This is a genomic window from Nocardioides sp. Root190 (genome assembly GCF_001428565.1).
GTDB lineage: Bacteria > Actinomycetota > Actinomycetes > Propionibacteriales > Nocardioidaceae > Nocardioides.
This window is the reverse complement of sequence record NZ_LMIA01000007.1, coordinates 1-56338: the sequence shown is the minus strand read 5'-3', so window position 1 is coordinate 56338 and position 56338 is coordinate 1. Positions and strand designations below refer to the sequence as shown.

The following is a 56338-nucleotide window of genomic DNA, read 5'->3' as shown; positions in this document are numbered from 1 at the left end:
CCACCAGCTGCCCGGCGAGCCGCGCTTCACGGTGCGGATCACCCGCGCCGGCTACACCAACTGGAACCTGGTCGCCGAGAACGTCGCCCGCGGCTTCAGCGGACCCAGTGCCGTCCTGCGGGCGTGGATGGCCAGCCCCGGTCACCGCCGCAACATCCTCAACTGCAAGCTGCGCCACATCGGCGTCGGCGTCGCCCTCCAGGGCGGGCAGCTGTGGTGGACCCAGAACTTCGGCCGCCGCTGAATCGATCCGAGGCGATTCGTCGCCGTGTCACCGGTTCCGGCGACGAGGCCACGCGAAGTGGTCGGACGGGACGAAACACTGGTCAATTCTGACCAGATCACGCCGGTTCATGTAGCGATGCGGGGGCCCGCACTGCTGGCTGAGGATCGACACATGAACCGGGGGATCCGCAATTTCGTCATCGGCGCGCTCGTCGTCGCCGCCGCCATCGCGCCGACGGCCGTGTCGCCGGCCGGAGCAGCGACAGAGGCGGCCACCGTCACGTCGGTACGGACGGTGTCGGCCTCGACGACCTATGTCGTCAACTCGGTCCTCGAGAACGCTGTGGTCGCGCTGGTCAACACCCGTCGCGTGCTCGCCGGTTGCCCCGTGCTCAAGTCCAACTCGTACCTGCGCGCGTCCTCGCGCAAGCACTCGCGCTACATGGCGGTCTACAACACCATGTCGCACCGGCTGCCGGGTGAGCCGACGCTGGGCCGGCGCATCACCGCCGCGGGCTACACCAACTGGAACAGGATCGCCGAGAACGTCGCCGCCGGCTTCACCACCGCGCAGCAGACGATGCGCGCGTGGATGGGCAGCACCGGCCACCGTCGCAACATCCTGGACTGCTCGCTGCGCCACATCGGCGTGGGCGTCGTCTTCAAGGGCCTGAAGCCGTACTGGACCCAGAACTTCGGTCGCCGGAGCTGATCACATCGGGCGCGGGCAGCATGGTTGACAGGTCCACCATGATGTTGCCCGTGCGCGCTCTCCTCGGACTGCTTCCCGGTGCCCTGCTGGTCGGCCTGTTGACCGCACCGCCTGCTGCGGCAGCGGTCGCTCCCACCGTCAGGGCCGTCCCGGTCGCGGCGACCACCGTGCCGGAGCGGGCGGTCAGCACCCAGGTGCTGCTCGAGACCGGGGTCATCAAGGCGATCAACACGATGCGGGTGCGCAGGGGCTGCCGGGCGCTGACCAACGTCAGCACCCTGCACCTCGCGGCGCGCCGCCACAGCAACCTGATGGCGAGCCGGAAGCAGCTGCGTCACCAGCTCGCCGGGGAGGCGACCCTGTCCACCAGGGTGCGCAGAGCGGGCTACACCGGCGCCACGATGCTCGGCGAGGTGCTCGCCACCGGCGCCCGGCAGCCCGCCGACGCCCTGCGCATGTGGATGAACAGCCCCCGGCACCGCGCGCTGCTGGTCGACTGCCGGTTCCGGCACGTCGGGACCGGCGTCACCGCCAACAGCGACGGGCGTCGCTGGTGGACCGTGGACCTGGCCCGACGCTGAGGCTCAGTCGCGGATCCGTACGACGGACTTGCCGAGCGCGGCACGCTCGTCCATGTCGATGAGGGCCTGGCCGAACTCCTCGATCGGGTAGACCTTGCCGACCGGCGGCTTCACGATGCCGGCCTCGATCATCGGGACGAGCTGCGCCCATTGCTGCTGCATGTAGCCCGGGTGGGAGAAGGCGTACTCGCCCCAGCCGACACCGCGGACGTCGGTGTTGTTGAGCAGCAGGCGGTTGACCTTGACCTCGGGGATGCCCTCGCCGGAGGCGAAGCCCACCACGAGCACCCGGCCCTGGCTGCCGAGCGAGCGCAGCGAGTCGGTGAAGAGTGAGCCGCCGACGACGTCCAGGACGATGTCGACACCCTTGCCGCCGGTGAGCTCGCGGGCGGCGTCCTTGAAGCCCTCGATGGCGATGGCCTCGTCGGCACCCGCGTCGAGAGCGAACTGGCGCTTCTCCTCGGTGCTGGCCACCGCGATGGTGCGCGCGCCGAGGGCCTTGGCGACCTGGATGGTCGCGGTCCCGACGCCACCGGCGGCACCGTGGATCAGCACGGTCTCGCCCTCGCGCAGACTGCCGCGCTCGTCGAGCGCGAAGAGAGCGGTGAGGTAGTTCATCGGCAGCGCGACGGCCTCGTCGAAGCTGATCGCATCGGGCAGCGCGAAGACCGACTCCGGAGAGCCGATGGCGAGCTCCGCGCCGCCGCCGTACGCACCGACGGCCGTGACCCGCTGGCCCGGCGCGAAGCCGGGCCCGGACACCACGACGCCGGCGAAGTCGACGCCCAGCGTGAAGGGCGGCTCGGGGCGGAGCTGGTACTGGCCCTTGCTGAGCAGCAGGTCCGGGAACGAGATCCCGACGCTGTGCACCTCGATGAGGAGGTCGTCCGGACCGGCGACCGGGTCCGCCACCTCCGCCACGACGATGTCGGAGGGACCGGTGGTGGTGAGGACCTGGACGGCACGCATTCCCCGAGGTTAAGGCATCTGCCCCACGGTGCGGTGCCGGGCCACCAGGTCGGCGTACCAGTCGAAGGAGCGCTTGGGGGTGCGCACCTGGGTCTCGTAGTCGACGTGGACGAAGCCGAACCGCTGCGTGTAGCCCTCGGACCACTCGAAGTTGTCCATCAGCGACCACGCGTAGTAACCGCGTACGTCGACGCCGCGCTCGATCGCCTCGGCGACGGCCGCGAGGTGGGCGGCGTGGTAGTCGATCCGCGCCTGGTCGTCGACGACGCCGTCCGCGTCCGGGCCGTTGTTGTAGGCGCAGCCGGACTCGGTGATCACGATCGGCGGGATGGCCGCACGGAGGCGGGCGCGGAACATGATCAGCCACTCGCGCAGGGCCTCGGGGACCACGGGCCAGCCGAAGTCGGTGACCGGGTGGCCCAGGACCTCGCGGAACTCGAAGGGGAGCTCGGCGTCGTCGTCACCCGCGCCGATCCGCATCGGGTTGTAGTAGTTGATGCCGTAGAAGTCGAGCGGTTGACGCATCGTCGCGAAGTCGCCGTCGCGGACGTGGTCCTCCAGGAGCATCTCCAGGTCGGCGGAGTAGCGGCCCAGGAGCATGCCCTCGAGGTAGTGGCCGTTCCAGATCGAGTCGAAGAGCTTGGCCGCACCCACGTCGGCGGGGTCGTCGCTCGCCGGCCAGATCGGCGCGTGGTTGTTGGCGCAGCCCACGCTGGTCGCGCCGGCGGCCCGCAGCTCGATCGCCGCCCGGCCGTGGGCCACGAGCAGGTGGTGGCCGACGGGGAGCGCGTCGAACATCAGCGCCTTGCCCGGCGCGTGCATCGCGACCGCGTGGCCCATCAGGGTCACCACATTGGGCTCGTTGACCGGCACCCAGTCGGCGACCCGGTCCCCGAGCCGCTTGCCCATGATCGCGGCGTAGTCGGCGAACCTCTCGATGCTCACCCGGTTGAGCCAGCCGCCGTCGTCCTCCAGCGCCTGCGGGAGGTCCCAGTGGAACAAGGTGGCCATCGGCCGGATCCCGGCCTCGAGCAGGCCGTCGACCAGCCGGTCGTAGAAGTCGAGGCCCTTCTGGTTCGCCGGACCGGAGCCGGTGGGCTGGATCCGCGACCAGGCGATCGAGAACCGGTAGCCGGGCGCCCCCAACCGGGCCATCAGGGCGATGTCCTCGCGGTAGCGGTGGTAGTGGTCGCAGGCGACCGCTCCGCTCGAGCCGTCGACGACGCGTCCCGGCGTGGCCGTGTAGGTGTCCCACACGGAGGGGCCGCGGCCGTCCTCCGTGACCGCTCCCTCGATCTGGTACGCCGCCGTACTGGTCCCGAAGACGAAGTCCTCGGGCAGCCTGACGGCGAGGTCCCTCTCCCTGTCCCTCACCGGAGAAGACTGGCACGCCGGTGGCCCTCAGGTCAGCCGATCGCCCGATCCTCGCGGTGCGCCGCAACCAGATCCGAGTACCACTCGAACGACCGCTTGGGTCGGCGCTCCTGCGTCGCGTGGTCGACGTGGACGAGTCCGTAGCGCGGAAGGAAGCCGTCACTCCACTCCCAGGTGTCGAGCAGGCTCCAGACGTGGAAGCCCTGGACGTCCACACCGGCGGCGATCGCGTTGGCCACGGCCTCGAGGTGGGAGGTCAGGTAGTCGATGCGGGCCTGGTCCTCGATCACGCCGTCAGCACCGACCGAACCGGCCAGCGCGGCACCGGCCTCGGTGATCACGAACGGCGGCAGCGCGGCGCGGTAGCGGGCCCGCGTCATGATCAGCCACTCCTGCAGCGCCTCGGGAACGATGGCCCAGCCGTTGTCGGTGCGCTCGTGGCCGAGCACGTCGAGGAAGCGGAACATCGAGTCACCGTCCGCGTCGCCCTCCGGGACCGCCGCGACCCGGACCGGGCTGTAGTAGTTGATGCCGTAGTAGTCGAGCGGCTGCCGGATCGTGGCCAGGTCGCCCGGCTGCACGACGTCCTCGAGCAGCGGCGCCAGGTCGGCCGGGTAGCGGCCGAGGAGGACGGGCTCGAGGAACAGACCGTTCCACAGCGCGTCGAAGACCTTGGTCGCACCCACGTCGGCCGGGTCATCGGTCGCCGGCCACATCGGCGCGTGGTTGTTCGCGCAGCCCACCCGGCGGACGCCGGCCGCGCGCAGGGCGCTCACGGCCAGGCCGTGGCCGAGCAGCGCGTGGTGGGCGGCCCACAGCGCGTCGAACAGCAGGCGGCGACCGGGCGCCCGGTCGCCCCAGCCGTAGCCGCGCATGATCGTCACCGCGGGCTCGCTCATCGGCACCCAGTCCGGCACCCGGTCGGCCAGTCGGGCACCGACCACGGCGGCGTACTCGCCGAAGCGGTGGGCCGTGTCGGGGTTGATCCAGCCCCCCTCGTCCTCGAGGGCCTGCGGCAGGTCGGCGTGCAGGAGGGTCACCGCCGGCTCGATGCCCGCCGCCAGCAGCTCGTCGACCAGTCGGTCGTAGAAGCCGAGGCCGGCAGCGTTCACCGGCCCGCAGCCCGTCGGCTGCACCCGCGACCACGACACGCTGAACCGGTACGACGGCGCGCCGAGCCTGGCGAGCAGGGCCACGTCCTCGGCGTACCTCCGCACGTGGTCGCACGCCACCGACGGGGACGATCCGTCGACGATCCGCCCGGGCACGGCGGCCCAGGTGTCCCACACGCTCGGGCCGCGGCCGTCGAGATCGGCGGCTCCCTCGACCTGCGGCGCGGAGGTCACGGTGCCGAACCGGAAGCCGGCGGGGAACCGCCTGGCGAGTGCGGCGACGGTCACGGGCACAATCTGACAGGTGACAGTCGAGATTCGCAGGGGTTCGAGCAGGTTCACCGAGCGCGAGGCCGGGCGGCTGAGCCACCACAGCTTCTCCTTCGGGGCGCACTACGACCCCGAGCGGCTGTCCTTCGGACCGATCGTGTGTCACGACGACCACCTGCTCGGGCGCGGCAACGGCTTCGCGGAGCATGCCCACGAGGGCCTGGAGATCGTGACGTGGGTCGTGTCGGGATCCGTCGTGCACACCGACGGCACCGGAGCGAGCGCCGTGCTGGGCACGGGTGAGTGCGGGGTGCTGAGCGCCGGGGCGGGCGTCCGCCACACCGAGCTCGCCGGACCCGACGGGCCGGCGCGCTTCGTCCAGGTCTGGCTGACCCCCGATGACGCCTCCGGCGAACCCACCCACGCGACGGCGGGCGTCGAGGCCGTCCCCGGCGCCGGACTGGTCCGGGTCGTGGGACCGGGCGGGCCGCTGTCCGTCGGCGTGGAGGGGGCGGCCTTCGAGGTCGCCCGGCTCGGCGCCGGAGAGGTCCTCACGCTGCCTGCCGCCGAGCGCGCCCACGTCTACCTCACCACCGGGGCGCTGCTGCGCTTCTCCCTCGCCGAGCCCCTCGCCGCGGGCGACGCGATCTGCCTCACCGACGAGCCGTCGTACGACGTCACCGCGTCGGTGCCGACGGAGATCCTCGTCTGGCGCTTCTGAGCGTCCCGACGAACTCTTCGGGAAAGTTCCCGGGAAAACTGCAAGGTCCTCTGGGCGGGCTGCTCCTACCACCAACAAGAGCAGCCACCGGGCACCACCGCCCGATCACCCCAGGAGACCATCATGAAGAACACCACCCGCACCGCCCTCCGCCTGATCATCGCCACGCCCCTCGCGGCCAGCGCGATCGCCCTCGGCGGGTTCACCGACCTGGCCCACGCCGAGACCCCCGGCTTCGAGCCGGACACCGGCGGCACCATCGCCGTCCCCGGTGACGACGAGGACCCACGCCCCGAGGGCCCCGGCGACATCGGCATCCCCGAGGACGACGAGGACCCGCAGCCCGACGGCCCCGGCGACATCGGCATCCCCGAGGACGACGAGGACCCGCAGCCCGACGGCCCGGACGACCTGGCCATCCCGGAGCCGGGTGACGGCCCCGAGGACGTGCCCGGTGACGACGTCCCGGCCGACAAGGGCGGCGACAAGGGCGACAAGGGCGACAAGTCCGACAAGGGCGGGAAGAACGGCGGCAACGCCGGCGACGTCAACGGCATCCTCGACGTCCAGGTCCCGAACCGCATCGACGCCGGTGTCGGCCCGGTCGCCTCGGCCGACGAGCAGGAGCTCACCCTGACCTGGGTGCTGGCCGGTGGAGGTCTCGTCGTCGCGGCGGGCTCGCTCCTGGCCCGCCAGCGGGTCGCCAGCCGTACCCGCTGACCAGCGGCGCTGCACCCAGCAACAGGACGGCCGTCCGGGGATCCCCCGGGCGGCCGTCCTGCTTGTCCGTCGGCGCCGGGACCCCGTCTCAGGTGTCGGCGGCGGAGCGGAACACCATGTCGTCGGGGACGACGAGGCCGTACTGCGCGAGGGTGCCGACCAGGACCGCGCTCACCTGGCGGGTGAGCCGGTCGACGAGCTGCTCCTGCGACTCGTCGTGGTGGTCGAACCACCAGATGATGCTCGCGTCGACCATCCCCATCACGCCGACCAGGACGCCTTCGGGCGGGTCCGCGGAGAGCGGTGTCTCGCTGAGGTAGGCGCGGGCGGCCTCGACGATCTCGCTGAGGAGCCGGGTCCGGCCGAGCCGGGCGCGGTGCAGGGCCTTGGTCTGCTGCTGGGCGGCCAGGAAGCGGAACAGGTGCGGGTGCTCGGCGGCCCACGCGACGCACGGGGCGATCAGGCCGCGGACGACCTCGACCGGGGTGCCGGAGCGGGCGAAGCTCGGGCGTACCCGACGGATCAGCTCGGTCGCCGCAAACCGGGCGACCTCCGCGTCGAGCTGTTCCTTGCTCGCGAAGTGGCGGTAGACGTTGGGGCGAGGGATGCCGACGCGTTCGGCGATCTGGCCCATGCCGACGCCGACGCCGCCCTCCTCGATCGCGTCGACGGCCGCCTGGACGACCTGCGCCCGGCGGGCGTCGTCGTCGCCCGACGCGTTCGCCGTACGGCGTCGCACCGTCGAGTCGACCCACTTCGCCACGTCCACCACGTCCGTCACGCTATCGCGCCGGAGACCACTGGGTACATCTTGTATCCAGTGGCGAAATCGTGATACACCCTGTACCCATGACCTCGCTGACCCGACGCTCGCCGTGGATGGACACCGACCTCGACGACTTCCGCGACCTCGCCCGCACCTTCTGTGAGAAGGAGATCAAGCCCAACGTCGACCGCTTCATCGAGAACAAGCAGGTCGACCGCGAGCTGTGGACCAAGGCCGGCGACGTCGGCCTGCTCTGCCTCTCCATCCCCGAGGAGTACGGCGGCGGTGGCGGCACCTTCGCGCACGAGGCCATCCTGATCGAGGAGCAGTCCCGCGCCGGCGACAGCTCGTGGGGCGCCTCGCTCCACAACGGCATCGTGGCCCACTACATCCTCAGGTACGGCACCGAGGAGCAGAAGCACGAGTGGCTGCCCAAGATGGCCAGCGGAGAGGTCGTCAGCGCCATCGCGATGACCGAGCCCGGCACCGGCTCGGACCTGCAGAACATCAAGACCAAGGCGATCCGCGACGGCGAGGAGTACGTCGTCAACGGCTCCAAGACGTTCATCACCAACGGCGCCCAGGCCGACATGGTCGTGGTGGTCGCCAAGACCAACCCGGAGGAGGCGGCGTCCGGCATCTCGCTGGTCATCGTGCCCACCGACACGCCCGGCTTCGCCCGCGGCCGCGTGCTCGACAAGATCGGCATGAAGGGCCAGGACACCTCCGAGCTCAGCTTCACCGACGTACGGGTCCCGGTCACCAACCTGCTCGGCACCGACGAGGGCCAGGGCTTCATCCAGCTGATGGAGCAGCTCCCCCAGGAGCGCCTCATCGTCGCCGTCTCGAACGTCGCGGCGATGGAGTTCTGCCTCGAGGAGACCCTGCGCTACGTCCACGACCGGCACGCCTTCAACAAGCCGATCTGGGGTTTCCAGAACACCAAGTTCAAGATGGCCGAGGTCGCCACCGAGGCACGCGTGGCCCGCTCCTTCGTCGACGAGTGCATCACCCTGCACCTGGTCGGCGAGCTCGACATCCCCACCGTCGCGATGGCCAAGCTGTGGTGCTCCGAGCGCGCCCAGAAGGTCGCCGACAAGTGCCTCCAGCTCCACGGCGGCTACGGCTACATGAACGAGTACCCGATCGCGCGCGCCTGGGCCGACCTGCGCGTCTCGCAGATCTACGCCGGGACGAGCGAGATCATGAAGGAGATCATCAGCCGGTCGCTGCCCGCGCCGGTGTGAGTGGGTTGTCGGGGTGGGGCAGTTTCACCGCCTAACCCACGAAACTGCCTCTGAGCACACGGAATTTCATGTGCCCAGAGGCAGTTTCACCGCCTAAGCGGTGAAACTGCCGCCGCTTCACGCAAGGATCCGCACCGCCCCCGCCACCAACGCGACCACGAGCGGAGCAGCGGGATCCCCCGGCAGTGCGCCGAGCGCCTCGCCGTCCGCACCGACCGGCACAGCGCCACCGCCGCGATAGGTGCCGGACAGCGTCACCCGGTGCCCGGTCAGCACCTTCACCTCGTCGAGCGCGACGTGCTGGCCGTCGTACACCTTCGGCAGAGCGCGGATCAGGTCGAGCCGGCCGGCGGCCTCGATCACGATGACGTCGAGCAGCCCGTCGGAGACGGACGCGTCGGGCGCGATGGCCATGCCCTTGCCGTAGTAGCGGGAGTTCGCGACGACGACCGTGGCGGCCTGGTGCTCCGAGCGCACGCCGTCGACCTCGAGCACGCAGTGCACGGGCCGGTACGTCGCCAGGGCGCGGACCGCGGCGACCGGGTACTGCAGCCTCGAGGGCAGCCAGTGCGAGCGGTCGACGATCTCGGCGGCACGGGCGTCCACGCCGGCGTACACCGATCCGGCCACGACCGAGGTCGTCGCGTCGCCGCGCGTCGCGCACAACAGGTCGATCCTGCGCTCCTCCCCGGCAAGCAGCAGCGCCGCCTGTCCGGCGGTGTCGTGGGGGATCTCGAGCATGCGGGCGAAGTCGTTGCCGCGACCGGCGGGGATGACGGCGAGCACGCCGTCGCGTTCGGAGACCGCACCGGCGACCGAGGAGAGCATCCCGTCGCCGCCGACGGACACCACGACGGCACCTGCGGCGACGGCGGTGGCCACCAGGTCCGGCGTCTCGGCGGGCGAGGTCGTGTAGCTGACGTCGACCGCAGCACCCGCCTCCCGCAGCGCGCGGGCGAGCGGTACGACGACCTTGGTTGCTGCTCCCCCACCCGAGTTGGGGTTGACGAGGAAGGCGAAGCGGCGTCCCGACGGCGCTGTCACGGGATCAGCACCCCGGGGTTGAGGATGCCGACGGGGTCGACGGCCCTCTTGACCGCGCGCAGGACCTCCACCCCCACCTCGCCGATCTCGGCACCCAGATAGGGCTTGTGGTCGGTGCCGACGGCGTGGTGGTGGGTGATCGAGGCACCGGCGGCGACGATGGCCTCGCAGGCGGCAGCCTTGGCGGGCAGCCACGTCGCGAGCGGGTCCTCGCCACCCGGAGCGGCGACGGTGAAGTAGAGCGAGCAGCCGGTCGCGTAGACGTGCGAGACGTGGCAGAGCACCATCGCGCCCTCGCCGAGGGTCTCGGTCAGGGCCGTCCTCACCCGGTCGTACAGGTTCTGGCGGTTGCCCCAGAAGGTCACCGTCTCGAGGGTCTCGACCAGGACGCCGACGTCGAGCAGGTTGTCGCGGAGGTACGGCGCGTTGAACCGCCCTTCGGCCCAGGCCTCGCCCGGTGCGCTGCCCTGCGGACGGCCGCCGAGTCCGGTGAGCGTGGTGGTGACCGCGGCCTTCTTCGCAGCGACGGCCGACGGCGTGCCCTCGTAGCCGACGATCATCAGGCAACCCGCGCTGCCCTCGCCACCAATGCTCTCGGGGTCGGCGAGGTTGATCGCGGTCTCGTTCTCGTCGGAGAGCCGCAGCACGGTGGGGAGCAGGTCGCCCTGGGCGAGCACGCGCATGGCGTCGGCGCCCTCGGCGAAGGACGGCCAGCGCCAGCCTTCGTACTCCTTGACCTCCGGCAGCGGCCGGACCCGGACGGTGACCTCGGTGATCACACCGAAGGCCCCCTCCGAACCGAGGAAGAGCTCGCGCAGGTCGGGACCGGAGGCGTTGGCCGGGGAGGCGCCGAGGCGGACCTCGCCGGCCGGGGTGGCCACGCGGAGCGCGACGACCATCGAGTCGAAGCGGCCGTAGCCTGCGCTCGACTGGCCGCTGGAACGGGTGGCGGCGAAGCCACCGATGGAGGCGTACTCGAACGACTGCGGGAGGTGTCCGAGCATCAGGCCGTGCTCGCCGAGCAGTGCTTCGGCCTCGGGTCCGCGGAGTCCCGGCTCCAGCGTGGCGGTCGAGGAGACCGGGTCGAGGGCGAGCAGGCCGCGCATCCGACCGAGGTCGAGCGAGATCACGCCGGTGAGTCCGGCAGACGCGGGGTCGGCGACGAGACCACCGGTGACGGCCGTGCCGCCACCGAAGGGCACGACCGCGACCCGCTGCTCGACCGCCCACGCGAGGACGGCGGCGACGTCGTCGTGCCCGCCGGGTCGTACGACGACATCGGGCGCGTCGCCGAGGTCGCCGGTGCGCTGCCGGAGCAGGTCGGGCGTCGACTTCCCGCGGGTGCGCAGGCGGCGCAGCGCGTCCTCGGTGACGACGTGCTCGGCGCCGAGCAGGCCCTGCAGTGCGGCGATCTGGCCGTCGGTGAGACGTGTGGCCGGGAGCGCGACCTCGGTCGCGGCGGGGGTGTGGCGGAGCTCGAAGACCATCCCGACGAGGTCGCGGACGCCGTCCGGCAGGCCGATGGCGTGGTCCGGGTCGCCCCACCGCGTGGCGGGCATCTCGGGCTGCAGGGCGGTGGGGCGCTCGATCGTCATGTGTTACAGTGTTACACATGACGTCACATCGTCACAACCAGCAGGCCGAGCCGAATCCGCGCGACGGCTACCTCGACGCCGCACGCGACTGCATCCTCGACGTCGGCTGGCGTCGTACGACGCTGACCGAGGTCGCCCGCCGCGCGGGCGTCTCGCGCATGACGATCTACCGGGCGTGGTCCGACATGCCCGCGCTGCTCGGCGACCTGATGACCCGGGAGTGGGGCACCCTCGTCACCGGCCAGGTCGACCTCACCGGCGCGCCGACGCCGGAGGGACTGGCTGACGCGATGAGCGCCACGGTCGACGCCCTGCGCCAGAACGAGCTCTTCACCCGCATCGTCGAGCTCGACCCGGAGCTGATCCTCCCCTACCTGCTGGCCCGCCGCGGTCGCTCGCAGGAGCTCATCCTCGGCATCCTGGCCGCGGCCATCACCGAGGGGCAGCGGCAGGGGACGATGCGCGCCGGTGCGCCGATCGCGATCGCCCGCAGCCTGGTCCTCGCTGCGCACGGGTTCGTCCTCTCGGCCCACACCATGCTCGACGACGAGGTGGACGCGGCCGCTCTCGACGCCGAGCTCCGAACCCTGATCGTCCGGAGCCTGACGCCATGACCGCTGCCCGACGGATCACCGCCGGCCTGGCAGGAGCGCCCACCGACGTCGACCTGGTCGTGATCGGCCTCGGCGTCACCGGCGCCGGCGTCGCGCTCGACGCGATCTCCCGTGGCCTCACCGTGCTCGCGGTCGACGCCCACGACCTGGCCTTCGGCACCTCGCGGTTCTCCTCCAAGCTCGTCCACGGCGGACTGCGCTACCTCGCGTCCGGCCAGGTCGCCATCGCCCACGAGAGTGCGGTCGAGCGCGGCATCCTGATGGACGTCACCGCTCCCCACCTCACCCGCCCGATGCCGTCGCTCATCCCGCTCGCGGGCGGCGTCAGCAAGCCGATGGGCTTCCTGGCGGGCGCCGGGTTCCTCGGTGGCGACCTGCTGCGCCGTGCTGCCGGCACCAGCGCCGACACGTTGCCGCGCCCCCGCCGCCTGACCGCCGCCGAGACCCGCCGGCTCGCGCCCCCGCTGCGCACCGAAGGTCTGCGTGGCGGCCTGCTCGGCTGGGACGGCCAGCTCGAGGACGACGCCCGCCTGGTCACCACCATCGCCCGCACCGCGGCCGAGCGCGGCGCCGCCGTGCACACCCACGCCCGGGTGCTCGCCGCCACCGGGCACTCGGTCGAGCTGCGCGACGAGCTGACCGGCGCGGGACACGAGGTCCGCTGCCGCGCCGTCGTCAACGCCGCCGGCGTGTGGGCGGGCGACCTGGTCGACGACGTACGCCTGCGCCCCTCGCGCGGCACCCACCTCGTCCTTCGCGCCGAGGCCCTGCCGCGCCTCTCCGTCGCCGTCTTCGCCCCGATCCCCGGCGAGACCAACCGTTTCGTGCTCGTGCTCCCCCAGCCCGACGGCCAGTTCTACGTCGGCCTGACCGACGAGCCCGTCGACGGACCGGTCCCCGACGTCGCCGAACCCACCGAGGTCGAGATCGGCTTCCTGCTCGACGTCGTGGCCGCATCCTTCGCCCGGCCGCTGCGCCGCTCCGACGTCGTCGGCGCCTTCGCCGGACTGCGCCCCCTGCTCGACAGCGGCGACGACTCGACCGCCGACCTGTCCCGCAAGCACGCCGTGCTGACCTCGTCCTCCGGCGTGATCACGATCGTCGGCGGCAAGCTCACGACGTACCGCCGGATGGCCGAGGACGCCGTCGACGCCGCGGTCACCGCCTCCGGACTCACCGCCGGCCCGTGCGTCACCGCCTCCCTGCCCCTCGCGGGCGCGGCGTCCCGCGAGTCACTCGCCGAGGAGTCCGCGCGCGTCGGCCACCCGGGGCGCGCGCGCCTGATCCGCAGGTACGGCGCCGACGCCGACCTCGCGCTCTCCGCCGCGGTCCGGGCCTCCGGCTGGACCGAGGACGAGGTGCTCGCCCCGATCGCGCCCGACCACCCGCACATCGCGACGGTGTGGGCGGAGCTCTTCTTCGGCATCACCCACGAGGGCGCCGCTGACGTGGCGGACCTGCTCGACCGACGTACCCGGATCGGGCTGGTGCCCGCCGATCGTGAGGTCGCCGTGGGCGCGGCCGAGCGGGTGCTGGCGGCGTGCAGGAATCCCCGCTGAAGCGGGGAACTGTCAGCCGCGATGAGTTTTCGACCTCGCCCCGGTCCATCACATCAGGCACACTGGCGCGACACAGGGGCAGCGATGGGAATCACGGTGACCGAGCAGGCAACAGGGCAGGCAGCACCCGTTCCGGGGAGCGATGAGCTCGCCGACTTCGACACCCTCACCGGGCGCTACCAGCGTGAGCTGATGGCGCACTGCTACCGGATGAGCGGGTCGGTCCACGAGGCCGAGGACCTCGTCCAGGAGACGTTCCTGCGCGCGTGGAAGGCCTCGGCCAACTTCCAGGGACGCTCCTCGGTGCGCACCTGGCTCTACAAGATCGCGACGAACGTCTGCCTCACCAACCTCGAGAGCAAGCCGCGGCGCCCCCTGCCGACCGGCCTGGGTACGGCGGACTCGGCTCCTGCCGACGAGCTGCTCGAGGACCATGAGGTCCCGTGGCTCGAGCCGATCCCGGACGCTGCGGTCGAGGTGGCCGAGCGTGACACGATCCGGCTCGCCTTCGTGGCGGCCCTCCAGCACCTGCCCGCGCGCCAGCGGGCGGTGCTGATCCTGCGCGACGTGCTGCGCTGGTCGGCGGCCGAGACAGCCACCGCGCTCGACACGACGACGGCCGCGGTGAACTCGGCACTCCAGCGGGCCCACGCCCAGCTGGCCGAACGTGGTCTGACGCCGGACACCGTCGAACCCGACCTCGACGACTCCCAGCGGCGGTTGCTGGACGCCTACCTCGAGGCGTTCTGGCGCAAGGACATCGACCGGATCGTGCAGCTCCTGACCTTCGACGCGACCTGGGACATGCCGCCGTTCCTCAACCACTACAGCGGCCCGGCCCACATCGCGGAGCTCATCGGCACGAAGTGTCCCGGCGGCGTCAACGACATGCCGATGGTGGCGACGACCGCCAACGGCCAGCCGGCTTTCGGGCTCTACATGCGCCAGCCGGAGGGACACTTCGAGCCGTTCCACCTGCAGGTCCTGCAGATGACAGGGGCCGGCGAGGAGCTCCGCGTCGAGCACGTCACGGCGTTCTTCGACGCCCGGCTCTTCGCGCGCTTCGGCCTCCCGGACCGGCTGCCAGCCGACTACGTCCCGGTGTGAGCGCCATGTCCGCCGCCACTGCGCCGGACGGGATGGTCGCGGGCCTGGACCTGCTGCAGCGCGCCCTGGACTACACGAGCAGCGCGCTCGGGACCATCACCTGCGACGACGTCGACCGGCCCACCCCCTGCGCGGGCTGGACCCTCGCCGACCTGCTCGCGCACATGGAGGACGCCCTCGACGCGTTCGCCGAGGCCGCCGACGGGACGGTGGGGCTCCACAGCGGAGCCCCCACTGCCCTCGACGTGCGCGTCCGGACCCTGCAGGAGAAGGCGTGCGACCTGCTGACGGCGTGGATGAGTGCCTCCTCGCCGTACGTCGACGTGGGCGGGCACCCGCTCCCCGTCGACACCATCGCCCGGATCGCAGCCCTCGAGATAACGGTCCACGGCTGGGACGTGCGGCAGGCGACCGGTCAGCCGCAGCCATTGCCCGAGCCGCTCGCCGCGGCACTGCTGCCCTCCGCGTTGCAGGTGGCACTCAGTGGGGACGACCGCTTCGCGCCGCCGGTGCCGGTCGACATCGAGGCGGCGGCCGGTCGGCACGTGCTGGGCCTGCTGGGGCGTCGCCCGGCCTCCTAGACTGCCCCGCATGTCCGACGCGCAGAGCACCGTCCGCCACCGCCGCCGCCGGATGGGGGGCCGCGACCCGCACGAGGTCCACCGCGCCGCGACCCCGCTGGAGCTGCTCTTCGACCTGGCCTTCGTCGTCGCGTTCGGCACTGCCGCCAACGAGCTCGCGCACGCGCTGGCCGAGGACCACGTCGGCGCCGGGGTCGTCGCGTTCTGCTTCGCCACCTTCGGCGTCTCGTGGGCCTGGATCAACTTCACCTGGTTCGCGTCGGCGTACGACACCGACGACTGGGTCTACCGGCTGACCACGATGCTGCAGATGGTCGGGGTGCTCGTCTTCGCCCTCGGGCTGAAGCCGATGTTCATCTCGGTGGCCGAGCACGCGGACACCCTCGACCTCGACGTCATGGTGTGGGGCTATGTCGTGATGCGGGCGGCGATGATGCTGCAGTGGTGGCGGGCCGGTCGCCATGACGCGTCGCGTCGCCCCGCCTGCCGCACCTACATCGTCTCGATCGGCATCGCCCAGGTGTTGTGGTGCGTGCTGGCCGTCACCGACTTCCCGGTCGGCACCACGTTCGCGCTGCTGGCGATCCCGTTCCTGGTCGAGATCGGCGGCCCGTTCCTCGCAGAGACCCGTCGGGGCGGCACGCCGTGGCACGCCCACCACGTCGCCGAGCGCTACGGCCTCATGGTCATCATCTGCCTCGGCGAGGGGATGATCGGCACGATGGTCACCCTCTCGGCCCTGTCCGCAGAGGGTCTGACGTGGGACGTCGGCCTGCTCGCGCTCTCGGGCACCGCGCTCACCTTCGGCATCTGGTGGTCCTACTTCGCGGTGCCGACCGGCCCGATCCTGCACGCACGGCGGGAGCGGTCCTTCGGGTTCGGCTACGGCCACATGGCGGTCTTCGGCAGCATCGTCGCGATCGGCGCCGGCCTCCACGTCGCGGGCTACTACCTCGAGCACCACTCGGAGCTGGGCCTGGTCGGCTCCGTCGTCTCCGTGGTCATCCCGGTCGCGGCGTTCGTCGTCGTGTTCTACGCCGGCTACGCGATCCTGACCCGCAGCTTCGACGTCTTCCACCTCGTGCTCGTCATCCTGTCCGCTGTGACGATCGTCGTCCCGGTCCTCATGGCCGCCGCGGAGGTCGACCTGACCTGGTGCCTGCTGGTGCTGTCCCTCACCCCGTGGGTGACCGTCGTCGGCTACGAGACCGTCGGCTGGAAGCACAACAGCGAGGTCCTCGAGGCACTCGACGACTAGAGCGGGTGCGCCAGCTCGTCGGCCGGCAGCTTGGCCAGGACGACGGCGGCGACCGCAACGGCGCCGGGGACCAGCGCCGCGATCGCGAAGGTCGCCTCCAGCCCGATCAGCTCGGCGACCGGACCCGCGAGCGCCATCGAGATCGGCATCAGGCTGATCGAGACGAAGAAGTCGAGTGAGGCGACCCGGCCCAGCAGCTCGGGCGGCACCCGTCGCTGCAGGAGCGTCCCCCAGATCACCATCGGTGCGGAGAACAGCGCGCCGAGCACGAAGGCCGCGGCCACGACCTGCCAGATGGCCGTCGCGAAGCCGATCACCAGGAACGGCAGGCAGCCGGCGCCCCACATCAGGTTCATCCAGGTGAGGTAGCGCTTGGGCATCGGGAGCGAGCCGGTCACCATCGAGCCGACCGCCCCGCCGATGCCGAACCCGGCCATCACCAGCGCGTGATCGCCCGGTCCGCCACCGAGCTGGTCCTTGATCAGGAACGGCACCAGGACCTCGAGCGGCCCCATCATCACCAGCACCATCACCGAGGCGAACAGCAGCGTGGCCAGGAGCCAGGGCGTGCGCACCATGTAGACGAAGCCCTCGCGGATGTCGGCGAGCGCGGTCGCGACCGCGTGCGCCGCTCCACCGGCGTCCCCGGCAGCCTCCTCGGAGGTGGGCAGCTCACGTCGTACGGCGGTCATCGGCACCAGCAGCAGGACGAGGAGTCCCGCGAGGTAGCCGAGTGCCGCCACCGAGATCGCCGCCGAGGACGACGCTGCGCCGACCACCATGCCGGCGACGGCCGGGCCGAGCGCCTGCCCGATCGTGGGCCGCACCATGCCCTCGAACCCGTTGACCGCGAGGAGGTCCTCCTCGGGCACGAGCGCCGGCAGCCAGGCGGAGTAGGCGGGGTAGTAGAAGGCCATCGCCATGCCGGCCGTGAAGGCGACCGCCGCGAGGTGCCAGAGCTGGGTGAGGTCGGCGAAGGACAGCACCGCGATCAGCGTCATCCCGGCGAGCTCCACCGAGGTCGTCACGACCAGGATGAGCTTCTGCGGGACCCGGTCCGCGACCACGCCACCGAGCAGTGCCGGCAGCAGGACGCCCAGCGCCGCCGCCGTGGAGACCACCGACAGCGCGCTCGCGCTGCCCCCGATCCGGATGACCTCCCAGACCAGCGCCACCACCCAGACGCCGCCACCGAAGCTGGTGAACACGATCGCGGCACCGAGCCGTCGGTAGGCCGGGTGCCGGAACGGCGTGAGCGCCCGGGGCAGGCGGCTCACCGGGGGTGCCGGAACGCCCGGACCCGGTCCGTCGGGGGTCGGTGAGATGGGCGTGAGCTGGTCAGTCATGGTCGTCCTCCAGTCTGCAGGGGACGACCGACAACGGCCATCGATTTCATCGCAGCGCGGTTCGTCACCTGCCGAGTGGACAACCTCGAGCGAGGTTGAGGTCAAGCCCCGAGGCGCGTCCTCAGCCGGCGGGCAGCGCGACGTACGTCGTGTCGAGGTACTCCTCGATGCCCTCGAAGCCGCCCTCGCGACCGAATCCGCTGGCCTTCACGCCACCGAACGGAGCCGCCGGGTTGGAGACCAGCCCGGTGTTGATGCCGAGCATGCCCGTCTCGAGACGCTCGGCCAGCCGGATGGTGCGGGCCAGGTCGCGCGTGTAGGCGTAGGCCGCCAGGCCGTACTCCGTCGCGTTGGCCAGCCGGATCGCCTCGTCCTCCTCGGTGAAGGTCGTGATCGGCGCGACCGGACCGAAGGTCTCGGCGGTGACGGCGTCCGCGTCGACGGGTACGTCGGCCAGCACCGTCGGCGTGAAGAAGTAGCCGTCACCCTCGGGCGCCTGACCGCCGGTCAGCAGCCGCGCGCCGCGGGCGACAGCGTCCTCGACGCTCGCCTTCACCGAGGCGACGACCTTGGCGTCGATGAGCGGTCCCACCTGCACGCCGACGTCCTGGCCGCGACCGACGCGCAGTGCGCCCATCCGCTCGGCCAGCTTCGTCGCGAACTCCTCGGCCACCGGCGCCTCGACGAGGAACCTGTTCGCGGACGTGCACGCCTCGCCCATGTTGCGCATCTTGGCCAGCATCGCGCCGTCGACGGCGGCGTCGACGTCCGCGTCCGCGAAGACGAGGAAGGGCGCGTTGCCGCCGAGCTCCATCGAGACCCGCTGCAGCTGGTCGGCGGACTGCTCGACGATCTTCTTGCCGACCGAGGTGGAGCCGGTGAAGCTCACCTTCCGCAGTCGGGCGTCGGCCTGCAGGGTGCTGCTCAGGGCGCCGGAGTCGCTGGTGGTGACCACGTTGAGCACGCCGGCCGGCAGGCCCGCCTCGGCGAGGAGGCCCGCGAGCATCAGCATCGTCAGCGGCGTCTGGGCTGCCGGCTTGACCACCATCGTGCAGCCGGCCGCGATCGCCGGACCGATCTTGCGGGTGCCCATCGCGAGCGGGAAGTTCCACGGGGTGATGAACAGGCACGGTCCGACCGGTTTGCGCACGGTCAGCAACCGGCTCCCCCCGGCGGGGTTGTGCATCCAGCGCCCGTGGATGCGCACCGCCTCCTCGGAGAACCAGCGCAGGAACTCGGCCCCGTAGGTGACCTCGCCCTTCGCCTCCGCGATCGGCTTGCCCATCTCCAGGCTCATCACCAGCGCCAGGTCGTCGGCGTGCGCCGTCACCAGGCCGAACGCCCGGCGCAGGATCTCCCCGCGCTCCCGCGGCGCCGTCGCCGCCCAGTCCGCCTGGGCCGCGGCCGCCGCGTCGAGCGCCGCCCGCGCGTCGTCGAGGGTGCCGTCCGCGACGTCGGTGAGCACCGAGCCGTCCGCCGGGTCGATGACGTCGATGCGTCCCCCCGCGCTCCCCGGCACCCACCGACCGCCGACGTACAGCTGGCGGTGTGACTCCGGGAGCAGGTGGCCGAGGCGTTCGCGGAAGGTCATGGGATCACTCTGGCACGGAGTGGTGTGCCCGGGATTGCGGGCGGCCGGGCAAAAATGGAGCGAGCCCCTCATTGCATGGGGTCAACGAGGGGCTCTGTCGCTTTCGGTGCTCCCTCCGAGTACGACGCCTTCACTGTAGCGCGGCCCCGGTCACGGTCAAGGGCGGTTTTCCGAGATTCCTGCGGTCTGCCACCAGGACTCAGGACTTTGGTCCCGGGTCAGCGTGCGCCGCGCAGGAACTCCTCCAGCAGGGGACCGGCGGTGCGCGAGCCCGACTCGCCGGTCTGCACGAAGACGGCGACGGCGAGGTCGCCCTGGGCGGCGATCATCCAGGCGTGGGTCCGCACGGCGCCGCCGGCGGCGTACTCGGCCGTTCCGGTCTTGGCGATGACGGGGCCGCCGGGCAGGTCGGCGAGTCCGCGGCCGCTCCCGTCGGTGACCACGCGGCGCAGCATCGCCTTGAGGGCGCTCGCCTCGGCCTTGGTGAGCGGCGCCGCAGCATCGGATACGTCGACCGCCACGTCCTCGACGAGCCGGGGCACCACGGTCCGACCGGCCTGGACGCTGGCGATGACCGTGGCCATCGCCATGGGCGAGGCGAGCACCTTGCCCTGGCCGATGAGGTCGGCGGCGGCCTCGGTGTCACTGGCGGGGTCGGGGACCTCGCCGAAGAAGGCGGGGAAGCCGAGGTCGTGGTCGATCCCGAGGCCGAGGCTCGCGGCGGCGTCGGCGAGGTCCGTGGCGCCGAGCTCGTCGCGGGCATCGATGAGCGCGGTGTTGCACGACTGCGCGATGGCCTCCTGCAGCGCGATGGTGCCGAGCGAGGAGGACGGGTAGTCGGAGTAGTTCTTGAAGCTCTTGCCGTTGACGGTGACGGTCGGGGTGCACCGCACGGTGGAGCGCGGGGTGAGGCCGGCGCGCAGCAGGGCCAGCGAGGTGACGGCCTTGAAGGTCGAGCCGGGGGCGAACTGGCCGAAGGTGGCGTGGTTCTGGCCACCGGTCCCGGCCCCGTTGGCGGCGGCGAGGACGGAGCCGTCGCTGGGCCGGATCGCGACGATGGCGCTGGCCGGCCTGACCCCGGCGAGGACCTGCTCGGCGAGGGTCTGGAGTCGGCGGTCGAGGGTCAGCGCGAGCGGCTTCCCGGCGACGGCCTCCTGGGCGTAGAGCTCCCGGTCGTCGGCCCCCTGGTCGGCGGGTACGACGAGCACGGCCCTCCCGGGGGTGCCGCGCAGCTGCTCGTCGTAGCGGGCCTGGAGCCCGGAGATCCCCGCGACGTCACCGGGCCGGTAGGCGTCCGGGTCCTTCTCGACCATCTCGGCGGTGACCGGCCCGACCCGGCCCAGGATCGGCGCCGCGAAGTCGCGGGTCGGGGCGAGGGCGAGCTCGCCGTCGACCTGGCGGGCACCGGCGATGTCGGTGATCGCGGACGCGACGGCGGGCGGGATGTCGTCGGCGCGGTAGGTGATCGCCTCGACGAACGCCTTGGGTCCGGCGGCCGCGACCGTCCTGGCGTAGGCCGCGGCGTCGATGTCGACGAGCTGTGCGAGCTCACGGGCCGACGCGGCTGCCCGGGCGGCGGGGACCTTCGTGCGGTCGATGCCGACCCGGACCACGGGGCGCTCGGTGACGATCTCCTCGCCCCCGGCGCCAGTGATGCCGGCCCTCTCGGTGGTCTCGGTGACCGTCTCGAGGACGTCGCCCTCGGCGAGGCTCGGCTCGACGAGTGACGGCGACCAGCCGACGGTCCACTTCTCCTCGCCACCACCCAGCGCGACCGTGGTCTCGTAGGTCCAGGGGTCGATGCCCTCCACGACCGGCCAGGACCAGGCGAGCGTCGCGGTCGGCTCTTCCGCACCGGCGTCGACCTCCTCGACCGTGACGGTGGGCGCGATGCCACCCATCCCGTCGACGATGGCGGCGTACTCCTCGGCCGCCACCGCGGCGTCCCCGCTCCATGCGACTTCGGCGAAGGCGGCGGCTGCCGCCCCGTCCTCGGAATCCGGGGCTGCCGCGGTTGTCAGTGCGGTGGCGAGCCGGTCGGCCTCGCTGCGCGCCGCGTCCTCCCCGTCGTCACCGGAGCAGGCGCTGAGCGCGCTGGTCGCGAGCAGGAGAACGGGCAGGGCCACCGAGGATCGCCGCATGCGGCTGTTCTACCAGCAGCACCCGACGGACCCACAGGATCTGACGACTCCTGGAGGAGTGACTGAAAAAGTAAAACGTCGTTGAACACAACACTCGGGGGTCCGGCACGACATCGTCCGGGCGTCACATGACGCCTCAACCCATGGGAGATCCTGTGAAAGTTCGACCCACCCATCGCAAGCCCACCCGCCATCGTTCAAAGCTCACCGCCGTTGCGGCGATCGCCTTGGCCGGCGGCTTCCTCGCCACGCCCTCTTCCCAGGCGTGGGACAACGACCCGAACGTCACCGTCCAAGGTGGCGGCGGGTGCCAGAAGCTGTTCTTCAAGGCCACCTCGGTCAGCTTCGCCCTCGACAACGGCGAGACGGCCACCAGCGCCTTCTCCGGCCGCTCCTACAAGGTGAACTTCACCAACATCTCGGGCGCTCCGCTGAACGGCAACGCGGGCTACGCGCTCGTGGAGTGCACGAACGTGCTCAACCCGGCACAGAAGTACTACTGGCAGCGCGGGGTCTCGGTCCAGCGCCCCCGGTTCGGCAAGATCCAGACGTTCAACCTCGGCGGCGGCTGAGCCTCGGTCCGACGTTCAGGATCAACGCATCGGGTGCGGCTGCTTCCCAGCCGCACCCGGTGCCTTTTTTCGACAGCGAACCGCGCCTCAGCCGACGAGCAGCCCGGCCACGAGCGACTTGTAGCCCGACGAGTGACCCAGGCGGTTGGGGTGGTAGCTCTCGCTGACCGGGCTGGAGAAGCCGTTGAGCCACTCGACGTCGTCGCAGACCGCATGGCCGACGAAGCGTGAGGTCGGGTTGGCCCACTTGAAGCCCTTCGCGCTCGCGGCGCTCGCCAGCTTGCTGTTGAGCAGGTCGGCCGTCGAGTTGAGCCGGGTCTCCTCGGCGGGCGAGAAGAAGGTCGCGGCGTTGCAGTCCTCGCCCATGAACAGGCGCGGGTAGCCGACGACGACCACGACAGCGTTGGGCGCCCTGGACTTGATGGACGCGAAGAGCGTGTTGAGGCGGGCCGGCAACGTGTTGGCGATGAAGCTGCGCGCGGTGTCGATCCGGCCGTCGCAGTTGGACATCCAGCCGGGCTGGGCGCACTCGGTGAGCACGCTGGTGAACCCGGCGTCGTTGCCGCCGACGGAGATCGTGACGTAGTCGGTGCCCGTCCCGAGCGCGCTGAGCTGACCGCTGGTGACCGTACCGGTGGTCGCGCCCGAGCACGCCTTGAAGGTCAGGGCGTAGGCCTTCTGGGTCGCGACGAGCTTGGGGAAGGCGTAGTTCGAACGCTGACAGCTGGTGCCGTCGGCGAGGTAGCTGCGAGTGCCGACGCCCGAGGAGTACGAGTCCCCCAGGGCGACGTACGACGGGGCAGCGGCCTGGGCGGGCGGGACGCCGACCAGGGCGACCAGGACCGCGGCGAGTGAGGTGCCGAGGGTGAGGAGCAGGCGGAGCGACCGAGACATGGAGCCACCTCTGGGGAGCGGGAGTGAGCCGATGTGATCTGGATCACTACATCACGTCCGCACGAACGGCGCCACGACCTCTCCGTCGGTCGAGGAGGCCGCCCGCGGCCGTCTCGAGACCTCCGGCTCCGGTGCACCCACCCACTAGGTGCCTTGAGCCCCAGCACCGGCTCACCAGGTCTCGAGACGGTCGCTGCGCGACCTCCTCGACCTACGACGGAGCTCGCGTGGCGACGTCGAAGCTCACGTCCACACCGTCGTCGACCGGCCCGACCAGCCCGCCCAGCGCACCGACGAGCACCGCGATCGCGACCAGTCCCCTGATCGAGGCTCCGTCCTGGGCTGGCGGCTTCGTTCGCTGCCAGGCGAACCACTCCGTCCGGCTGAACTTCGCCAGGGCGGTGAGCAGCACGACCGACGTGACGAGCAGGAGGGCGTACAGGGCGACATCTGCGGGCTCGTCCGCCGTGAGGAGGCCGAGGAGCTCGGCGATCGAGCTCAGGACCAGCACGACCCACACGAGCACGAGCCGCACCGTGCGCGCGCGGACGACGCCGGCCGAGATGTAGCCGATGACCAGCGCGCCGAGGACGACGGACACGGCGAGGGACAGCCCGTCGTCGTGCCGGACGCCCCGCCGGACCAGTGGCACCAGCTGGCTCGCGACAGAGGCCCCGGCGATCACCCAGATCGACGTCGGCAGAGGTGGCGGAGTCCGGTGGGTCGTCATCACGACCTCCGGTGCCCGGTCAACAACGGCAGCCCCTTCGCCGTCCCCTCGACGATGTCGGCCACGTGCGCCTGGAAGCCGGGGCAGGTGGTGATGTCGTGGGCCCGGCACTCCAGCGCGTGCTGGGTGAGGTGGCGCGAGCGCTCGAGGTCGGCCTGCCGGCGCTCGAGCTCGACGAGGTGCTCGCGCAGCGCCTCGCGGCGCCCGTCGGTCGAGGCGTCGACCAGCGTGCGGATCTGCTCCAGGCTCATCCCCGACGCCTTGCTCGCGATGATGGTCGCGACCCGGTAGGCGTCGTCCTCGCCGTAGACCCGGCGCCCGGCCGAGTCCCGCGCGGGCAGCAGCAGGCCCTTGTCCTCCCAGTGCCGCAGCACGTGCGGCTCGAGGTCGAAGCGGTCGGCGAGCTCGCCCACCGACCAGCGGATGTCCTTGCGACTTGACTTCATGTGAACATGAAGTCACACGCTGGGCCCATGGACAAGTCAAACGTGTACGACGTCGCCGTGATCGGCGCCGGATCAGCAGGCCTCCAGGCCGCCCAGACCCTCGGTCGGATGCACCGCTCGAGCGTGGTGTTCTCCACCGACCGCTATCGCAACGACCCGACCGGGCACATGCACAACTTCCTCGGCCACGACGGTGCCCCGCCCGCCGAGCTCCGCACCGCCGCGCGCAAGGACGCCGAGGCCTACGCCGACGTCACCTTCCGGGAGGCCGGTGTCACCCGGATCTCCGGTGAGCTCGACGACTTCGTGATCGAGGTCGCCGGTGAGGAGCCCGTCCGCGCCCGCCGGGTGCTGCTCGCGACCGGCGTGCGCGACACCCTGCCCGACGTGCCGGGCATCGAGGAGAATTTCGGGGACCTGGTCGCGCACTGCCCGTTCTGCCACGGCCACGAGTACGCCGGCACCCGGGTCGGCATCCTCGGCTCCGCACCCCACGTCGCCGCCATGGCGTCGATGCTCGGTCCGATCGCCGCCGAGATCGTCGTCCTCAGCAACGGGGAGGACCTTGACGAGGCGACCGTGGCCAACCTCGAGCGCCTCGGCGTCCCCGTCGCCGCCCAGCCCGTTCGCGTCGTACGACGGGAGGGCGACGGCCTGGTCGTCGAGCTGGACGGCGCGGAGCCGATCGCGCTCGGCGGGATGCTGGTGAAGACCGACTGGGAGCAGTCCACCCCGTTCGCCGACCAGCTCGACCTCGAGCGCTCCGCGATGGACGCCGTCATCGTCGATGCGTTCGGCCGCACGAGCGTCCCCGGCGTCTACGCCGCCGGCGACATGGCCCAGGGCCCCGGCCTGCCGATGCCGATGGCCTCGGTCCTCGCCGCCGCCGCGGCCGGGATGATGGCAGCCGCCGCGTGCGTGCAGGACGCCGCACTGGAGCGGATCACGCTGTAGCCCCGTTGGTCGAGGAGGCCGCCCGCGGCCGTCTCGAGACCGCCCGCCACGGTGCAGTCGACCCCACCGGCCGGGTGGGTGCACCGGGTCACCGGGTCTCGAGACGGTCGCTGCGCGACCTCCTCGACCACCGGGGCGACGGTCGCTGCGCGACCTCCTCGACCAACGGGGCGACGGTCGCTGCGCGACCTCCTCGAGCTGCGAGGGGTCAGTACCAACCCACGCGCTCGGAGTGCTCCCAGGCCTTCTGCGCGTTGCCGTAGCGCGCGGCGATGTAGGCCAGGCCCCAGCGGATCTGGGTCTCGGGGTTGGTGCGCCAGTCGCTGCCGACGACAGCCATCTTGGAGCCGGGCAGCGACTGGGGGATGCCGTAGGCGCTGGAGGTCGGGTTGTCGGCGAGGTGGTTCCAGCCGGACTCACGGTGCCACAGCGCGTCGAGGTAGGCTCACTGGTTCGCCGGCAGGCCGAACTCGATCATCAGCTGGTAGCCCAGCGCGCGGTTGGAGCCGCGGTCGACGTCGGCCGGGATGGGCGCCTGCGGGAGGTTCTTGGCGATCCGCTCGGCCCGGCGGGCGAGCTGGGCCATGATCTCGATGTCCGGGACGTCGGCGCGGGCACCCGAGCGCGACAGGTCCTCGGGACGCTCGCTCGAGGTCGCCGAGGCGGAGGCCGAGGGTGAGCCCGAGGTCGCCGGATCCGGATCCGCGGCAGGTCCGGTCGACGCCGCGCATCCGCTCACCACGAGGGCGATCGCCGCCACAGGTGCAGCGAGCACCCTCCGACGTCCCCCCATGGCGTGCGGAACCACGTCAGTCGCGCGGGGGCCGCGCGCCCTTCGGCGGACCGAAGTCCTTGGCGAGCTCGATGAGCTTGCCGCTGATCCGGGTGGCCTTGAGCTTCTCCCAGGCCTCGGGCGGGAGGTTCGCCGGGAGCTCCACGATCGAGTAGTCCGGGCGGATGGTGATCTTGCCGAAGTCGCTGCGGCTCAGGCCACCCTCGTTGGCGAGCGCGCCGACGATCTGGCGGGGCTCGACCTGGTGGCGCTTGCCGACCTGGATCTTGTACGACGCCAGGTTGCCCCCGGTGCGCGGACCACGGTCACGCGAGCCCCGGTCGCCCCGGTCGCCGCCGTCGCGCCTGCCGCGGTCACCGCGGTCGCCGCGGTCGGGGCGCTCGTCGAAGCGCGGCTGGCGCGGCTCGGCCTTGGGGTCGAGCAGGAGCGGGGTGTCGCCCTGCATGGCGATCGCGAGTGCGGCCGCCACGTCGACCTCGGGCACGTCGTGCTCGCGGATGTAGTGGCTGACGACGTCGCGGAAGAAGTCGATGCTCGGGGACTCGAGCGCGGCGGTGATCTGGTCGTCGAAGCGGGCCAGGCGGGTCTCGTTGACCGCGTCCACGCTCGGCAGCTGCATCTGGTCGAGGGTCGAGCGGGTCGCCTTCTCGATGTGCTTGAGCAGGTAGCGCTCGCGCGGGGTGATGAAGGAGATCGCGTCTCCGCTGCGGCCGGCGCGGCCGGTGCGGCCGATCCGGTGGACGTAGGCCTCGGTGTCGGTGGGGATGTCGTAGTTGACGACGTGGCTGATCCGCTCGACGTCGAGGCCGCGGGCGGCGACGTCGGTGGCGACGAGGATGTCGAGCTTGCCGGACTTGAGCTGGTTGACGGTGCGCTCGCGCTGCGCCTGCTGCACGTCACCGCTGATCGCGGCGGCGCTGTAGCCGCGGGCGCGCAGCTTCTCGGCGAGGAGCTCGGTCTCGCTCTTGGTGCGGACGAACACGATCATGCCCTCGAAGTTCTCGACCTCGAGGATGCGGGTCAGCGCGTCGACCTTCTGCGGGTAGCTGACGATCATGTAGCGCTGGGTGATGTTGTCCGCGGTGCGCGTCTTGCGCTCGATCGCGATCGACACCGGGTTGTTGAGGTACTTCGACGACAGGCTCTTGATCTGCTTCGGCATCGTGGCCGAGAACAGCGCGACCTGCTTGTCGGAGGGGGTGTCGGCGAGGATCGTCTCGACGTCCTCCGCGAAGCCCATGTTGAGCATCTCGTCGGCCTCGTCGAGGACGAGGAAGCGCAGCTCGGAGAGGTCGAGCGTGCCCTTCTCGAGGTGGTCCATGATCCGGCCGGGGGTACCGACGACGATGTGGACGCCGCGCCGCAGGGCGGAGAGCTGGACGCCGTAGCCCTGGCCGCCGTACACGGGCAGGACCTTCACGCCGCGCATGGTGTTGGCGTACTTCTCGAACGCCTCGCACACCTGGAGCGCGAGCTCGCGGGTCGGCGCGAGCACCAGCGCCTGCGGGGTCTTCTGGGTCAGGTCGAGGCGGTCCAGGATCGGCAGCGCGAACGCCGCGGTCTTCCCGGTGCCGGTCTGCGCGAGGCCCATCACGTCCCGACCTTCGAGCAGGTGCGGGATGGTCTGGGCCTGGATCGCGGACGGCGACTCGTAGCCGACGTCCGACAGCGACTTCAGGATCCGTTCGCCGAGTCCGAGGTCGGCAAACGTCACGGTCTCGGTCTCAGCGGTCTCACTCACCCGACAAGGGTAGTGGCGTGAGCCATTTCACGCCCGATCGTCGGCGCGGTGCGCTGCGTCACCCTCATTCCACGGTGACCGACTTGGCGAGGTTGCGGGGCTTGTCGATGTCGTGACCGAGGGTCAGCGCTGCGTGGTAGGACAGCACCTGGAGCGGGATGGTCAGCAGGATCGGGTCGAGCTCGCGCTCGTTCCTGGGTACGTCGATCCGCTCAACCTTGCCGGCGAGGTCGCCGAGGTCGACCGAGGCATGGGTGATGACGGTCAGCGGGCCGCCGCGGGCCGCGATCTCGTGCAGGGCCGCGACGTTGCGCTCGACGAGCTCGTCGTCGGGGACGATCGCGACGGTCGGGACCTCGGTCGAGATCAGCGCGAGCGGGCCGTGCTTGAGCTCGCTGGTCTGGTAGGCCTCCGCGTGGCGGTAGGTGATCTCCTTGAACTTCTGCGCACCTTCGCGGGCCACCGGGAAACCACGCACGCGCCCGATGAAGAAGAGGCTCTCCGCCTGCGCCAGCTGCTTGGCAACCACGGCCAGCTGCGGCTCGGTCGCGAGGACCTCCTCGATCTGACCGGGGATCGCGGTCAGGCCGGCGATGAGCCTCTTGCCGTCCGAGATGGACAGGTCGCGCACCCGGCCGAGCTGCACGGCGAGCATCGCGAAGGCGAGGTACATGTTGGTCAGCGCCTTGGTGGAGGCGACCGCGACCTCGGGTCCGGAGTGCAGGTAGATGCCGCCGTCGACCTCGCGGGCGATGGCGGAGCCGACGACGTTGACCAGGCCGATGCAGCGCCCGCCCTTGCGATGGACCTCCTGCACGGCGAGGAGGGTGTCGATGGTCTCGCCGGACTGGCTCACGGCGATGTAGAGGGTGTCGGGCTCGATGATCGGGTTGCGGTAGCGGAACTCGCTCGCCGCCTCCGCGTCCGCGGGGATCCGCGCCAGCTCCTCGATCAGCGAGGCACCCATCTGGCCGACGTAGTACGCCGAGCCGCAGCCGAGGATCTTGACCCGGCGGATCGCACGCAGCTCGCGGGCGTCGAGGTTGAGGCCACCGAGGTGGCCGGTGCCGAACCGCTCGTCGAGGCGACCACGGAGCACGGCCTCCGCGCGAGCGGGCTGCTCGAGCAGCTCCTTGTGCATGAACGACTCGTGGTCGCCGGCGTCGTAGGCCGCGGGGTCGATGTCGACCTTGTTCGCGCGGCGGTCGGTCGCGGCCAGGCCGGTCGACTCGATCCGGTACGTCGTGAACCCGCTCGCCGTCACGGTGGCCATCTCGCCGTCGTCGAGGTGCGCGACCGTGGTCGTGTAGCGGACCACGGCCGCGAGGTCGGAGGCGACGTACATCTCGTGGTCGCCCACGCCGACGATCAGCGGGCTGCCGTTGCGGGCCACCACGATGCGGTCGGCGAAGTCGGCGTGGACCACGGCGATGCCGTAGGTGCCCTCGACCCGGGCGAGCGCCTCGGCGACCCGCTTCTCCAGGGTGTTCGCGGACGAGGCGCCGATCAGGTGGGCGAGCACCTCGGTGTCGGTGTCGGAGGCGAGGGTCACGCCGGCGTCGGCAAGCTCGGCGCGCAGCGCGGAGGCGTTGTCGATGATCCCGTTGTGCACGACGGCGACCTGGCCGGCCTCGTCGGTGTGCGGGTGCGCGTTGACGTCATTGGCCGGACCGTGGGTCGCCCAGCGGGTGTGGCCGATCCCGATCTTGCCGCCGAAGCGCTTGGGCAGTCCCTCGGACAGGTCGCGCACCCGGCCGGCCTTCTTGGCGAGCTTCACCCCGGAGCCGCCGACGACAGCGACCCCCGCGGAGTCGTAGCCGCGGTGCTCGAGCCGGGTCAGGCCCTCGAGGAGGAGGGGAGCTGCCTGCTGGGTGCCGATGTATCCGACGATGCCGCACATTCGAATCTGTTCCTATCCGTAGATCATCCGGCGCAGCTGGCGCTCGGACAGTTCGGGTGCGGCCACGACGTGGCCGCGCAGCTCCTCGCGGAGCCTGGGGAAGATCTCGACGTTCTTCTCCCCGTAGGTCTTCAGCTCTGCGTGCCGACGCCGGACCCAGTCCTCGAGGGTCTCGTCGTGGAAGGCGAGCACGTCCTCCACCAGGCGCCGGGCCTCGGTGGGGCTCAGGCCACTGCTCTCCTCCACGTGGCGGAGGAGCTGCGGGTCGACGTGCACGTCAAGCAGCGTGCATCTCCGGCGTCCGGAACTCAAGTTCCTGCCCGATTCCGGGCAGATTTTGCCGACTCTGGTGGGAGCCGCTTCAGTGGATGCGCGGAAGTGGAGCGCGAGGTGGGGACCGAGCGCGCAGGGACCGGTGCAGGTGGAGCGTGGGTCGCGCGAAAACCACGATTCAGCCACCCCAGGTGGGGGATGTGCTAGATTGGTGAACACAAGGTGAACAGGAGGTGTCCCATGACCAACACCGAGATGTCGAACCGGCTCGAGATGCGCTGGGTCCCCGTGACGGACGACAACGGCCGCACCCGCATGGAAGCGGTGTGGATCGAGGTCGGCCAACCGGCGATCGCGCACGCTGCCGCCTGACGGCACGCAACTTCCAGGAAGCCGCCCCCGGCAACGGGGGCGGCTTCCTGCGTTCGCGGGCTCCTGGCCGTTCACTGCGGGTTCATCGATGTGACCCAGACCACCCCTTGCGTCGGAATGGTTGACATGTCACCATTGGTTAAGGTCGTTGACGTTTCAACAAACCTTCCGATTCCAAGGAGCACCCCATGACCGAGAACGCAGCCCTCACCGACATCGCCGGCGACTACACCCTGGACGTCTCGCACAGCCGTCTGGGCTTCGTGGCCCGCCACGCGGTCGTCACCAAGGTCCGCGGCCAGTTCGCCGACTGGACCGCGACCGCCCACATCGACACCGCGAACCCGGCCGCCTCCTCGGTGAGCGTGACGATCAACCCCGCCAGCGTCAGCACCGGCAGCGCCGACCGCGACGGCCACCTCACCAGCGGCGACTTCTTCGACGTCGAGACCTTCCCCGAGTGGAAGTTCGTCTCCACCGAGGTCGCCCGCGACGGCGACGACTGGAACATCACCGGCGACCTGACCATCAAGGACGTCACCAAGTCCGTCACGATCGAGTTCGAGGAGAGCGGCTCCGCGAAGGACCCGTTCGGCAACATCCGCGTCGGTTTCGAGGGTGCCGTCACCATCAACCGCAAGGACTGGGGCCTCAGCTGGAACGCCGCGCTCGAGACCGGTGGCGTGCTCGTCTCCGAGAAGATCAAGCTCGAGTTCGACATCTCCGCCATCAAGAACGCCTGACCAACCGAACACCTGACCAGCCGCTCAGCCCCGACGCCCGGGTGGATCCGCGAGGATCCGCCCGGGCGCGGTCGTTCTCCCCACAGGTGGGAGAGAATCCGCGAGTGCGCCTGCTGCAGCTGACCGGGGCGATCGCCGACTTCCACGCACGCCCCCTGCCCGACGACCTCGCCGAGGCCGAGACCTGGTCCTTCCAGCCGTCCCACCGCGGACTCGTCCTCGGGAGCGCCCAGCAGGAGGAGGTCGCCGACCTGGCCGCCGCCGAACGGGCGGGGATCGAGGTCGCCCGCCGCAGGAGCGGAGGCGGAGCCGTGTACGTCGACCCGGCCCACTGCGTGTGGCTGGACGTCGTCCTGCCCCGGCACGACGAGCGCTGGAGCGACGACGTGCGCGAGGCGACGTACTGGCTCGGCGAGGCGTGGCAACGCGCCCTGGCCAGCATCGACCTGGACACGCGGCTGTACCGCGGCGGCCTCGAGCAGACCCCGTGGGGACGTCTGGTGTGCTTCGCGGCGCTCGGCCCCGGCGAGGTGCTGGTGGGCGACCGCAAGGTCGTCGGCATCTCCCAGCGCCGGACGCGGGCCGGTGCCCGCTTCCAGTGCATCGCCTACGAGCGGTGGGCACCCGACGACCTGCTCGACCTGCTGGACCTCTCCGCCGACGACCGGCAGGAGGCCGCGGCGGACCTGGCCGGACGGGCGACCGGGGTCGGTCCCCGGCTGGAGGAGCTGCGGAGCGCCGTGATCGCCGAGCTGACGGCGTCCTGACCCGACTGCCTGACCCGACTGCCTGACCCGACTGCCGACGCCACTGGCGAGGCGACTCATGCACTGACAGCATGGGCGGATGGACCTGGAGACCATTCGCGCATTCATCGAGGTCGCCGGCGGGCTCACCGTCACCGAGACCGCCGAACGCACGCACCGGACCCAGCCCGCGGTCTCCCGGGCCCTGGCACGCCTCGAGCGCGAGGTCGGGACGCCGCTCTTCCAGCGGGTCGGCCGCGGACTCGTGCTGACGCCCGCGGGTCGCGAGCTCGTCCGGCACGCCCACGACACCCTCGAGGCCTACGAGCGCGGCATCCGGTCCGTCCAGGACTCGACGACCCCCGACGGGGGCTTCGTGCCCCTCGCCTTCCTCCACACGCTCGGGACCTGGCTGGTGCCCGAGCTGATCCGGGACTTCCGCGCCGAACGACCCCACGTGCGCTTCGACCTGCGCCAGCACGGCGACGCCGGCCTGGTCGAGGACCTGATGGGAGGCGTCGTCGACCTCGCCGTCACCGGCGACCGTCCCCGCCTGGCGGCAGTGGAGAGCCGACGACTCTTCCTGGAGCCGCTGCGCCTCGTCGTCCCCCCGGACCACCGGCTGGCCACGCGCCGCACGGCCCGGCTCGCCGATGTGGCCGACGAGCAGTTCATCGTGCTCAAGCCGGGCTTCAGCCTGCGCGTGGTCACCGAGGAGCTCTGCGCGCAGGTGGGCTTCGCGCCACGGATCGGGTTCGAGGGCGAGGAGGTCGAGACCCTGCGCGGCCTGGTCTCGGCCGGTCTCGGCGTCGCGCTGCTCCCCGAGCCACGCGGCAGCGCCGCCCCCATCGCGCCATCGCTCAAGGTCACCGACGTCCGGGCCTCCCGCGAGATCGGGCTGGCCTGGATCAAGGACCGCCGCCTTCCCCCCGCCTCGGAGCACTTCCGTGAGCACGCGCTGCGCACCAGCCGGAAGATCCATGTCACGGACGCATGAATTGGCCCGTATCTAGGCATTGGACGCATTCGGTTTCGTCGTTGACGATGGTGATGCCCATCACGAACGACCGGAGGAAACGGATGCCCGACATCGACCCTGCCGAGACGCAGGAGTGGCGCGAGGCCCTCGCAGCCGTCCTGGAGTTCGAGGGCGAGGAGCGCACGAAGTTCCTGCTCGACGAGGTCCTCGAGGAGGCGCAGCGACTCGGCTCGCGCGTGCCCCACGTCGCGACCACGCCGTACGTCAACACCGTCGCTCCGGCCGACGAGCCCCAGCACCCGGGTGACCGCGAGATCGAGCACCGCATCCGGTCGGTGATCCGCTGGAACGCACTGGCGATGGTGCTGCGCGCCAACAAGGACTCCACCGAGCTCGGCGGTCACCTGTCCAGCTTCCAGTCCGCCGCGACCCTGTACGACGTCGGCTTCCAGCACTTCTGGCACGCGGCGTCCGAGGAGCCGGGCAAGGAGCACGGCGGCGACCTCGTCTACGTCCAGGGCCACCTCTCGCCGGGCATCTACGCCCGCGCCTTCGTCGAGGGCCGGCTCACCGAGGCCCAGCTCGACAACTTCCGCCAGGAGACCGGCGGCGCGGGCCTGTCGTCGTACCCGCACCCGTGGCTGATGCCCGACTTCTGGCAGTTCCCGACCGTCTCGATGGGCCTGGGTCCGCTGATGGCGATCTACCAGGCGCGCTTCCTGAAGTACCTCCACGCCCGCGGCCTCGCCAGCACGGCCGGCCGCAAGGTGTGGGCCTTCCTCGGTGACGGCGAGACCGACGAGCCCGAGTCGCTCGGCGCGATCTCGATGGCGGCGCGGGAGAAGCTCGACAACCTCGTCTTCGTCGTCAACTGCAACCTGCAGCGGCTCGACGGACCGGTGCGCGGCAACGGCAAGATCATCCAGGAGCTCGAGGGCGTCTTCCGCGGCGCGGGCTGGAACGTCGTCAAGCTGGTCTGGGGCTCGGGCTGGGACCAGCTCCTCGCCCAGGACACCTCCGGTGCGCTCAAGCGCCGGATGATGGAGTGCGTCGACGGCCAGTACCAGACCTTCAAGTCCAAGGACGGCGCCTACGTCCGCGAGCACTTCTTCGGCACCGATCCCGAGCTGAAGGCCATGGTCGCCAACTGGAGCGACGACGAGATCTGGCGGCTCACCCGAGGGGGCCACGACCCGCAGAAGGTCTACGCCGCCTACGCCGCGGCCAACGCCCACACCGGATCCCCGACCGTCGTGCTCGCCAAGACCGTCAAGGGCTACGGCCTCGGCGCTGCCGGCGAGGCGCAGAACATCAGCCACCAGGCCAAGAAGGTCGCCGACCCCGCGCTGCGCGCCTTCCGCGACCGGTTCTCGATCCCGGTCGCCGACGAGCAGCTCGCGGACCTGCCCTACCTCTCGTTCGCGGAGGGATCGGCGGAGCACACCTACCTCCACGCCCGACGCAAGGAGCTCGGCGGCTACCTGCCCGCCCGTCGTCGTACGTCGAGCGCACTCGCCGTGCCCGGGGTCGAGTCCTTCGGCCAGACCGCCGGCTCCAACGGTCGGGAGATCTCGACCACCATGGCCTTCGTCCAGATCCTCACCAAGCTGCTCCGGGACAAGGAGATCGGCCAGCGCGTCGTCCCGATCGTCCCTGACGAGGCCCGCACCTTCGGGATGGAGGGCCTGTTCCGCCAGGTCGGGATCTTCTCGCAGTCGGGCCAGCTCTACACGCCCGAGGACGCCGACCAGCTGATGTTCTACAAGGAGGACGCCAGCGGGCAGATCCTCCAGGAGGGCATCAACGAGGCCGGCGCCATGTCCTCGTGGATCGCCGCGGCGACGTCGTACTCCAGCAACGACACCCCGATGATCCCCTTCTACATCTACTACTCGATGTTCGGGTTCCAGCGCATCGGCGACCTCGCGTGGGCCGCCGGCGACATGCGCGCCCGCGGCTTCCTGCTCGGCGGCACCGCCGGCCGGACCACGCTCAACGGCGAGGGCCTGCAGCACGAGGACGGCCACAGCCACCTGCAGGCCGCGATGATCCCCAACTGCGTCGCCTACGACCCGACCTACGCCTACGAGCTGGCGGTCATCGTCGCCGACGGCCTGCGCCGGATGTACGCCGAGCAGGAGGACGTCTTCTACTACCTGACGCTGATGAACGAGAACTACGAGCACCCGCCGATGCCCGAGGGCGTCACCGAGGGCATCCTCAAGGGCCTCTACCTGCTGCAGCCCGGCAAGGGCCGTGGCAACGCGAAGGTCAACCTGGTCGGGTCCGGGACGATCCTGCGCGAGGTGATCGCGGCCGCCGAACTGCTCGCGACGGACTTCAAGATCAAGGCCGACGTGTGGAGCGCACCCAGCTTCACCGAGCTGCGCCGCGACGGCCTCGCGACCGAGCGCTGGAACATGCTCCACCCGCTCGAGGAGCAGCGCACGTCGTACGTCGCCGCGAGCCTCGCCGACCGTCCGGGCAGCACCATCCCGACGATCGCGGCCACCGACTACATGAAGTCGTACGCCGACCAGATCCGCCCGTTCGTGCCCGGCAGCTACACCGCGCTCGGCACCGACGGCTACGGCCGCTCGGACTACCGCCGCAACCTCCGCCGCCACTTCGAGGTGGACCGGCACCACATCGCCGTCGCCGCCCTGAGCAGCCTCGCCGCCGAGGGGACCGTCCCTGCCGACGTCGTCGCCCAGGCCATCGAGAAGTACGGCATCGACCCCGACCGGGCCGACCCGGCCCACGCGTGAGGACAGCAACGATGGAGAGCACCGTGGAGATCCGCGTCCCCGACATCGGCGACTTCGCCGACGTACCCGTCATCGAACTGCTGGTCACCCCCGGCACCGTGGTCCGCGCCGAGGACCCGCTCATCACCCTGGAGACCGACAAGGCGACGATGGAGATCCCCTCCCCCGTCGACGGCACCATCGTGTCGCTGTCGGTCGCGATCGGCGACCGGGTCGGCCAGGGCAGCGTGATCGCGATCGCCGAGGTGGCCGCGGAGACCGCCCCCGAGCCGGCCGCGCCGGTCGCCGCCGCTCCTGCCGAGGCCGCACCCGCTCCGGCGGCACCCGCCGAGCCGGCCGAGCCAGCTGCGTCAGCGGAACCCGCCCCGGCCGAGGGCCTGCGCGCCACCCCGCTGGTCCGACGCCTGGCCCGCGACCTCGACGTGGACCTGAGCGGCGTCGCCGGCACCGGGCCGAAGGGACGCATCACCAAGCAGGACCTGCTCACCCACTACGACGGCGCGATCGCCCCGTCAGGTGCCGCAGGCGGCACGGGCGGCGCGGGCGGCGCGGGCATCCCGCCGATCCCGGAGGTGGACTTCGCGAAGTTCGGACCCGTCCGCACGGTGCCGCTCACCCGCATCAGGCGCATCTCCGGCCCGCACCTGCACCGGTCCTGGCTCAACGTCCCGCACGTGACCCACAGCGACGAGGCCGACATCACCGACCTCGACACCTACCGTCGTGAGCTCGACGCGACCGCGAAGGGCGAGGGCTACCGGATCACCCTGCTCAGCTTCCTGCTCAAGGCGTCGGCGGCCGCTCTGCGCCAGCACCCCGAGGTGAACAGCTCGCTGGCCGGCGAGAACCTCGTGCTCAAGGACTACGTCAACATCGGCGTCGCCGTCGACACCCCCGACGGCCTGGTCGTCCCGGTCGTGCACGACGTCGACCGCAAGGGCATCCTCGAGCTCAGCCGCGACCTGGCCGACCTCTCGGCCAAGGCACGCGACGGCAAGCTCACGGCCGGCGACATGCAGGGAGCCACCTTCACCATCAGCAGCCTCGGCGGAATCGGGGGCACGCACTTCACCCCGATCGTCAATGCACCCGAGGTCGCCATCCTCGGCGTCGTACGCTCGAAGACAGCGCCGGTCTGGGACGGGGAGGCGTTCGTCCCGCGGCTGATGCTGCCGCTCTGCCTGTCCTACGACCACCGGGTGATCGACGGCGCCCTCGCCGCTCGCTTCACCGCACACCTGGCCCACCTCACCGCTGACGTACGCCGCCTGTCCTTGTGACGCAGGCGCCGGGAGACACAGGAGTTCCGATGTTCGAGAAGGTCCTTGTCGCCAATCGTGGCGAGATCGCTGTCCGCGCCTTCCGCGCGGCCCACGAGATCGGCGCCCGCACGGTGGCCGTCTTCCCGCACGAGGACCGGTGGAGCGAGCACCGGCTCCGCGCCGACGAGGCCTACGAGATCGGCGAGCGCGGCCACCCGGTCCGGGCCTACCTCGACCCCGACGCGATCGTCGCCGCAGCGCTGGCCTGCGGCGCCGATGCGATCTACCCCGGCTACGGCTTCCTGTCCGAGAACCCCGCGCTCGCCGAGGCGTGTACGGCGGCCGGCATCACGTTCGTCGGTCCGGGCGCCTCGGTCCTGGAGCTGACCGGCAACAAGGCCCGCGCGATCGCTGCGGCCAAGGCGGCCGGCGTACCCACCCTGCGCAGCGTCGACCCGTCCACCGACGTCGAGGCCCTGGTCGAGGCGGCGAAGGCCATCCCGGCTCCGCTGTTCGTCAAGGCCGTCGCCGGTGGCGGCGGCCGCGGCATGCGCCGCGTCGACGACCCCGGCACCGACGGGGCGCAGCTGCGCGAGGCGATCGAGACCTGCATGCGCGAGGCGGAGGGTGCCTTCGGCGACCCGACCGTCTTCATCGAGCAGGCGGTCGTGGACCCGCGCCACATCGAGGTGCAGATCCTCGCGGACAGCACCGGCGAGGTCATCCACCTCTTCGAGCGTGACTGCTCGGTGCAGCGACGCCACCAGAAGGTCGTCGAGATCGCGCCCGCCCCCAACCTCGACCCCGCGCTCCGGGACCGGATGTGCGCCGACGCGGTGCGCTTCGCGAAGGAGATCGGCTACACCTGCGCGGGCACGGTGGAGTTCCTGCTGGACCGTGAGGGCAACTACGTCTTCATCGAGATGAACCCCCGCATCCAGGTCGAGCACACGGTGACCGAGGAGGTCACCGACGTCGACCTGGTCCAGTCCCAACTGCGGATCGCGGCCGGCGAGACGCTCGCCGACCTCGGCCTGGCCCAGGACACCGTGCGGCTGCGCGGCGCCGCGCTGCAGTGCCGGATCACCACCGAGGACCCCGCCAACGGGTTCCGTCCGGACACCGGCAAGATCACGACGTACCGCTCGCCCGGCGGTCCGGGTGTCCGCCTCGACGGCGGCACGACCTACACCGGCGCCGAGGTCTCGGCCCACTTCGACTCGATGCTGGCCAAGCTCACCTGTCGCGGCCGGACCTTCGACAAGGCCGTCGAGAAGGCCCAACGCGCGCTGGCGGAGTTCAAGATCAGCGGTGTCTCCACCAACATCGCCTTCCTCGAGGCCGTGCTGCGCGACCCCGACTTCGAGGCCGGTCGGGTCACGACCTCCTTCATCGAGACCCACCCCTGGCTGCTGGCCACCCGGTCCTCCGGCGACCGCGGCAGCAAGCTGCTGAACTTCCTCGCGGACGTGACGGTCAACCAGCCGCACGGTCCGGCGCGGGCCTCCGGCGACGACTGGGTCGACCCGGCCTCGAAGCTGCCGGAGCTCGACGTGAGCGTCGCGGTGCCGGACGGCTCGCGCCAGCAGCTCCTCGCCGTCGGCCCGGAGGCCTTCGCCGCCGAGCTGCGCGCCCGCACGGGCGTGGCGGTCACCGACACCACCTTCCGCGACGCCCACCAGTCACTGCTCGCGACGCGGGTGCGGACCATCGACCTGCTGCGGGTCAGCGACCACGTCGCCCGGCTCACCCCACAGCTCTGGTCGCTGGAGTGCTGGGGCGGTGCGACGTACGACGTCGGGCTGCGCTTCCTCGCCGAGGACCCCTGGGAGCGGCTCGCCGCCCTGCGCGCCTCGGTCCCGAACATCGCGCTGCAGATGCTGCTGCGCGGACGCAACACCGTCGGCTACACGCCGTACCCGACGGCGGTGACGCAGGCGTTCGTGCAGGAGGCCGCCGAGACCGGCATCGACGTGTTCCGGATCTTCGACGCGCTCAACGACGTCGACCAGATGCGGCCTGCGATCCAGGCCGTGCGCGAGACCGGCACGACCGTCGCCGAGGTCGCCCTCTGCTACACGGGCGACCTGTCCTCGCCCGACGAGAAGCTCTACACGCTCGACTACTACCTCCGCCTCGCCGAGGAGATCGTCGAGGCCGGCGCGCACGTGCTCGCGATCAAGGACATGGCCGGCCTGCTCCGCGCTCCGGCCGCGCGCACCCTCGTGACCGCGCTGCGCGAGCGGTTCGACCTGCCCGTGCACCTGCACACCCACGACACCCCCGGTGGCCAGCTCGCCACCCTGCTGGCCGCGATCGACGCCGGCGTGGACGCGGTCGACGCGGCCTGCGCCGCGATGTCGGGCACGACCTCGCAGCCCGCACTGTCCGCGCTCGTCGCGACCACCGACCACCACCACATTCCGGGGCGCGAGACCGGCCTCAGCCTCGACGGCGTCAACGCGCTCGAGCCCTACTGGGAGGCGACCCGGCGGTTGTACGCCCCGTTCGAGTCGGGCCTGCCCGCACCGACCGGACGCGTCTACACCCATGAGATCCCCGGTGGTCAGCTCTCCAACCTGCGCCAGCAGGCGATCGCGCTCGGCCTCGGCGAGAAGTTCGAGCAGGTCGAGGACATGTACGCCGCCGCCAACCGGATCCTCGGCAACGTCCCCAAGGTGACCCCGTCCTCCAAGGTGATCGGCGACCTCGCCCTCGCCCTGGTCGGAGCGGGCGCCACCCCCGCGGCCTTCGAGGAGGACCCCTCGAAGTTCGACATCCCCGACTCGGTCATCGGCTTCCTCTCCGGCGAGCTCGGCGACCCGCCGGGCGGCTGGCCCGAGCCGTTCCGCACCAAGGCGCTCGCCGGGCGGAGCTGGAAGGCGACCGAGCCGACGCTCACCTTCGCCCAGGAGGACGCGCTCGCCACCGACCGCCGACGCGCCCTCAACGAGCTGCTGTTCCCCGGCCCCACCAAGGCCTTCGACGACTCCCGGCAGGCGTACGGCGACGTGTCGGTCGTCCCCACCCGCGACTACCTCTACGGCCTGACCCAGGGCGAGGAGCACGAGGTCGTGCTCGGTGAGGGCGTCACGCTGCTGCTCGGCGTGGAGGCCGTCGGCGAGCCCGACGAGCGCGGCTTCCGGACCGTCATGTGCACCATCAACGGCCAGCTGCGGCCGGTCTCGGTGCGCGACCGCTCGGTGGCTTCCGAGGTCACTGCCGCCGAGAAGGCCGACCCTGCCCAGCCCGGTCAGGTCGCCGCCCCCTTCCAGGGCGCGGTCACCCCGGTCGTCGCCGTCGGGGACCGGGTCGAGGCCGGCGAGGTCCTCGCCACCATCGAGGCCATGAAGATGGAGGCCTCGATCACCGCCCCCATCGCGGGTGTCGTCAAGCGCCTCGCCTTCACCGGCACCAAGCCCGTCGACGGCGGTGACCTGGTCATCGAGCTGGGATGAGCCGGGCCTGCGGATAGGCTCGCCCCATGGGTGAGGTCTTCGCGGGACGCTACGAGCTGCTCGATCCCATCGCCACCGGTGGGATGGGCACGGTGTGGCGCGTGCTGGACCGCACCGCGGGGGACGTGAAGGCCGCCAAGATGCTGCGCCAGGCGGACGCCGCCATGCTGCTGCGGTTCGTGCGCGAGCAGTCGGTGCGCATCGACCACACCCACGTCGTGACGCCGCAGTCGTGGGCCGGGGTCGACGACCGGGTGCTGTTCACGATGCCGCTGGTTCGCGGTGGTGCGGTCTCCGGCCTGATGAAGCGCAACGGCGGACGCCTGCCGCCGCGCTGGATCGCCGTCCTCGCCGACCAGACCCTGCAGGCGCTCGAGGCGGTCCACTCCGCCGGCATCGTGCACCGCGACATCAAGCCCGGCAACCTGCTCCTCGAGCCGACCGGTCCGATGCGCCCGCACCTGCGGCTCACCGACTTCGGCATCGCGGTCCCCAGTGACGAGCCGCGGCTCACCCACGTCGCGATGGTGATCGGCACGCCCGGCTACATGCCCGCCGAGCAGTACCGCGGCGCTGACCCCGACGCGAGCGCCGACATCTACGCCCTCGGGATCGTGCTCCTGGAGATGCTCACCGGACGCCGGCCGAGCAGCGAGGGCGCCCCCGACCCCGTCGACACCGCAGCCCTGCGCAACGGCAACGCCGAGCACGACGCCATCCTGGAGATCGTGGCCGCCGCGACGGCGTACGACCCGGCGCACCGGCCGAGCGCCGCTGCCCTGCGCACCCACCCTGCACTGCGCTCGCTCGTGGCCCGCTGGGACGACCCGGCGCTCGCCGACGACCTGACGGTGTACGACGAGTACCCGCCGCAGCCCGACGACCCGGCCACCGCCCCGACGGCCCTGGGCCCGTCGAGCCCGCCGCCGACGCCGCCGCTCGGCACGAACCTGCTGCCGCCTCCGCCGCCGGCCGGGCCGACCCGCGTCGACGTACCCGCTCCCGCAGGCACGCGCCGGGCACCGGTCGATGCCTACGTCCTGCTCGGCGCCGGCGTGATCGCGTTGCTGGTCGCGTTGTTCCTGCTGCTGGGCTGAGACACCTCAGCGCCGTGCGCGCAGCCTGACCACGCCGGCCGCGAGGCAGACCACGCTCAGCGCACCCACGCCGAGACCCGCCACCCGACGGCCGGACAACCACGCGTCGTCCTCGTCCCCGACGACCGGGTTGCCCGAGGCGACGGCGGAGAAGGTGCCGTCGGCCACCAGGAAGGGCTTGTCGGGGGAGTAGCCCTCAGGGCCGGCGGAGTCGTCGGGCGAGACGACGACGTTGGGGTACGACGGCTCGCCGCCGGGCTGTCCGGAGACCGCCACCGTGACCTCGACGGGCACCTCGATGGGCGGCCCCTCGGCGTCCTCGGCCGCGGGCGAGGCGGAGACGGCGACCCAGAACTCGCCGGGGACGTCCGGGACGACGCTGTTGAAGCGGTTGCGGTAGAGCACCGGCCGGGAGCCGGCGACCAGGTCGGCGGCCTCACCCTCGTCATAGGCGCCGTCGGCGCTCTGGCCCTCGACGTCGGTGTTGAGGGCGAACACGTCGCGGGTCGGCCCGATCAGCCGCACCTTGAGCTGGACGCCGCCGTACACGCCCTCGAGCTCGGCCTCGTCGGCCTGCGGCGCCGTGGCGCGAACGACGACCTGCTGACCCCACTGGACGCCGACCCGCCAGAGCTGCTCGTCGCCCTGGGCCAGCTCGGTCGCCAGGGTGGTGCCGCCGGCGACGGGGTCGAGCTGGGGAGCGTCCTGGAACGAGGTCGCGCCGGGCAGGTCCTTGGCCTCGCCGGCGTCCGGGACCTCGAAGGCCACCTCGTCCTCGGGCTCGGGCAGCGACGTCGCGCCGGAGACGGGCGCCTCCTCGACGACCTTGATCGCGATCGGCAGCTCAGCGACGTTGCTGACGTAGCGGCTGACGGCGATCTGGATGGTGTCGGCGCGCAGGCACACCGGACGGTCCGTGGCGTCGGCTGCGCTCGGGCCCACCGCGATCGCGGCACCGAGCAGCGCCTGCGGGAAGGCGAAGCCGGTCGAGTCGTAGTCGGTGCCGCACGTCGCGACGGATCCGGAGTCGTCCACGACACCCGCGTCGACCTTGATGCCGTCGGTGTCGGCGGTGGCCGGTGCCCCGACCACGCCGATGTGGACGGTGCTGTCCTTGATCCGGCGCTGGTAGGTGAAGTGGTGCAGGTTGCGGGCCTCGGAGCCGCCGAGCGTGTCCGCCCACAGACCGGGGCCGATCGCGGTCGGCTGGTCGGGGGTGGTGCTGCCCGTCCCGCCCGGCAGGGCTGCGCCGCCGAGGTCACTCGCGTCGTGCGACTCGGCCGCCGCGACCCCGGTCGTCAGCACGAGCCAGACCAGGGCGACGGCTCCGACGAGGGAGGCAGGGCGACGGCTCACGCGCTGCAGCCTATCCACGCGGCCGCCCGGGGAATCCTCGCGCCGTTGGCTGACTCGGTCCCGGGAGAAGGGAAACGCGGACCGAACTGGCTCTGGTGGCCGCCGCGGCTCGACGTTTCCCTTCGTTCGTGCACGCCTGCTCCGGCTGCCTCAGCCCTCGTCGGCCGAGGCGGCAGGGCCGTCGGCGAGGATGCCGTAGAGACTGCGGCGTGCCTCGACGAGGACGTCGACGGCGGCCCGGCGCTGGCCCTCGGAGCCGGCGCTGACGATCTGCCAGACGGCTCCCATCACCTGGCCGATCTCGGACTTGATGTCGGCGCCGGCCTCTCCCTTGTCCTCGCCGGCCTCGGCGTGCCGGTCGAAGGGAGCCCACAGCGCGGCGAGCTCGTCGGCGTGCTCGGCACACCAGGTCGCTCCCGTGGCGGTGAGGCGCAGGGCACGGCGGCCCTCGGCGTCGTCCAGCTCGACGAGCTGCTCGTCCTGGAGCTGCTGGACGGTCGGGTAGACCGAGCCGGGGCTCGGCTTCCAGGCGCCGCCGCTGCGCTCGGTGATCTGCTGGATCACCTGGTAGCCGTTGGGGGTCTCGTCCCGCTCGGCTGCACTGCGCAGCACGTCGAGGATCGCGGAGCGGACGTCGCCGCGGCGCACCCGGGGACCGCGGCCGCCCTCAGGGCGACCCATCCCGAAGAGACCGGCGACCCACGGCGGGGGCATGCCCGGACCGCCGGGTCCGCCGCGGTGGCCGCGGCCGGCCTCGCCCCACTGGCTCCAGCCGCCCGGGCCGGGGCCGAAGCCCCCGCGCTGGCGGAACGGACGGGGACGGTCGTACTGCTCGAAGTTCGTGTGGTGGTGTCCCATGGCGGGACCTCCTTCGTGATGTCCCGGGCTTCGTGGGCCCGGTGAGTGTTCGTGACTACCGCGTGATGGTTCGTGACCCTGTCGCGATATATCGCAATGGTACGCCGGCGACAGTCACTCCGCAACCCCCTGTGGTGCGCGGGTGTCAGGGCCGGTCAGCGGGCCAGCCAGGCGGCGTACGCCTCGAACGACGACGGGCGGCCCAGGAAGTCGGCGACCAGGTCCGCGGCGTCGGCCGCACCGCCCGGCACGAGGATCCGGTCGCGGTAGCGGTGGGCCACCTCTGGAGCGAACAGGTCGGTGTCGTCGAAGGCGCTGAACATGTCCTTGGCGATCACCAGCGACCACATGTAGGTGTAGTAGGCCGAGCTGTAGCCGCCGAGGTGGCCGAAGCTGGCGAACATGTGGGTGCCCGGGAGGTAGGGCAGCGCGCCGTACCTGTCCTGCAGCTCGACCATCCGGCTGGTCAGGTCGGGGGCCTGCTCGGTGGCCCGGTCGGCGTGGAACCAGTAGGACATCGCCGCGTAGAACATCTGGGTCCGGGTCTGGATGCCCTTGCCGTAGTCGTCGGCCGCGCGCATCGCGGCCACCAGCTCGGCCGGGATCGCCTCACCCGACGCGTCGCGCGCGAAGGTGCGCAGCACGTCCGCGTGCCAGGCCCACTCCTCCAGCATCTGGCTCGGCGCCTCCACGAAGTCCCACTCGGTGGCGACACCAGCGAAGCGGAACCAGTCGCCGTGGCCGGCGAGGACGTGGTGCAGCAGGTGGCCGAACTCGTGGAAGAGGGTCACGACGTGGTCGTGCTCCATCAGCCCGCGGGAGAAGTTGCAGACCAGCACCCCCTCGGGAACCTGCACGCCGCGCACACCGTCGGCGAGGGTGAACTGCGCAGCGTGCTTGTACTTCCCCTCGCGCGGGTGGAGGTCGAGGTAGATCCGGCCGAGCGATGCGCCGTCGCTCCCTGCCGCGGTCGACACGACGTCGTACGCCGTCACCTCGTCGTGCCACACGGGGACCTCGACCGCGTCGTAGCGCAGCTCGAAGAGTCGACCGGTGACGTCGAGCAGGCCCTGGCGGACCAGTCCGAAGTCGAAGTAGGTGCGCACCCGCTGGGCGTCGACCTCGTACTGCTCGGCGCGCACCAGCTCGGCGTAGTACTGGTAGTCGAAGCCCGGCACCGTCTCGGCGTCCGGGTGGTCGCGGCGGTAGCGCTCGAGCACCTGGGCGAGGTCGCGCTCCATCGGTCCGGTCGCCACGGCCGTGATCCGGTCGATGAACTCCGGGATCGCCGGGCCCTCGCCGATCATCTTCACGTCGGCGTCGTACGACGGCCAGTCGGCGTGACCAAGGGTGGTGGCCAGCTCGTGACGCAGGTCGAACAGCTCGGTCAGCAGGCCCTCGGTCGCGGGCCACCCGCGCTCGAGGAAGGCGATCGTGATGTCGCGGCGGACGTCCTGGTCGCGGGCGAACATCCGCACCGGCACGGAGTCGGGGTAGTCGGTGGTGACGGTGACCAGGCCCTCGTCGTCGGCGGGGTGCGCGGCCAGCCAGTCCTCGGGCATCCCGGCCAGCTGCTCGGGGGTCACCCGGATCGTGCGGACGTCGTCGCGGGTGACCCGACTGAACTCCTGGTCGAGCTCGGTGATCCGCTCCCGGATGGTCGTGATCCGGGCCCGGGTCGTCTCGTCCTTGTCGACCCCGGAGCGCCGGAAGTCCGCCCGGACCTTGGCCAGGATGCGCGCGGCGAGGGGGTCCGCAGCGACAGCGGCGTCGTCGATGGCCGCGAACACGTCGTACAGGTCGCGGTCCAGGGACCACTGCGTCGCGACTCGTGACGCCTCCTGCTCGGCCTCGTCGGCCACGTCGCGCGCGGCCTCGGAGGGGTGCACGTTGCCGAACAGCGAGCCCACGGCGGCCACGTTGCCGAGGTGACCGGCGGCGCGGTCCCACTGCTGCAGGACGGCGTGCGGGTCCGCCGGCGGGGCCGAGCGCAGACCCTCGACCAGCTCGCGCGCACGGTCGAGCTCGGCGGTGGCGCGCTCGGAGACCCAGGCGGGCCAGGCGTCGAGCGAGGTCGGGAGGGCGAGGGGAGCGAGCGTCATGGACCCCAGCCTAGGAGCGGACGTGGCGTCGTGTGGAGAAGCCGTGGACCGGCGTTGCCACCTGTGGAACGAACGGGGAGCCGTGGGGGAAGTCGTGTCGATCCCCCGTGGCCCGCGGATTGCGAGAGTTCTTCCATCGGGACAACCACCCCGCCGAAGTCCACATCACACAGGAGAAACACCGTCATGCAGCTGTCCAAGAAGGTTCTCGTCCCGCTCGCCACGCTCACCGCCGCCGGCGCCATCGCGGTCGGCTCGGGTGCCACGTTCACCTCCGAGTCGAACAACACCATCAGCGCCGTGACCGCGGGCACCCTGCAGCAGCTCAACTCGAAGGACGGCGGCGCGATCTTCGACCTGTCGAACCTCAAGCCGGGCGACACCCTCAACGGCAGCCTGACCCTGACGAACACCGGCTCCCTGCCGGCCACGTTCAGCCTGACCGAGACGTCCTCCACCAACACCTTCAGCGGCAGCAACCTGTCCCTGACCATCACCAACACCACCACCGGCACCCCGGTCTACAACGGCACCTTCGGCGGCCTCGTCGACGGCTCCAAGAACGACCTCGGCGTCGTCCAGGCCGGTGTCGCGAACAACTACACGTTCACCGTGAAGCTCGCCACCGGCGCCGGCAACGAGGACCAGGGCAAGGCCGCCTCGGCCGTCTACAAGTGGGACTCGGTCCAGCTCTCCGGCACGACCTACAACCAGTGATCCGTCGCTGAACCCCGCACCACTCCGCTGAACCCGACCGACCCGACCGACCCGAGGAGCGCACCATGGCCGCCCACCGCCGTCCTGCACGAACCCGCCGCCTGGCGGGGTACGCCGCAAACGTCGGCCTGGTCGTGGTGACGCTGCTCGCCGTCGCGTACGTCGTGCCCTCGCTGCTCGGACACGAGCGCTACGTCATCACCGGCGGCTCGATGGCCGGGACGCACGACAAGGGCTCGATCGTGTTCGAGCGGGCAACGGCGGCCGACGAGCTCGAGGTCGGTGACGTCATCACCTACCAGCCGCCGGCCTCCTCGGGCGTGACCACGCTCGTGACCCACCGCATCATCGCGATCGGCCAGGACGACAACGGACGTCAGGTCCTGCGCACCCAGGGCGACGCCAACCCGGACCCCGACCCGTGGCGCTTCTCGCTGACGTCGGAAGAACAACCGGTCGTCGCCTACTCGGTGCCGTACGCCGGCTGGGCGCTCATCGCGCTCGCCGACCGCGAGACCCGGATGCTCATCGTGGGCATTCCGGCCGCACTCATCGCGCTGCTCAGCCTCGGACAGCTGGCAGGCGCGCTCCGATCCCGTCCCGATCCGCACCTGGGGGGGCGGATCGGGACTGCGGGATCCTCCTGAGGCCTGCGGCCGCCTCGTCTGCGTGGGGCAGGCGGGGCGGTCGCAGCCCGTTCCCGACAACCCTCTGAGGGCCAGCGTTCCATTTTGTGGAGAGCGCGTGGCCTGCTCGTCGACCGGCCGTGGGGGCCGGATCCCTAGCGTTGGACCCATCACCGGACAAGGAAAGGAACGACCATGCGACGCACCTCGGCCCTGCTGCTCCTGGCGTTCCTCCTGCTGATCGGCACCCGCCTCGCCGGAACGACCGGCTTCTCCGACGCCACCTTCACCAGCTCCAGCGCGAGCTCCGGCACCGTCCGCGCCGCCGCGGACTGGACGCCCCCCACCGCGGTGCTGACCAACCCCGGCAGCCCGCTGCAGGGCACCGTGACCCTCACCGCCACCGCGAGCGACGCCCAGTCGGCGATCACCTCGGTCGTCTTCCAGTACCTCGCCCCGGGCTCCTCGACCTGGACCACGCTCTGCACGAGCGCGACGGCGCCGTACTCCTGCGCGTGGAACACCAAGGCCGTGACCGACGGCATCCACGACCTGCGCGTGCGGGCCACCAACAGCGCCGGCTACGCCACCACCTCCGAGGAGGTGCGCACCACCGTCGCCAACAACGTCCTGGTCGTCCTGGGCGACCCGGGCGACATCGTCCGCGGCTCGGTGCCGCTGACCAGCACCGTCCACAACGGCGGTCTCCTCCCGTGGATCGTCACCGTGCAGTACGCACCGGCCGGCACCACCACGTGGAAGACGCTCTGCACCGGCCTCAGCTCGCCCTTCAGCTGCACCTGGAACACGACCGGCTTCGCGAGCGACTACTACGACCTCCGCACGATGGCCACGTCCGGCTTCACCACGGTCTACTCCGCCGTGATCACCGACGTCCTGGTCGACAACACCGCGCCGACCGTGACGATGACCGACCCCGGCACGCCACTGCGGGGCACGGTGACCTTCGGCGCCAACGCGGCCGACGAGGACTCGGGCATCAACCAGGTCGTCCTGCAGTACTCCCGCGCCGGTGGCGCCTACCAGACCCTGTGCACCATCGCGACCGACCCGTTCACGTGCCGGTTCGCCACCACCGCTCTCGCTGACGGGACCTACGCCTTCCGCGCGGTCGCCACCGACGCCGCGGGCAACACCACGACCTCGTCGGCCGTCACCAACCGCGTGGTCGACAACACCGTCGCGTCCGTCTCGGTGGACGACCCGGGTGCCTGGCTCACCGGCACCGTCACGATCAGCGCCCAGGCCAGCTCCTCGGCCGGGATCGCCTCGGTCCGCATCCAGCGCGCACCCACCGGCACCAGCACCTGGACCGACCTCTGCACCGATGCCAGCGCGCCGTACTCCTGCACCTGGGCCACCACCACCGTCGGCGACGGGAGCTACGACCTGCGCGCCGTGCTCCTCGACTCCCGCGGCGTCTCGACGACCTCGGCCATCGTCTCCGCACGACGTGTCGACAACAGCCCGCTGCGCGGCGTGGACGTCCAGACGACCAATGGCACCGGCACGGCCGGCCGCATAGACGCCGGGGACACGATCACGCTGACCTACAGCCGCCCGGTGGCGACCACCAGCATCACCTCCGGCTGGACCGGAGCAGCCCTCCCGGTGAGCGTCCGCCTCCGTGACGGCAACCTGCTCGGGCTCGGCAGCAAGGGCGACACCGTCGACGTGCAGCGCAACGGCTCCACCATCGCGCTCGGCTCGATCCTGCTCCGCGAGAACTACATCAAGGCCAGCAAGACCCTCGTCCTCAACGCCACGATGACCGCGACCACGGTCACCGTCGACGGAGTCGAGCGCACCGTGGTGACCCTGGTGCTCGGCACCGTGGCGAGCGGCAGCGGTCAGCGCACCGCCAGCGCGGCCACCGCCATCACCTGGACACCCTCGGCGAGCGCGACCAGCCCGACCGGCACCGCCTGCTCGACGTCCCCGGTCACCGAGTCCGGCAACGCGGACCGGGAGTTCTGATGAGTCGGCACACCCACCCGTCCCGCGCTGCCGCCGCCGTCACCGCCGTCCTCGCGCTGCTGCAGGCGTGGTGGGCCTGGGGCGCCGACGGCGATGCGGCGTCCACCTCGGCGGTGCTGGCACCGATCACGTTGATCGCCGCGGCCGCCCTGGCCCGGGTGAACTGCCTGGAGACGCGGCTGGTCGTCGTGCTCGCTGCGTTCGCCCAGCTCGGCCTGATCGGACTCGCGCTGCTGCTGGGTCTTCCCGGGCAGCCCCGACACTCCGTCGACACGCAGGCCGTGGCCGCGCTCGTGGTTCCCTTCGTCGTCCTCGTCCTGATCGACCTCGACCGACAGACCCGTCGGGCTCGCCGCAAGGGTTCCGCCGACCCCAAGGAGTCCTCCCCCTATGCTCGATGAGTGTCCGTGCGCCTGTTGATCGTCGAGGACGATGACGCCATCGCTGCACCTCTCCTGCGCGCCGTCCAGCGCGAGGGCTACGAGGTCACCCGCGTCGCAGCGGGCCAGCCGGCCCTCGAGCACGTCGCCGCCGGAGGCGTGGACCTGGTCCTGCTGGACCTCGGTCTGCCCGACATGGACGGCCTCGACGTGTGCCGCCAGCTCCGCGCGAACGGGTTCGAGGGAGGCATCGTGATCCTCACCGCCCGCGCCGGCGAGCTCGACCGGGTGGTCGGTCTCGACGTCGGCGCCGACGACTACCTCGCCAAGCCGTTCAGTCTCTCCGAGCTGCTGGCCCGGGTCCGCGCGCTGTTGCGCCGCTCCGGCCGCCCGGCGGCGGAGGGCGAGCCCGAGCCGTCCGCACCTGCGTCCGACACTGCACCGACACCGGCCGCTGCCACCCACGGGTTCCGCGTTGACCGGGCGGCCCGCCGCGCGTGGGTCGACTCCGTGGAGCTCTCGCTGACCGCCAAGGAATTCGACGTCCTCGCCCTGCTCGACGACCAGCACGGCGCGGTCGTCAGCCGCGAGACGCTGATGTCCGAGGTCTGGGACGAGAACTGGTTCGGCTCCACCAAGACCCTCGACGCGACGGTCGGCCGACTGCGGCAGAAGCTGCAGGACGGCGGCGCTCCCGTCGTGCTCGGCACGGTCCGCGGCGTCGGCTTCCGCCTGGAGGGCGCAGCGGGCGATGCGTGAGCGCCTGGTCATCGCCTTCGTGGGCCTGACCCTCGCTGTCATCGGCCTCTACGGCATCCCGCGCGCCTACTTCCTCGCCGACCTCGTCCGGGAACGCGAGACGACCACGCTCGAGGACACCGCCTCGATGATCACTGCGCTCGTCGAGGAACGCGTCGACGGCGGCGGCAGCATCGACTCGGACCTGCTGGTCAACGGCCTCAGCGGCGCCGAGCACATCGTCTACCGGCCCTCCGACGGCGGTCCGACGGTCCAGGCCGGAAGCGGCCGGATGGACGACGACGGCGGCCTCGAGGTCACCAGGAACGTCCCCGGCGGGCGGGTCGAGCTCAGCCTCTCCGGGGACACCGTCAGCAAGGGCGTTCGCGACGCGATCACACCGCTGGTGCTGCTCGGGCTCGCCCTGGGCCTGGGCTCCGCGATCTTCGGCCTGGTCCTCGCGCGGCGTCTCTCCCAGCCCTTCCAGGAGCTCGCCGAGCACTCCAGCGAGCTCGGCCACGGCCGGTTCGACCTCGACATCCCGACGTACGCCGTCCCGGAGGCCGAGGCGATCGGCGCCTCGTTGCGCGGCGCGGCCGCCCGGCTCGACGACCTGGTCCGCCGCGAACGCGAGTTCGCCGCCAACGCCTCCCACCAGCTCCGCACGCCGATCACGGCCCTGCGACTGAGCCTGGAGGACCTGACCCTCTGGCCGGAGACGCCGGCCGAGGTCAGCCAGGAGATCCAGCACGGCCTCGGGGAGCTGGACCGGTTGAGCACCGCCATCGACGAGCTGCTCGCCCTGGCCCGGGGCCGCCGCATCGCCGCAGAGGAGCAGGTCGACCTCGTCGCGATCGTGCACGCGAGCGCCGAGCGCTGGACCCAGCGACTGACCAGGGAGTCCCGCGAGCTGCAGGTCCGGCGGTCCGGGCGGCGATCGCGCACCCAGGTCCCGGTGGGGCCGCTGGAGCAGGTCCTCGACGTGCTGATCGACAACGCCCGCAAGCACGGCGAGGGCACGATCACCATCGAGGTGCGCGACGCCGACACCCACCTGGAGATCGTGGTGAGCGACGAGGGCTCCCCCCAGCTCGGGCCGGAGGTCTTCCACCGCGGGGTCAGCTCGCACACCGAGGGTTCCGAGGGCATCGGCCTGGCGCTGGCCTCCGAGCTCGTCGAGGTGTGCGGCGGGCACCTGTCGCTGGACGCGACCTCGCCCACGACCCGCTTCGTGGTGTGGCTCCCGCCGCGGGACCGCCCGGTCAGCTGACCAGCTCGCCGCGCCTGCGGGTCAGGTAGGCCCGCTCGGCGGTGTTGTCGCACACGCCCAGCGCGGCGTCGTACGCCTCCCGGCTCTCCGCGGAGCGCCCCAGTCGGCGGAGCAGCTCGGCCCGCGTGACGTGCCAGGCGTGGTAACCCTCGAGCGGCAGGCGCTCGACGATCGCCAGGGCCACCTCGGGTCCGTCGAGCTCGGCCACCGCGACGGCGCGGTTGAGCGCGACGATCGGCGAGGAGTCGATCCGGGCGAGCTGGTCGTAGAGCGCGACGACCTGGGACCAGTCGGTCGCGGCCGCCGTCGGGGCGTCGGTGTGGACGGCGTTGACCGCAGCGAGGATCTGGTAGCGGCCGGGACGGTTCGCCGCCAGGCACTGGCGCACCAGGCCGTGGCCCTCGGCGATGAGGGTGCGGTCCCACCCGCCACGGTCCTGCTCGTCGAGCGGCACCAGGACGCCCTCGCGCACCCGGGCGGCGCGGCGCGACTCGGTCAGCAGCAGCAACGCCAGCAGGCCGGTGGCCTCGAGGTCCTCGGGCATCAGCTCGTGCAGGGTGCGCGCCAGCCGGATCGCCTCGCCGGTGAGCTCGGTGCGGACGGGTTCGCCGTCGGCGGCCGACAGGTAGCCCTCGTTGAAGATCAGCAGCAGGACCGCCAGCACCGCTCCGACCCGCGCCGGCAGGTCCTCGGGGCCGGGCACGCGGTAGGGGATGTTCGCGCCCTTGATCTTCGACTTCGCGCGGGTGATCCGCTGCGCCATCGTCGTCTCCTGGACGAGGAAGGCGGCGGCGATCTCCGCGACGGTGAGGCCGCCGAGCAGGCGCAGGGTCAGGGCGATCCGGGTCTCGGGCGCCAACGCCGGGTGGCAGCAGGTGAAGACCAGGCGGAGCCGGTCGTCGGCGATGACGCCGGTCGGCTCGTGGGGTGAGTCGTCGTGGATCATGGCAGCCGCCTCGTGCTTGCCCTCGCGCACCTTCTCGCGACGGAGCCGGTCGATGGCCCGGCGGACGGCTGTCGTGGTCAGCCAGCCACCGGGGTTGGGGGGCACGCCCGTCTCGGGCCACTTCTCGAGGGCGACCAGCAGCGCCTCCCCGGCCGCCTCCTCGGCGACGTCGATGTCGCCGAAGCGGCGGACCAGGGAAGCGATCAGTCGGCCGTACTCCTCGCGGAAGATCCGCTCGACGGCTGTGCCCGTGTCGGGGTCGGTCACCGGTCGGGATCGGTCACGCGTCGGTCGGCGGCTCGGCCTGGAACGGCCGGACCTCGACCTTGCCCCGGCATGCCTTCGACCCGCTGGCGGCGTAGGCGAGAGCGGCGTCCAGGTCCGGGACGTCGAGGATCCAGAAGCCGCCGATGTGCTCCTTGGTCTCGAGGTAGGGGCCGTCGGTGAAGACGGGCTCGTCGCCCTGGCCGTCGACGACGGTGGCCGTCTCCGCACCCTCGAGTCCGCCGGCGAACACCCAGACCCCGTCGGCCTGGAGCTTCTGGTTGAAGGCCTCGACGGCCGCGAAAAGCTCGGGCCACTCCGACTCGGGGACCGCGGCGTTCTCTTCCTCGCTGCCGTGCACGGTGAGCAGGTACTGCGTCATGGGTTTCTCCTGAGTTCCCGAGGCGGTCCCGATGACCGCCTCACATCATCACCACGAAGGGGTTCGCACCGATACGACAGGCTGCCACAGAACTTTTCATCGATTTCTTCCGCAGCCTCGGTCTCCCGCCCGACAACCCTTGCCCGGACGGCCACGACGGGAGGACTCTCGTCAGGTGTTCAAGAAGCTGAAGCAGTTCGGTCAGGCGTTCAGTCCGGAGAATTTCCGCCAGGGACTCGAGAACAGCCGCGCCGCCATCGCCAACGGTGGTCGGCTCACCGAGGAACAGCTCGCGGCCATGACCCCCGAGCAGCGCGCAACCTACGACGAGGCGATGGCGCGGGCGGCGCTCGCCGTCGAGGAGTCGATCGCCGGGGAGCGCGCCCGCCGGGTGCTGCTCGGTCCTGCGGGCGATCACCTCTACGGGACCATGCCGGACCGGGAACAACTGACGACGATCGACCTCGGCGCCCAGCTCAGCCAGGCTGCCGACGGCTTCCGCCAGGCACTCCGCAGCACCGTGAAGGGCAAGCCCCCGCCGCTCCCGCCGAGACCGCCGGTCAGTGCCGATCCCGCCGAGCAGTCCGCCCACGAGCGGGCCTGGCGCGAGGAGTCCCGGACGCCGTACCTCGCCGACGGGCGCAGCCCGGTCGTGTTCACGCGCATCGCCACCGACCGCAAGCGACCGCTCGAGGAGCTCGCTGCGTGGCTCGGCACCTCCGGTCTCGCGGGTCGTCCCGACCTCGTGTACGGCGTCGCCCGGGTCCCCGACCACGTGCCGGGCGGCCTCGGGATCCGCAAGGCGTCGATCATCGAGTGGGAGATCGTGCACGCAGCACAGGCGGCGCTGGCCCCGGCTCCCCCGGCAGGCTTCGCGGAGTTCGACGCCCGCGAGACGTGGGTCGCGCGCCGGGCCGGCGAGCCGTCGATCCTCGACGAGGACCTGGGCGTGGAGCACCTCGCCCGGGCCGGCCTCGGCCCCGAACAGAGCCTCGGCATCGCCCGCAGGGTCGGCGTCGACGCCTCCTCCGGGGGCGACGAGAGCTCGAACCCCTACGTCCTGGTCGGCGTGACGGGCGTGATCGTCCTCCACCCGGCCGGCATGGCGGTCGGCGCCGTGGGGAGGATGCGCGCGGCCCGTCCCCTCGCCCTTGCCCCGCGCGAGGACGTGCACGTCGCCGTCCTGAACTGGCTGGAGATCCGCAAGGTCGTGATGCCCCGCACCGACCGGCGACCGGTCGTTCCGTCGCCGTTCCCCTACCTGCCCAGCACCCCGCAGGAGCTGCTGCAGGCCTACCTCGCGATCGTGGGTCTGCGCCCCCGGGACTGCTACAGCGCCCAGGTCACCCAGGACCAGCCCGGCAACATCCTCGGCGGCACGGCGCACGTCACCACCACCAGCGCGGAGAAGGAGCCCGCCGCCGACGGCGAGATGCGCAAGAGGTTCCGCGGCGGCAGTCGGGTGGTCGTGGCCTACCGCGACGCACCGGAGTACGCCGAGGGGCGGGCTCGTTGGGCGGCGTACGAACGGGACGTCCTGCAGGCCCAGCTGTGGGTCGGCACCGCCGTACGCGCGCCGCTCGACGCGCAGAGCGCCTTCGACCGCGGTGCTCTCGGGGCGCTCGTGCGCACGGCCGAGGTGGTCGGCGACGTCGTCAGCGGCAACGGGTGGGACTCGACCGAGTTCGACAGGATCCCGCGGCACCGCTACTGCTGGCCGCCGGTGCAGTAGGGCCTCGATGGTCGAGGATCCTCAGGCCAGTCGCTCGACCAGGTGGATCTCGACTCCGACAGCGGCAGGGTTGGGCGGTCTACCTACCGTTCGCGCACGACGATGCCGCGCTCTGCTGCCAGGGCGGGCGCCAGGTCATGGAGCTGTCGCGGGCTGATGACGACCCCGCGCAGACTGTCCAGGCCGTCGATCTCGGCGATGTCCGCGCCGCGTAGGTCGACGTGCTCGAAGGTCCCTTGCTGGGCGGTCAACCTCGACAGGCGGGTCTCGCTGAAGCGAACGCGACGGGCGGTGGTCTGAACGAAGTCGAGCTCTTCGATGATGCAACCGGTGAAGGCGACGTCGAGCAATTCGGCTCCACGCAGGTTGATGTAGCCGAGCTTGCAGTCGACGAAGTGCACCGAGGACCAGCGGGCTTCGTAGGCCTCGACCGATCCGAGTCGGGAGTCACGCACGTGCAGGTCGCGCCACTCGGTCCGTGCCGCCTTCATCACGGGTGAGTCCATTCGAGTCACTGTGGTCTCGCGCAGGCGGGTGGCGTTCCAGTCGGTCTCGCGTGTGGAGATGCCTTCGAGTCGGCACATGTCGAGGGTCGCCGCACGCATCGCGAGAGTCGAGGTGGCCACATCGGTGAAGACTGCGGCGTGCAGGTCAGCGTTGGGGACGAGCTGATCGGGTTGGCCGACCTCGAGTTGGCCGTGGCGGATCGGGTCGATCTTGGGTGCGTGGACGCGGTGGTGGCGTGGCTCGGGCATAGCGGTTCCTGTCATCCGGGCGAGGTGTGTGGTCTGAACGTGCGTTTGACCACTGCCTAGTTGAAGACCGAGCGCCCCATGATCGCGATCTGGTGAAACTTCGCCTGCTCAGAGGCGGGGCCGATGCACATGCGCCAGGTGAGGGCGGGAGATGCGGCCGAGGACATGACTGAAATCCTAACGAAGAGGAAGAGCGGCCGCTCAGACGCACCAGCACCATGGGACGGACTGTCGGCATGGCCGGGCGGAATCACAATGCCGCTGCGGTCGACGAGCAGACTCGTCAGAATCAGGTCGTCGACGACCTGTGTCCCCAAGCGTGGAAGTAGCCATGTCTCCGCAGTTCGCACCTCGGCCGCCCGACGATCAGATCCGCGCGATCCTGGGATGGGACACGTTCAGGTGGGCCGTCGATCACCTGCCGGCCGGCGTCTCGATTGACGATGTCAGATTCGTGGACCTGATCTCGGTGACACGGGAGGACGTCGACCGGTGGGTCGAGCGGCATGGTTTCGCCACGACGTCCGTCCGGGACGACCGCTACGACGGGGCCGAGGCCCTCTACCTGCTCCCGGAGGACGACGGTTGGGTGGTCTTCTACTCGGAGCGAGGCCAGCGAAGCTTCGCGCACCACTTCGCCGTCCGGGCAGAAGCCCGACGCTGGGTCGTCGACCATCTCTACGACTCCGCCCGCACGTCGCTCAACCATCGGTGGTGGCATGCCCATCCCGACGCGCGGCCGTCGAGCATCGGCACCATGCCGTGAACTGAGGAGGGTCAGGCGGCGTCGTGGATCAGTTCGACGTCGGTGAAGTAGATGTCGGGGCGTGGTCGGAATGGCTCACGGGTTGGTGTCGTGAGCTTGCGGGTTCCGGTGTTGTCGACCAGGTAGTGGGCCCCGTGGGGATCTCGCCAGAGGATGATCCCGGGGAAGGGTTGTCGACACTCCCACC

General features: G+C 71.4%; 52 protein-coding genes (1 of these 52 cut by a window edge). 29 read left to right on the top strand and 23 right to left on the bottom strand.

Annotated features, from left to right (window positions below):
- The 3 genes from ASE01_RS04585 to ASE01_RS04575 form a co-directional block, all read left to right on the top strand.
- Positions 1-244, top strand: the end of a protein-coding gene (locus tag ASE01_RS04585; protein ID WP_056748924.1) for a CAP domain-containing protein. 305 nt of this gene lie to the left of the window's left edge; the window shows 244 of its 549 coding nt (coding positions 306-549); the start codon falls outside the window, past its left edge; the stop codon is at positions 242-244.
- Between the two features lie 153 nt (positions 245-397).
- Complete coding sequence (locus ASE01_RS04580; RefSeq protein WP_056748922.1) at positions 398-937, top strand: CAP domain-containing protein; 540 nt, start codon at positions 398-400, stop codon at positions 935-937.
- A 50-nt stretch (positions 938-987) separates the two neighbouring features.
- Positions 988-1518, top strand: a complete 531-nt coding sequence (locus ASE01_RS04575) for a CAP domain-containing protein (RefSeq protein ID WP_056748920.1) — start codon at positions 988-990, stop codon at positions 1516-1518.
- A 3-nt stretch (positions 1519-1521) separates the two neighbouring features.
- On the opposite strand, the gene ASE01_RS04570 is transcribed toward ASE01_RS04575, so the two are convergent.
- The 3 genes from ASE01_RS04570 to ASE01_RS04560 are packed head-to-tail and all read right to left on the bottom strand — an operon-like array spanning position 1522 to position 5261.
- Positions 1522-2487 carry an NADPH:quinone oxidoreductase family protein gene (locus tag ASE01_RS04570; RefSeq protein WP_056748918.1) on the bottom strand — a complete coding sequence of 322 codons (966 nt, stop codon included), beginning with the start codon at positions 2485-2487 and terminating at the stop codon, positions 1522-1524.
- Positions 2488-2496: 9 nt separating this feature from the next.
- The gene (locus ASE01_RS04565; RefSeq protein WP_056748916.1) at positions 2497-3861 is read right to left on the bottom strand and encodes a GH1 family beta-glucosidase; all 1365 of its coding nucleotides are present in this window, start codon (positions 3859-3861) and stop codon (positions 2497-2499) included.
- A gap of 32 nt (positions 3862-3893) precedes the next feature.
- Positions 3894-5261, bottom strand: a complete 1368-nt coding sequence (locus ASE01_RS04560; RefSeq protein WP_056748914.1) for a GH1 family beta-glucosidase — start codon at positions 5259-5261, stop codon at positions 3894-3896.
- Between the two features lie 16 nt (positions 5262-5277).
- On the opposite strand from ASE01_RS04560, the gene ASE01_RS04555 reads away from it, so the two are divergent.
- Positions 5278-5964: a pirin family protein gene (locus tag ASE01_RS04555; protein WP_056748912.1), complete on the top strand. Its 687-nt coding sequence runs from the start codon at positions 5278-5280 to the stop codon at positions 5962-5964.
- Positions 5965-6087: 123 nt separating this feature from the next.
- The gene (locus tag ASE01_RS04550; RefSeq protein ID WP_056748909.1) at positions 6088-6684 is read left to right on the top strand and encodes a hypothetical protein; all 597 of its coding nucleotides are present in this window, start codon (positions 6088-6090) and stop codon (positions 6682-6684) included.
- Between the two features lie 88 nt (positions 6685-6772).
- On the opposite strand, the gene ASE01_RS04545 is transcribed toward ASE01_RS04550, so the two are convergent.
- Positions 6773-7456: a TetR/AcrR family transcriptional regulator gene (locus tag ASE01_RS04545; protein ID WP_056749337.1), complete on the bottom strand. Its 684-nt coding sequence runs from the start codon at positions 7454-7456 to the stop codon at positions 6773-6775.
- Between the two features lie 77 nt (positions 7457-7533).
- Here ASE01_RS04545 and ASE01_RS04540 point away from each other — a divergent pair, with 77 nt between their 5' ends.
- Positions 7534-8697, top strand: a complete 1164-nt coding sequence (locus tag ASE01_RS04540) for an acyl-CoA dehydrogenase family protein (RefSeq protein ID WP_235535863.1) — start codon at positions 7534-7536, stop codon at positions 8695-8697.
- 117 nt (positions 8698-8814) lie between these two features.
- Here ASE01_RS04540 and ASE01_RS04535 read toward each other — a convergent pair whose 3' ends face one another.
- Together ASE01_RS04535 and ASE01_RS04530 are read right to left on the bottom strand one after the other, a co-directional pair.
- Complete coding sequence (locus tag ASE01_RS04535) at positions 8815-9741, bottom strand: YegS/Rv2252/BmrU family lipid kinase (RefSeq protein WP_056748907.1); 927 nt, start codon at positions 9739-9741, stop codon at positions 8815-8817.
- On the bottom strand, positions 9738-11336 hold the full coding sequence (locus ASE01_RS04530) for an FAD-binding oxidoreductase (protein ID WP_235535862.1): 1599 nt from the start codon (positions 11334-11336) through the stop codon (positions 9738-9740). The genes ASE01_RS04535 and ASE01_RS04530 overlap by 4 nt, the downstream gene beginning before the upstream one ends.
- Positions 11337-11353: 17 nt before the next feature.
- Between ASE01_RS04530 and ASE01_RS04525 the strand changes: the two genes are divergently transcribed.
- From ASE01_RS04525 to ASE01_RS04505, 5 genes are all read left to right on the top strand, one after another.
- Complete coding sequence (locus ASE01_RS04525) at positions 11354-11950, top strand: TetR/AcrR family transcriptional regulator (protein ID WP_056748904.1); 597 nt, start codon at positions 11354-11356, stop codon at positions 11948-11950.
- Entirely contained in the window at positions 11947-13509 is a 1563-nt protein-coding gene (locus tag ASE01_RS04520) for a glycerol-3-phosphate dehydrogenase/oxidase (RefSeq protein ID WP_056748902.1), read from the top strand. The genes ASE01_RS04525 and ASE01_RS04520 overlap by 4 nt, the downstream gene beginning before the upstream one ends.
- A gap of 84 nt (positions 13510-13593) precedes the next feature.
- Positions 13594-14616, top strand: a complete 1023-nt coding sequence (locus ASE01_RS04515; protein ID WP_082605818.1) for a sigma-70 family RNA polymerase sigma factor — start codon at positions 13594-13596, stop codon at positions 14614-14616.
- Between the two features lie 5 nt (positions 14617-14621).
- Positions 14622-15197 carry a TIGR03086 family metal-binding protein gene (locus tag ASE01_RS04510; protein ID WP_235535890.1) on the top strand — a complete coding sequence of 192 codons (576 nt, stop codon included), beginning with the start codon at positions 14622-14624 and terminating at the stop codon, positions 15195-15197.
- 10 nt (positions 15198-15207) lie between these two features.
- Positions 15208-16455, top strand: coding sequence for a low temperature requirement protein A (locus ASE01_RS04505; RefSeq protein WP_056748898.1), 1248 nt, complete (start codon positions 15208-15210; stop codon positions 16453-16455).
- Here the strand turns inward: ASE01_RS04505 and ASE01_RS04500 are convergent.
- The 3 genes from ASE01_RS04500 to ASE01_RS04490 form a co-directional block, all read right to left on the bottom strand.
- Positions 16452-17801 (bottom strand): MFS transporter, encoded by a 1350-nt coding sequence (locus tag ASE01_RS04500; RefSeq protein WP_082605817.1) that lies wholly within the window; start codon positions 17799-17801, stop codon positions 16452-16454. The genes ASE01_RS04505 and ASE01_RS04500 overlap by 4 nt on opposite strands.
- 121 nt (positions 17802-17922) lie before the next feature.
- On the bottom strand, positions 17923-19392 hold the full coding sequence (locus tag ASE01_RS04495; RefSeq protein WP_056748897.1) for an NAD-dependent succinate-semialdehyde dehydrogenase: 1470 nt from the start codon (positions 19390-19392) through the stop codon (positions 17923-17925).
- Between the two features lie 218 nt (positions 19393-19610).
- Entirely contained in the window at positions 19611-21533 is a 1923-nt protein-coding gene (locus ASE01_RS04490) for a penicillin-binding transpeptidase domain-containing protein (RefSeq protein ID WP_056748895.1), read from the bottom strand.
- Positions 21534-21688: 155 nt separating this feature from the next.
- On the opposite strand from ASE01_RS04490, the gene ASE01_RS04485 reads away from it, so the two are divergent.
- A complete protein-coding gene (locus ASE01_RS04485; protein ID WP_157537095.1) occupies positions 21689-22105 on the top strand; it encodes a hypothetical protein in 417 nt (138 codons plus the stop codon).
- Positions 22106-22192: 87 nt separating this feature from the next.
- Here ASE01_RS04485 and ASE01_RS04480 read toward each other — a convergent pair whose 3' ends face one another.
- The 3 genes from ASE01_RS04480 to ASE01_RS04470 all read right to left on the bottom strand — a co-directional run bounded on the left by ASE01_RS04480 (position 22193) and on the right by ASE01_RS04470 (position 24175).
- Positions 22193-22999, bottom strand: a complete 807-nt coding sequence (locus ASE01_RS04480; RefSeq protein WP_056748892.1) for an SGNH/GDSL hydrolase family protein — start codon at positions 22997-22999, stop codon at positions 22193-22195.
- A 211-nt stretch (positions 23000-23210) separates the two neighbouring features.
- Positions 23211-23729, bottom strand: coding sequence for a hypothetical protein (locus tag ASE01_RS04475; protein WP_056748890.1), 519 nt, complete (start codon positions 23727-23729; stop codon positions 23211-23213).
- A complete protein-coding gene (locus ASE01_RS04470; protein WP_056748888.1) occupies positions 23729-24175 on the bottom strand; it encodes a MerR family transcriptional regulator in 447 nt (148 codons plus the stop codon). Before ASE01_RS04470 ends, ASE01_RS04475 begins: the two co-directional genes overlap by 1 nt.
- Positions 24176-24202: 27 nt before the next feature.
- Here ASE01_RS04470 and ASE01_RS04465 point away from each other — a divergent pair, with 27 nt between their 5' ends.
- Positions 24203-25129, top strand: a complete 927-nt coding sequence (locus ASE01_RS04465) for an NAD(P)/FAD-dependent oxidoreductase (protein ID WP_056748887.1) — start codon at positions 24203-24205, stop codon at positions 25127-25129.
- Between the two features lie 208 nt (positions 25130-25337).
- Here ASE01_RS04465 and ASE01_RS25555 read toward each other — a convergent pair whose 3' ends face one another.
- From ASE01_RS25555 to ASE01_RS04445, 5 genes are all read right to left on the bottom strand, one after another.
- The gene (locus tag ASE01_RS25555; RefSeq protein ID WP_414858526.1) at positions 25338-25469 is read right to left on the bottom strand and encodes a hypothetical protein; all 132 of its coding nucleotides are present in this window, start codon (positions 25467-25469) and stop codon (positions 25338-25340) included.
- A 105-nt stretch (positions 25470-25574) separates the two neighbouring features.
- Complete coding sequence (locus tag ASE01_RS25185; protein WP_157537093.1) at positions 25575-25904, bottom strand: hypothetical protein; 330 nt, start codon at positions 25902-25904, stop codon at positions 25575-25577.
- A 34-nt stretch (positions 25905-25938) separates the two neighbouring features.
- Positions 25939-27663 carry a DEAD/DEAH box helicase gene (locus tag ASE01_RS04455; RefSeq protein ID WP_056748883.1) on the bottom strand — a complete coding sequence of 575 codons (1725 nt, stop codon included), beginning with the start codon at positions 27661-27663 and terminating at the stop codon, positions 25939-25941.
- Positions 27664-27727: 64 nt separating this feature from the next.
- Positions 27728-29563, bottom strand: coding sequence for a glutamine--fructose-6-phosphate transaminase (isomerizing) (gene glmS, locus ASE01_RS04450; protein ID WP_056748882.1), 1836 nt, complete (start codon positions 29561-29563; stop codon positions 27728-27730).
- 12 nt (positions 29564-29575) lie between these two features.
- Complete coding sequence (locus ASE01_RS04445) at positions 29576-29839, bottom strand: hypothetical protein (RefSeq protein ID WP_056748879.1); 264 nt, start codon at positions 29837-29839, stop codon at positions 29576-29578.
- Between the two features lie 237 nt (positions 29840-30076).
- Between ASE01_RS04445 and ASE01_RS25395 the strand changes: the two genes are divergently transcribed.
- The 8 genes from ASE01_RS25395 to ASE01_RS04410 all read left to right on the top strand — a co-directional run bounded on the left by ASE01_RS25395 (position 30077) and on the right by ASE01_RS04410 (position 41261).
- Positions 30077-30208 (top strand): hypothetical protein, encoded by a 132-nt coding sequence (locus ASE01_RS25395; protein ID WP_268788652.1) that lies wholly within the window; start codon positions 30077-30079, stop codon positions 30206-30208.
- A 188-nt stretch (positions 30209-30396) separates the two neighbouring features.
- Entirely contained in the window at positions 30397-30951 is a 555-nt protein-coding gene (locus ASE01_RS04440) for a YceI family protein (RefSeq protein ID WP_056748877.1), read from the top strand.
- A gap of 104 nt (positions 30952-31055) precedes the next feature.
- Positions 31056-31718, top strand: a complete 663-nt coding sequence (locus tag ASE01_RS24775) for a lipoyl protein ligase domain-containing protein (protein WP_056748875.1) — start codon at positions 31056-31058, stop codon at positions 31716-31718.
- A gap of 79 nt (positions 31719-31797) precedes the next feature.
- Positions 31798-32694 carry a LysR family transcriptional regulator gene (locus ASE01_RS04430; RefSeq protein ID WP_056748873.1) on the top strand — a complete coding sequence of 299 codons (897 nt, stop codon included), beginning with the start codon at positions 31798-31800 and terminating at the stop codon, positions 32692-32694.
- A 47-nt stretch (positions 32695-32741) separates the two neighbouring features.
- The gene (gene aceE / locus ASE01_RS04425; RefSeq protein ID WP_414858525.1) at positions 32742-35444 is read left to right on the top strand and encodes a pyruvate dehydrogenase (acetyl-transferring), homodimeric type; all 2703 of its coding nucleotides are present in this window, start codon (positions 32742-32744) and stop codon (positions 35442-35444) included.
- 11 nt (positions 35445-35455) lie between these two features.
- Complete coding sequence (aceF, locus tag ASE01_RS04420) at positions 35456-36724, top strand: dihydrolipoyllysine-residue acetyltransferase (protein WP_056748869.1); 1269 nt, start codon at positions 35456-35458, stop codon at positions 36722-36724.
- Positions 36725-36753: 29 nt separating this feature from the next.
- On the top strand, positions 36754-40164 hold the full coding sequence (locus ASE01_RS04415; RefSeq protein ID WP_056748865.1) for a pyruvate carboxylase: 3411 nt from the start codon (positions 36754-36756) through the stop codon (positions 40162-40164).
- Between the two features lie 26 nt (positions 40165-40190).
- A complete protein-coding gene (locus ASE01_RS04410) occupies positions 40191-41261 on the top strand; it encodes a serine/threonine-protein kinase (protein ID WP_056748862.1) in 1071 nt (356 codons plus the stop codon).
- 6 nt (positions 41262-41267) lie between these two features.
- Here the strand turns inward: ASE01_RS04410 and ASE01_RS04405 are convergent, their stop codons facing one another.
- The 3 genes from ASE01_RS04405 to ASE01_RS04395 form a co-directional block, all read right to left on the bottom strand.
- Positions 41268-42617 carry a hypothetical protein gene (locus ASE01_RS04405; protein WP_056748859.1) on the bottom strand — a complete coding sequence of 450 codons (1350 nt, stop codon included), beginning with the start codon at positions 42615-42617 and terminating at the stop codon, positions 41268-41270.
- Positions 42618-42767: 150 nt separating this feature from the next.
- On the bottom strand, positions 42768-43475 hold the full coding sequence (locus tag ASE01_RS04400) for a PadR family transcriptional regulator (protein ID WP_056748857.1): 708 nt from the start codon (positions 43473-43475) through the stop codon (positions 42768-42770).
- A gap of 155 nt (positions 43476-43630) precedes the next feature.
- A complete protein-coding gene (locus ASE01_RS04395; RefSeq protein ID WP_056748855.1) occupies positions 43631-45577 on the bottom strand; it encodes a M3 family metallopeptidase in 1947 nt (648 codons plus the stop codon).
- A 186-nt stretch (positions 45578-45763) separates the two neighbouring features.
- On the opposite strand from ASE01_RS04395, the gene ASE01_RS04390 reads away from it, so the two are divergent.
- The 6 genes from ASE01_RS04390 to ASE01_RS04365 all read left to right on the top strand — a co-directional run bounded on the left by ASE01_RS04390 (position 45764) and on the right by ASE01_RS04365 (position 51306).
- Positions 45764-46294 carry a TasA family protein gene (locus ASE01_RS04390; protein ID WP_056748852.1) on the top strand — a complete coding sequence of 177 codons (531 nt, stop codon included), beginning with the start codon at positions 45764-45766 and terminating at the stop codon, positions 46292-46294.
- A gap of 65 nt (positions 46295-46359) precedes the next feature.
- The gene (locus ASE01_RS04385; protein ID WP_056748851.1) at positions 46360-46941 is read left to right on the top strand and encodes a signal peptidase I; all 582 of its coding nucleotides are present in this window, start codon (positions 46360-46362) and stop codon (positions 46939-46941) included.
- 174 nt (positions 46942-47115) lie between these two features.
- A complete protein-coding gene (locus tag ASE01_RS24280) occupies positions 47116-48918 on the top strand; it encodes an Ig-like domain-containing protein (RefSeq protein WP_056748849.1) in 1803 nt (600 codons plus the stop codon).
- Positions 48918-49319 carry a hypothetical protein gene (locus tag ASE01_RS04375; RefSeq protein WP_056748848.1) on the top strand — a complete coding sequence of 134 codons (402 nt, stop codon included), beginning with the start codon at positions 48918-48920 and terminating at the stop codon, positions 49317-49319. Before ASE01_RS24280 ends, ASE01_RS04375 begins: the two co-directional genes overlap by 1 nt.
- 6 nt (positions 49320-49325) lie before the next feature.
- Positions 49326-50057, top strand: coding sequence for a response regulator transcription factor (locus ASE01_RS04370; RefSeq protein WP_056749332.1), 732 nt, complete (start codon positions 49326-49328; stop codon positions 50055-50057).
- Positions 50050-51306: a sensor histidine kinase gene (locus ASE01_RS04365; protein ID WP_056748846.1), complete on the top strand. Its 1257-nt coding sequence runs from the start codon at positions 50050-50052 to the stop codon at positions 51304-51306. Before ASE01_RS04370 ends, ASE01_RS04365 begins: the two co-directional genes overlap by 8 nt.
- Here the strand turns inward: ASE01_RS04365 and ASE01_RS04360 are convergent.
- Complete coding sequence (locus ASE01_RS04360) at positions 51299-52519, bottom strand: RNA polymerase sigma factor (protein ID WP_056748844.1); 1221 nt, start codon at positions 52517-52519, stop codon at positions 51299-51301. The two genes, ASE01_RS04365 and ASE01_RS04360, sit on opposite strands and share 8 nt — an antisense overlap.
- Positions 52520-52532: 13 nt before the next feature.
- Positions 52533-52898 carry a YciI family protein gene (locus tag ASE01_RS04355; RefSeq protein ID WP_056748842.1) on the bottom strand — a complete coding sequence of 122 codons (366 nt, stop codon included), beginning with the start codon at positions 52896-52898 and terminating at the stop codon, positions 52533-52535.
- A gap of 175 nt (positions 52899-53073) precedes the next feature.
- Between ASE01_RS04355 and ASE01_RS04350 the strand changes: the two genes are divergently transcribed.
- On the top strand, positions 53074-54630 hold the full coding sequence (locus tag ASE01_RS04350) for a hypothetical protein (RefSeq protein WP_056748839.1): 1557 nt from the start codon (positions 53074-53076) through the stop codon (positions 54628-54630).
- 83 nt (positions 54631-54713) lie between these two features.
- On the opposite strand, the gene ASE01_RS04345 is transcribed toward ASE01_RS04350, so the two are convergent.
- Positions 54714-55385, bottom strand: a complete 672-nt coding sequence (locus ASE01_RS04345) for a pentapeptide repeat-containing protein (protein ID WP_056748836.1) — start codon at positions 55383-55385, stop codon at positions 54714-54716.
- 454 nt (positions 55386-55839) lie between these two features.
- On the opposite strand from ASE01_RS04345, the gene ASE01_RS04335 reads away from it, so the two are divergent.
- Positions 55840-56151 carry a hypothetical protein gene (locus tag ASE01_RS04335; RefSeq protein ID WP_157537091.1) on the top strand — a complete coding sequence of 104 codons (312 nt, stop codon included), beginning with the start codon at positions 55840-55842 and terminating at the stop codon, positions 56149-56151.
- Positions 56152-56338 lie beyond the last annotated feature (187 nt).

What these genes read in the sequence shown, in the direction of transcription:
- ASE01_RS04520 (WP_056748902.1), top strand. Translation starts at nt 11,947, where the DNA reads ATGACCGCTGCCCGACGGATCACCGCCGGCCTGGCAGGAGCGCCCACC.
- ASE01_RS04550 (WP_056748909.1), top strand. Translation starts at nt 6,088, where the DNA reads ATGAAGAACACCACCCGCACCGCCCTCCGCCTGATCATCGCCACGCCC.
- ASE01_RS24280 (WP_056748849.1), top strand. Translation starts at nt 47,116, where the DNA reads ATGCGACGCACCTCGGCCCTGCTGCTCCTGGCGTTCCTCCTGCTGATC.
- ASE01_RS04525 (WP_056748904.1), top strand. Translation starts at nt 11,354, where the DNA reads ATGACGTCACATCGTCACAACCAGCAGGCCGAGCCGAATCCGCGCGAC.
- ASE01_RS04355 (WP_056748842.1), bottom strand. Translation starts at nt 52,898, where the DNA reads ATGACGCAGTACCTGCTCACCGTGCACGGCAGCGAGGAAGAGAACGCC.
- ASE01_RS04580 (WP_056748922.1), top strand. Translation starts at nt 398, where the DNA reads ATGAACCGGGGGATCCGCAATTTCGTCATCGGCGCGCTCGTCGTCGCC.
- ASE01_RS04500 (WP_082605817.1), bottom strand. Translation starts at nt 17,801, where the DNA reads ATGACTGACCAGCTCACGCCCATCTCACCGACCCCCGACGGACCGGGT.
- ASE01_RS25555 (WP_414858526.1), bottom strand. Translation starts at nt 25,469, where the DNA reads ATGGCTGTCGTCGGCAGCGACTGGCGCACCAACCCCGAGACCCAGATC.
- ASE01_RS04475 (WP_056748890.1), bottom strand. Translation starts at nt 23,729, where the DNA reads ATGACGACCCACCGGACTCCGCCACCTCTGCCGACGTCGATCTGGGTG.
- ASE01_RS04490 (WP_056748895.1), bottom strand. Translation starts at nt 21,533, where the DNA reads ATGCGGCGATCCTCGGTGGCCCTGCCCGTTCTCCTGCTCGCGACCAGC.
- ASE01_RS04415 (WP_056748865.1), top strand. Translation starts at nt 36,754, where the DNA reads ATGTTCGAGAAGGTCCTTGTCGCCAATCGTGGCGAGATCGCTGTCCGC.
- ASE01_RS04430 (WP_056748873.1), top strand. Translation starts at nt 31,798, where the DNA reads ATGGACCTGGAGACCATTCGCGCATTCATCGAGGTCGCCGGCGGGCTC.
- ASE01_RS04395 (WP_056748855.1), bottom strand. Translation starts at nt 45,577, where the DNA reads ATGACGCTCGCTCCCCTCGCCCTCCCGACCTCGCTCGACGCCTGGCCC.
- ASE01_RS04375 (WP_056748848.1), top strand. Translation starts at nt 48,918, where the DNA reads ATGAGTCGGCACACCCACCCGTCCCGCGCTGCCGCCGCCGTCACCGCC.
- ASE01_RS04530 (WP_235535862.1), bottom strand. Translation starts at nt 11,336, where the DNA reads ATGACGATCGAGCGCCCCACCGCCCTGCAGCCCGAGATGCCCGCCACG.
- ASE01_RS04505 (WP_056748898.1), top strand. Translation starts at nt 15,208, where the DNA reads ATGTCCGACGCGCAGAGCACCGTCCGCCACCGCCGCCGCCGGATGGGG.
- ASE01_RS04440 (WP_056748877.1), top strand. Translation starts at nt 30,397, where the DNA reads ATGACCGAGAACGCAGCCCTCACCGACATCGCCGGCGACTACACCCTG.
- ASE01_RS04540 (WP_235535863.1), top strand. Translation starts at nt 7,534, where the DNA reads ATGACCTCGCTGACCCGACGCTCGCCGTGGATGGACACCGACCTCGAC.
- ASE01_RS04495 (WP_056748897.1), bottom strand. Translation starts at nt 19,392, where the DNA reads ATGACCTTCCGCGAACGCCTCGGCCACCTGCTCCCGGAGTCACACCGC.
- ASE01_RS04465 (WP_056748887.1), top strand. Translation starts at nt 24,203, where the DNA reads ATGGACAAGTCAAACGTGTACGACGTCGCCGTGATCGGCGCCGGATCA.
- ASE01_RS04400 (WP_056748857.1), bottom strand. Translation starts at nt 43,475, where the DNA reads ATGGGACACCACCACACGAACTTCGAGCAGTACGACCGTCCCCGTCCG.
- ASE01_RS04345 (WP_056748836.1), bottom strand. Translation starts at nt 55,385, where the DNA reads ATGCCCGAGCCACGCCACCACCGCGTCCACGCACCCAAGATCGACCCG.
- ASE01_RS04385 (WP_056748851.1), top strand. Translation starts at nt 46,360, where the DNA reads ATGGCCGCCCACCGCCGTCCTGCACGAACCCGCCGCCTGGCGGGGTAC.
- ASE01_RS04480 (WP_056748892.1), bottom strand. Translation starts at nt 22,999, where the DNA reads ATGTCTCGGTCGCTCCGCCTGCTCCTCACCCTCGGCACCTCACTCGCC.
- aceF (WP_056748869.1), top strand. Translation starts at nt 35,456, where the DNA reads ATGGAGAGCACCGTGGAGATCCGCGTCCCCGACATCGGCGACTTCGCC.
- ASE01_RS04365 (WP_056748846.1), top strand. Translation starts at nt 50,050, where the DNA reads ATGCGTGAGCGCCTGGTCATCGCCTTCGTGGGCCTGACCCTCGCTGTC.
- ASE01_RS04390 (WP_056748852.1), top strand. Translation starts at nt 45,764, where the DNA reads ATGCAGCTGTCCAAGAAGGTTCTCGTCCCGCTCGCCACGCTCACCGCC.
- ASE01_RS25395 (WP_268788652.1), top strand. Translation starts at nt 30,077, where the DNA reads ATGACCAACACCGAGATGTCGAACCGGCTCGAGATGCGCTGGGTCCCC.
- ASE01_RS04470 (WP_056748888.1), bottom strand. Translation starts at nt 24,175, where the DNA reads ATGAAGTCAAGTCGCAAGGACATCCGCTGGTCGGTGGGCGAGCTCGCC.
- ASE01_RS04570 (WP_056748918.1), bottom strand. Translation starts at nt 2,487, where the DNA reads ATGCGTGCCGTCCAGGTCCTCACCACCACCGGTCCCTCCGACATCGTC.
- ASE01_RS04510 (WP_235535890.1), top strand. Translation starts at nt 14,622, where the DNA reads ATGTCCGCCGCCACTGCGCCGGACGGGATGGTCGCGGGCCTGGACCTG.
- glmS (WP_056748882.1), bottom strand. Translation starts at nt 29,563, where the DNA reads ATGTGCGGCATCGTCGGATACATCGGCACCCAGCAGGCAGCTCCCCTC.
- aceE (WP_414858525.1), top strand. Translation starts at nt 32,742, where the DNA reads ATGGTGATGCCCATCACGAACGACCGGAGGAAACGGATGCCCGACATC.
- ASE01_RS04410 (WP_056748862.1), top strand. Translation starts at nt 40,191, where the DNA reads ATGGGTGAGGTCTTCGCGGGACGCTACGAGCTGCTCGATCCCATCGCC.
- ASE01_RS04515 (WP_082605818.1), top strand. Translation starts at nt 13,594, where the DNA reads ATGGGAATCACGGTGACCGAGCAGGCAACAGGGCAGGCAGCACCCGTT.